Origin of the sequence: Bradyrhizobium sp. WSM1417, from assembly GCF_000515415.1 — a bacterium.
GTDB lineage: Bacteria > Pseudomonadota > Alphaproteobacteria > Rhizobiales > Xanthobacteraceae > Bradyrhizobium.
Window position 1 is genome coordinate 4,953,689 of record NZ_KI911783.1, and the last position, 55,345, is coordinate 5,009,033.

The 55,345-nt window shown below is 63.7% G+C and carries 52 protein-coding genes, 1 tRNA gene and 1 pseudogene (2 of these 54 cut by a window edge); 28 read left to right on the plus strand and 26 right to left on the minus strand.

All coding sequences use genetic code 11. The annotated features are described in order from the left end of the window. The 3 genes in view from pxpB to BRA1417_RS0124090 are tightly spaced (at most 32 nt apart) and all read left to right on the plus strand, a layout consistent with a single transcriptional unit that may run on beyond the window. Positions 1-718 carry the 3' portion of a 5-oxoprolinase subunit PxpB gene (gene pxpB / locus BRA1417_RS0124080; protein WP_027518002.1) on the plus strand. Its footprint begins 14 nt before the window's first position, so 718 of the gene's 732 nt are visible here — the last part of the coding sequence; its start codon lies beyond the left edge, outside the window; its stop codon occupies positions 716-718. Beyond that, entirely contained in the window at positions 715-1,752 is a 1,038-nt protein-coding gene (locus tag BRA1417_RS0124085; RefSeq protein ID WP_027518003.1) for a biotin-dependent carboxyltransferase family protein, read from the plus strand. Before pxpB ends, BRA1417_RS0124085 begins: the two co-directional genes overlap by 4 nt. Before the next feature lie 32 nt (positions 1,753-1,784). After that, positions 1,785-2,555 carry a LamB/YcsF family protein gene (locus BRA1417_RS0124090; RefSeq protein ID WP_027518004.1) on the plus strand — a complete coding sequence of 257 codons (771 nt, stop codon included), beginning with the start codon at positions 1,785-1,787 and terminating at the stop codon, positions 2,553-2,555. Here BRA1417_RS0124090 and BRA1417_RS44235 read toward each other — a convergent pair whose 3' ends face one another. The 5 genes from BRA1417_RS44235 to BRA1417_RS0124115 all read right to left on the minus strand — a co-directional run bounded on the left by BRA1417_RS44235 (position 2,556) and on the right by BRA1417_RS0124115 (position 8,377). Then, positions 2,556-2,708, minus strand: a complete 153-nt coding sequence (locus tag BRA1417_RS44235) for a hypothetical protein (protein ID WP_198034856.1) — start codon at positions 2,706-2,708, stop codon at positions 2,556-2,558. Positions 2,709-2,908: 200 nt separating this feature from the next. Next, the gene (locus tag BRA1417_RS0124100; protein ID WP_027518005.1) at positions 2,909-4,516 is read right to left on the minus strand and encodes a sulfite reductase subunit alpha; all 1,608 of its coding nucleotides are present in this window, start codon (positions 4,514-4,516) and stop codon (positions 2,909-2,911) included. Beyond that, positions 4,513-6,294, minus strand: a complete 1,782-nt coding sequence (locus tag BRA1417_RS0124105; protein ID WP_027518006.1) for a NirA family protein — start codon at positions 6,292-6,294, stop codon at positions 4,513-4,515. The genes BRA1417_RS0124100 and BRA1417_RS0124105 overlap by 4 nt, the downstream gene beginning before the upstream one ends. Before the next feature lie 332 nt (positions 6,295-6,626). Further along, positions 6,627-7,790: a CmpA/NrtA family ABC transporter substrate-binding protein gene (locus BRA1417_RS0124110; protein WP_027518007.1), complete on the minus strand. Its 1,164-nt coding sequence runs from the start codon at positions 7,788-7,790 to the stop codon at positions 6,627-6,629. Then, on the minus strand, positions 7,787-8,377 hold the full coding sequence (locus tag BRA1417_RS0124115) for an ANTAR domain-containing response regulator (RefSeq protein WP_007610503.1): 591 nt from the start codon (positions 8,375-8,377) through the stop codon (positions 7,787-7,789). Before BRA1417_RS0124115 ends, BRA1417_RS0124110 begins: the two co-directional genes overlap by 4 nt. 111 nt (positions 8,378-8,488) lie before the next feature. Between BRA1417_RS0124115 and rimO the strand changes: the two genes are divergently transcribed. Continuing rightward, on the plus strand, positions 8,489-9,814 hold the full coding sequence (gene rimO / locus BRA1417_RS0124120; protein WP_027518008.1) for a 30S ribosomal protein S12 methylthiotransferase RimO: 1,326 nt from the start codon (positions 8,489-8,491) through the stop codon (positions 9,812-9,814). Between the two features lie 77 nt (positions 9,815-9,891). Here rimO and BRA1417_RS0124125 read toward each other — a convergent pair whose 3' ends face one another. From BRA1417_RS0124125 to BRA1417_RS0124140, 4 genes are all read right to left on the minus strand, one after another. Further along, positions 9,892-10,335: a carboxymuconolactone decarboxylase family protein gene (locus BRA1417_RS0124125; protein ID WP_027518009.1), complete on the minus strand. Its 444-nt coding sequence runs from the start codon at positions 10,333-10,335 to the stop codon at positions 9,892-9,894. Beyond that, positions 10,268-10,699 carry a MerR family transcriptional regulator gene (locus tag BRA1417_RS0124130; protein ID WP_027518010.1) on the minus strand — a complete coding sequence of 144 codons (432 nt, stop codon included), beginning with the start codon at positions 10,697-10,699 and terminating at the stop codon, positions 10,268-10,270. The genes BRA1417_RS0124125 and BRA1417_RS0124130 overlap by 68 nt, the downstream gene beginning before the upstream one ends. 125 nt (positions 10,700-10,824) lie before the next feature. Continuing rightward, positions 10,825-11,772: a hypothetical protein gene (locus BRA1417_RS0124135; protein WP_027518011.1), complete on the minus strand. Its 948-nt coding sequence runs from the start codon at positions 11,770-11,772 to the stop codon at positions 10,825-10,827. A 79-nt stretch (positions 11,773-11,851) separates the two neighbouring features. Then, complete coding sequence (locus tag BRA1417_RS0124140) at positions 11,852-12,052, minus strand: hypothetical protein (protein WP_027518012.1); 201 nt, start codon at positions 12,050-12,052, stop codon at positions 11,852-11,854. Between the two features lie 119 nt (positions 12,053-12,171). Between BRA1417_RS0124140 and BRA1417_RS0124145 the strand changes: the two genes are divergently transcribed. Further along, positions 12,172-13,368, plus strand: coding sequence for an acetylornithine transaminase (locus BRA1417_RS0124145; protein ID WP_027518013.1), 1,197 nt, complete (start codon positions 12,172-12,174; stop codon positions 13,366-13,368). A 94-nt stretch (positions 13,369-13,462) separates the two neighbouring features. On the opposite strand, the gene BRA1417_RS0124150 is transcribed toward BRA1417_RS0124145, so the two are convergent. The 3 genes from BRA1417_RS0124150 to pcsA form a co-directional block, all read right to left on the minus strand. Then, positions 13,463-14,437 (minus strand): quinone oxidoreductase, encoded by a 975-nt coding sequence (locus BRA1417_RS0124150; protein WP_027518014.1) that lies wholly within the window; start codon positions 14,435-14,437, stop codon positions 13,463-13,465. 74 nt (positions 14,438-14,511) lie between these two features. Then, positions 14,512-15,249: a TerC family protein gene (locus tag BRA1417_RS0124155; RefSeq protein WP_027518015.1), complete on the minus strand. Its 738-nt coding sequence runs from the start codon at positions 15,247-15,249 to the stop codon at positions 14,512-14,514. Continuing rightward, the gene (gene pcsA, locus BRA1417_RS0124160; protein WP_027518016.1) at positions 15,246-16,013 is read right to left on the minus strand and encodes a phosphatidylcholine synthase; all 768 of its coding nucleotides are present in this window, start codon (positions 16,011-16,013) and stop codon (positions 15,246-15,248) included. The genes BRA1417_RS0124155 and pcsA overlap by 4 nt, the downstream gene beginning before the upstream one ends. Before the next feature lie 87 nt (positions 16,014-16,100). Between pcsA and BRA1417_RS0124165 the strand changes: the two genes are divergently transcribed. Continuing rightward, on the plus strand, positions 16,101-17,285 hold the full coding sequence (locus BRA1417_RS0124165; RefSeq protein ID WP_027518017.1) for a UbiH/UbiF family hydroxylase: 1,185 nt from the start codon (positions 16,101-16,103) through the stop codon (positions 17,283-17,285). A 7-nt stretch (positions 17,286-17,292) separates the two neighbouring features. On the opposite strand, the gene BRA1417_RS0124170 is transcribed toward BRA1417_RS0124165, so the two are convergent. Beyond that, positions 17,293-18,246, minus strand: coding sequence for an AEC family transporter (locus BRA1417_RS0124170; protein ID WP_027518018.1), 954 nt, complete (start codon positions 18,244-18,246; stop codon positions 17,293-17,295). Positions 18,247-18,352: 106 nt separating this feature from the next. Here BRA1417_RS0124170 and hspQ point away from each other — a divergent pair, with 106 nt between their 5' ends. After that, the gene (hspQ, locus tag BRA1417_RS0124175) at positions 18,353-18,685 is read left to right on the plus strand and encodes a heat shock protein HspQ (protein WP_027518019.1); all 333 of its coding nucleotides are present in this window, start codon (positions 18,353-18,355) and stop codon (positions 18,683-18,685) included. 76 nt (positions 18,686-18,761) lie between these two features. Here hspQ and BRA1417_RS0124180 read toward each other — a convergent pair whose 3' ends face one another. Next, positions 18,762-19,583 (minus strand): invasion associated locus B family protein, encoded by an 822-nt coding sequence (locus tag BRA1417_RS0124180; protein WP_027518020.1) that lies wholly within the window; start codon positions 19,581-19,583, stop codon positions 18,762-18,764. Positions 19,584-19,845: 262 nt separating this feature from the next. Here BRA1417_RS0124180 and BRA1417_RS0124185 point away from each other — a divergent pair, with 262 nt between their 5' ends. The 3 genes from BRA1417_RS0124185 to BRA1417_RS0124195 all read left to right on the plus strand — a co-directional run bounded on the left by BRA1417_RS0124185 (position 19,846) and on the right by BRA1417_RS0124195 (position 24,533). Then, positions 19,846-21,714 (plus strand): extracellular solute-binding protein, encoded by a 1,869-nt coding sequence (locus tag BRA1417_RS0124185; protein ID WP_027518021.1) that lies wholly within the window; start codon positions 19,846-19,848, stop codon positions 21,712-21,714. A 4-nt stretch (positions 21,715-21,718) separates the two neighbouring features. Continuing rightward, a complete protein-coding gene (locus tag BRA1417_RS0124190) occupies positions 21,719-23,221 on the plus strand; it encodes a class I adenylate-forming enzyme family protein (RefSeq protein WP_027518022.1) in 1,503 nt (500 codons plus the stop codon). Positions 23,222-23,306: 85 nt separating this feature from the next. Continuing rightward, positions 23,307-24,533: a hypothetical protein gene (locus BRA1417_RS0124195; protein WP_027518023.1), complete on the plus strand. Its 1,227-nt coding sequence runs from the start codon at positions 23,307-23,309 to the stop codon at positions 24,531-24,533. A gap of 199 nt (positions 24,534-24,732) precedes the next feature. On the opposite strand, the gene BRA1417_RS0124200 is transcribed toward BRA1417_RS0124195, so the two are convergent. From BRA1417_RS0124200 to BRA1417_RS0124210, 3 genes are all read right to left on the minus strand, one after another. Next, positions 24,733-24,942: a cold-shock protein gene (locus BRA1417_RS0124200; RefSeq protein WP_027518024.1), complete on the minus strand. Its 210-nt coding sequence runs from the start codon at positions 24,940-24,942 to the stop codon at positions 24,733-24,735. A gap of 242 nt (positions 24,943-25,184) precedes the next feature. Next, positions 25,185-28,703: a transcription-repair coupling factor gene (mfd, locus tag BRA1417_RS0124205; protein WP_027518025.1), complete on the minus strand. Its 3,519-nt coding sequence runs from the start codon at positions 28,701-28,703 to the stop codon at positions 25,185-25,187. Then, positions 28,700-28,990 carry a succinate dehydrogenase assembly factor 2 gene (locus BRA1417_RS0124210; protein WP_027518026.1) on the minus strand — a complete coding sequence of 97 codons (291 nt, stop codon included), beginning with the start codon at positions 28,988-28,990 and terminating at the stop codon, positions 28,700-28,702. The genes mfd and BRA1417_RS0124210 overlap by 4 nt, the downstream gene beginning before the upstream one ends. 184 nt (positions 28,991-29,174) lie before the next feature. Between BRA1417_RS0124210 and recG the strand changes: the two genes are divergently transcribed. From recG to BRA1417_RS0124225, 3 genes and pseudogenes are all read left to right on the plus strand, one after another. Then, complete coding sequence (gene recG, locus BRA1417_RS0124215) at positions 29,175-31,283, plus strand: ATP-dependent DNA helicase RecG (RefSeq protein WP_027518027.1); 2,109 nt, start codon at positions 29,175-29,177, stop codon at positions 31,281-31,283. A gap of 33 nt (positions 31,284-31,316) precedes the next feature. Then, positions 31,317-32,471, plus strand: coding sequence for a hypothetical protein (locus tag BRA1417_RS0124220; protein WP_027518028.1), 1,155 nt, complete (start codon positions 31,317-31,319; stop codon positions 32,469-32,471). Between the two features lie 99 nt (positions 32,472-32,570). Further along, positions 32,571-32,927, plus strand: a pseudogene (locus BRA1417_RS0124225) (ATP-dependent DNA helicase RecG); the annotation flags it as partial. On the opposite strand, the gene panE reads toward BRA1417_RS0124225, so the two are convergent. Next, entirely contained in the window at positions 32,924-33,853 is a 930-nt protein-coding gene (panE, locus tag BRA1417_RS0124230; RefSeq protein ID WP_027518030.1) for a 2-dehydropantoate 2-reductase, read from the minus strand. The pseudogene BRA1417_RS0124225 and the gene panE overlap by 4 nt on opposite strands. A 103-nt stretch (positions 33,854-33,956) precedes the next feature. Here panE and BRA1417_RS0124235 point away from each other — a divergent pair, with 103 nt between their 5' ends. Further along, positions 33,957-34,472, plus strand: coding sequence for an ATPase AAA (locus BRA1417_RS0124235; RefSeq protein ID WP_027518031.1), 516 nt, complete (start codon positions 33,957-33,959; stop codon positions 34,470-34,472). Between the two features lie 28 nt (positions 34,473-34,500). Here the strand turns inward: BRA1417_RS0124235 and BRA1417_RS0124240 are convergent, their stop codons facing one another. The 3 genes from BRA1417_RS0124240 to glmS form a co-directional block, all read right to left on the minus strand. Further along, a complete protein-coding gene (locus BRA1417_RS0124240; RefSeq protein WP_027518032.1) occupies positions 34,501-35,358 on the minus strand; it encodes an NAD(P)-dependent oxidoreductase in 858 nt (285 codons plus the stop codon). Between the two features lie 104 nt (positions 35,359-35,462). Beyond that, positions 35,463-36,233 (minus strand): DUF502 domain-containing protein, encoded by a 771-nt coding sequence (locus BRA1417_RS0124245; protein ID WP_007590844.1) that lies wholly within the window; start codon positions 36,231-36,233, stop codon positions 35,463-35,465. An 88-nt stretch (positions 36,234-36,321) separates the two neighbouring features. Next, positions 36,322-38,148, minus strand: coding sequence for a glutamine--fructose-6-phosphate transaminase (isomerizing) (gene glmS, locus BRA1417_RS0124250; protein ID WP_027518033.1), 1,827 nt, complete (start codon positions 38,146-38,148; stop codon positions 36,322-36,324). 219 nt (positions 38,149-38,367) lie between these two features. Between glmS and BRA1417_RS0124255 the strand changes: the two genes are divergently transcribed. Next, positions 38,368-38,586: a hypothetical protein gene (locus BRA1417_RS0124255; RefSeq protein ID WP_027518034.1), complete on the plus strand. Its 219-nt coding sequence runs from the start codon at positions 38,368-38,370 to the stop codon at positions 38,584-38,586. A 6-nt stretch (positions 38,587-38,592) separates the two neighbouring features. Here the strand turns inward: BRA1417_RS0124255 and glmU are convergent, their stop codons facing one another. Then, a complete protein-coding gene (gene glmU / locus BRA1417_RS0124260; protein WP_027518035.1) occupies positions 38,593-39,960 on the minus strand; it encodes a bifunctional UDP-N-acetylglucosamine diphosphorylase/glucosamine-1-phosphate N-acetyltransferase GlmU in 1,368 nt (455 codons plus the stop codon). A gap of 173 nt (positions 39,961-40,133) precedes the next feature. Between glmU and BRA1417_RS0124265 the strand changes: the two genes are divergently transcribed. Continuing rightward, positions 40,134-41,483, plus strand: a complete 1,350-nt coding sequence (locus tag BRA1417_RS0124265) for a hypothetical protein (RefSeq protein ID WP_027518036.1) — start codon at positions 40,134-40,136, stop codon at positions 41,481-41,483. A gap of 114 nt (positions 41,484-41,597) precedes the next feature. Then, positions 41,598-41,753 (plus strand): hypothetical protein, encoded by a 156-nt coding sequence (locus BRA1417_RS44950; protein WP_198034857.1) that lies wholly within the window; start codon positions 41,598-41,600, stop codon positions 41,751-41,753. Between the two features lie 24 nt (positions 41,754-41,777). Here the strand turns inward: BRA1417_RS44950 and BRA1417_RS44240 are convergent, their stop codons facing one another. Further along, on the minus strand, positions 41,778-41,924 hold the full coding sequence (locus BRA1417_RS44240) for a hypothetical protein (protein WP_156948894.1): 147 nt from the start codon (positions 41,922-41,924) through the stop codon (positions 41,778-41,780). Positions 41,925-42,102: 178 nt separating this feature from the next. Here BRA1417_RS44240 and BRA1417_RS0124280 point away from each other — a divergent pair, with 178 nt between their 5' ends. After that, on the plus strand, positions 42,103-42,483 hold the full coding sequence (locus BRA1417_RS0124280; RefSeq protein ID WP_027518037.1) for a hypothetical protein: 381 nt from the start codon (positions 42,103-42,105) through the stop codon (positions 42,481-42,483). Here BRA1417_RS0124280 and BRA1417_RS0124285 read toward each other — a convergent pair. Continuing rightward, positions 42,443-44,002, minus strand: coding sequence for a beta-1,6-glucan synthase (locus BRA1417_RS0124285; RefSeq protein ID WP_035969509.1), 1,560 nt, complete (start codon positions 44,000-44,002; stop codon positions 42,443-42,445). The genes BRA1417_RS0124280 and BRA1417_RS0124285 overlap by 41 nt on opposite strands. Before the next feature lie 327 nt (positions 44,003-44,329). On the opposite strand from BRA1417_RS0124285, the gene BRA1417_RS0124290 reads away from it, so the two are divergent. The 5 genes from BRA1417_RS0124290 to BRA1417_RS0124310 all read left to right on the plus strand — a co-directional run bounded on the left by BRA1417_RS0124290 (position 44,330) and on the right by BRA1417_RS0124310 (position 50,371). Further along, complete coding sequence (locus BRA1417_RS0124290; RefSeq protein ID WP_027518039.1) at positions 44,330-44,920, plus strand: hypothetical protein; 591 nt, start codon at positions 44,330-44,332, stop codon at positions 44,918-44,920. A 214-nt stretch (positions 44,921-45,134) separates the two neighbouring features. After that, entirely contained in the window at positions 45,135-47,810 is a 2,676-nt protein-coding gene (locus tag BRA1417_RS0124295; protein ID WP_027518040.1) for a glycosyltransferase, read from the plus strand. 317 nt (positions 47,811-48,127) lie between these two features. Then, a tRNA-Lys gene (locus BRA1417_RS0124300) sits at positions 48,128-48,203 on the plus strand. Between the two features lie 219 nt (positions 48,204-48,422). Continuing rightward, positions 48,423-49,778, plus strand: a complete 1,356-nt coding sequence (locus BRA1417_RS40800) for a tyrosine-type recombinase/integrase (protein WP_051448376.1) — start codon at positions 48,423-48,425, stop codon at positions 49,776-49,778. Beyond that, positions 49,775-50,371, plus strand: coding sequence for a hypothetical protein (locus tag BRA1417_RS0124310; RefSeq protein ID WP_027518041.1), 597 nt, complete (start codon positions 49,775-49,777; stop codon positions 50,369-50,371). Before BRA1417_RS40800 ends, BRA1417_RS0124310 begins: the two co-directional genes overlap by 4 nt. A 205-nt stretch (positions 50,372-50,576) precedes the next feature. Here BRA1417_RS0124310 and BRA1417_RS0124315 read toward each other — a convergent pair whose 3' ends face one another. Next, entirely contained in the window at positions 50,577-51,167 is a 591-nt protein-coding gene (locus tag BRA1417_RS0124315; RefSeq protein WP_027518042.1) for a hypothetical protein, read from the minus strand. Positions 51,168-51,287: 120 nt separating this feature from the next. Here BRA1417_RS0124315 and BRA1417_RS42050 point away from each other — a divergent pair, with 120 nt between their 5' ends. From BRA1417_RS42050 to BRA1417_RS0124335, 3 genes are all read left to right on the plus strand, one after another. Next, positions 51,288-51,524 (plus strand): helix-turn-helix domain-containing protein, encoded by a 237-nt coding sequence (locus BRA1417_RS42050; RefSeq protein ID WP_027518043.1) that lies wholly within the window; start codon positions 51,288-51,290, stop codon positions 51,522-51,524. Between the two features lie 386 nt (positions 51,525-51,910). Next, positions 51,911-53,296 (plus strand): hypothetical protein, encoded by a 1,386-nt coding sequence (locus tag BRA1417_RS0124330; protein WP_156948896.1) that lies wholly within the window; start codon positions 51,911-51,913, stop codon positions 53,294-53,296. A 72-nt stretch (positions 53,297-53,368) separates the two neighbouring features. Next, entirely contained in the window at positions 53,369-54,232 is an 864-nt protein-coding gene (locus BRA1417_RS0124335; protein ID WP_156948897.1) for a hypothetical protein, read from the plus strand. Positions 54,233-54,344: 112 nt separating this feature from the next. On the opposite strand, the gene BRA1417_RS44245 is transcribed toward BRA1417_RS0124335, so the two are convergent. Beyond that, positions 54,345-54,524, minus strand: coding sequence for a hypothetical protein (locus BRA1417_RS44245; protein ID WP_156948898.1), 180 nt, complete (start codon positions 54,522-54,524; stop codon positions 54,345-54,347). Between the two features lie 161 nt (positions 54,525-54,685). Here BRA1417_RS44245 and BRA1417_RS0124340 point away from each other — a divergent pair, with 161 nt between their 5' ends. After that, a complete protein-coding gene (locus BRA1417_RS0124340; RefSeq protein WP_156948899.1) occupies positions 54,686-55,111 on the plus strand; it encodes a hypothetical protein in 426 nt (141 codons plus the stop codon). A gap of 2 nt (positions 55,112-55,113) precedes the next feature. Further along, positions 55,114-55,345, plus strand: partial view of a Rap1a/Tai family immunity protein gene (locus tag BRA1417_RS0124345; protein ID WP_027518047.1) — the 5' portion only. 125 nt of this gene lie beyond the right edge of the window; only the first 232 of its 357 coding nucleotides appear in the window; it begins with the start codon at positions 55,114-55,116; the stop codon falls past the right edge of the window.

The window sequence follows — 55,345 nt, forward strand, 5'->3', positions numbered from 1 at the left end:
TCCCCCGCCCCGCCTTCTGCCCAGTGGCGACAGCGCCGTCACGGTCGAGTTCAGCCGTACCATCGACGACGACGCCAACCAGCGCGTGCTGGCGCTCGACAAGGCGCTCGCAGCAAGCCCGATCGATGCCATCACCGAGTCCGTGCCGACTTATCGCTCGCTGCTGGTGCATTACGATCCCGGCAAGATCGGCTTCGACGCCCTTGGCGAAAAGCTGCTCGCGCTCGCCAGCCAGCCGCTGCCGCCAGCCACTAAGGCGCGCCGCTGGCGCATTCCCGTCGCCTATGGCGGCGAGCACGGCATCGACCTCGAGGACGTCGCGAAGGCGCTGAACACCACGCCCGACGACATCGTCGCGCGCCACGTCGCCGGCGACTACAAGGTCGCCATGATCGGCTTCACGCCGGGCTGGTCCTATCTCAGCGGGCTCGACAAATCCCTGCAGATGTCGCGGCGGCAGAATCCGAGGCTGCTGACGCCTGCCGGCACGATCTCGATCGGCGGCATCCAGGCCGGAATCCAGTGCCTGGCAGCACCGAGCGGCTGGCACCTGCTCGGCCGCACGCCAGTGCGGACCTATCAACTCCACCGCAATCCGACCTTCCTCACCGAACCCGGCGATCGCGTGACGTTTTTCGCCATCGACCATAAGACGTTCGAGGAACAGGACCGCGCCGCCGAAGCCGGCGAGATCATTGCCGAGCAGGTGGTCGCATGAGCCGGCTCGTGATCGCCAGCATCGGGCCTGCAAGCTCGGTCCAGGACGGCGGACGCCATGGAGCGCAGCGCTATGGCCTGACGGTCAGCGGCGCGATGGACCGCCTGTCGCTTGCCGCAGCGAACACGCTTGTCGGCAACGAGCCGTTCGCAGCCGCTGCCGAGGTCGGCCCGTTCGGCGCCGCGTTCACCGCGCGCGACGGTGCCGTGCGCGTCGCGGTTTCAGGCGCGCCACGCAATGCGGACGTCGCGGGAAGTCCGGTCGCCATGGACACATCGGTGACGCTGAAGGACGGCGAGACGCTGACGCTGGGCTTTGCTCGCAGCGGCGCGTTCACTTATCTGGCGATCGAAGGCGGGATCAAGGGCGAGCCGGTATTCGGCAGTCTCGCGGTCAACGCCCGTGCCGGTCTCGGCAGTCCCTACCCGCGCCCGCTGCAGGCCGGCGACGAATTCACCGTCGATGCCGCAAGCGGTGCACCAGAACTGCGCATCGAATTGCCGAAGCCGTCGAGCGGCCCGATCCGCGTCCTGCTCGGACCGCAGGACGACGAGTTCGACGACGCCAACAAGGCCCTGTTCCTCGACAGCGAGTGGAAGATCTCGGCGACCTCCGACCGCATGGGCTACCGGCTCGAGGGCCCTGCGATCAAGCATCTGCACGGCCACAACATCGTCTCCGACGGCACGGTCAACGGCAGCATCCAGGTGCCCGGCAACGGCGCGCCGATCGCGCTGATGATGGACCGCGGCACCTCCGGCGGCTATCCGAAGATCGCGACCGTGATCACGGCCGATGTCGGCCGTCTCGCGCAGACCTCGGCAGGAACGGCGTTCCGCTTCAAGGCGGTCAGCATGGCCGAGGCGCAGGATGAGGCAAGGAAATTTGCGCAGCTGATCCGTAACCTGCCCGATCGCCTGCGCTCCGCCGACACCGTCGCGCTCAACATCGAAGCGCTCAGCGATGCCAATGTCGCGGGCTATGCTGTCAGTGCCGTCGATGCCGGGACCTGGCAGGTTGCAGCCGAGCCGTAAACGACAAGACGACCAGAGACGGAGAGCACCCCATGAAGACGATCGATCTCAATTGCGATCTCGGCGAAGGTTTTGGCGCGTGGGAGATGGGCAACGACGCCGCCATGATCGAGCTGGCGAGCTCGGTCAACGTCGCCTGCGGCTTCCATGCCGGCGACCCGGATATCATGCGCCGGACGGTCGAGCTGGCGAAAGCGCGCGGCGTCTCGGTCGGCGCGCATCCTGGCTATCGCGACCTGCACGGCTTCGGTCGCCATCCGATCGCAGGCCTGAAAGCCTCCGAGATCGAGAACCTCGTCGCCTACCAGATCGGTGCCCTGCAGGCGATCGCGACCGCGGCGGGCCACAAGGTCACGCATGTGAAGGCGCATGGCGCCCTCTCCAACGTCGCCTGCGAGGACGACATGACGGCGAAGGCGATCGCCGCCGGCATCAAGGCGGTCGACCCCAGCCTGATCTTCGTCGTGCTCGCCAATTCGAAGCTGGTGAAGGCCGGCGAAGCCGCCAATCTGCCGATGGTGCATGAGGTGTTCGCCGACCGCGCCTATGAGGATGACGGCAATCTCGTCTCGCGCAAGAAGCCGGGTGCGGTGCTGCATGACGCCAAGGCCATCGCCGACCGCGTGGTGCGCATGGTGCAGGACGGCGCGGTGGTCTCGGTCATGGGCAAGGTCATCAAGATGCGCACCGACACGGTCTGCATCCATGGCGATACGCCGGGCGCCGTCGACATCGCGCGCGGCCTGCGGCAGGCTTTGAAGGACGCAGGGATCGAGGTCGCGCCGTTCAAGCGCGGGGCGTGATCAGAACGGGTGCACCGACAACGTGCCGAACACAATGGCGGCGATGACCGCGAAGGCGCTGTACATCGCGGCATGATGCACGCTCGCAGCGGTCCGCCGCGAGAGCGAGCGCGCGTAGAAGTGCAGCCTGGCTTCCGCCGATAGTTCGCGCATGGTCGATCTCCAACGCCCCATTTGCGGATTATGAGGGATCAACCGGGGTGGCGGGCAAGAGTCCCGCCAAAATAGCGATGCGGGTTCTCTCAAAACCCCGCGCCGCAGGAGCAAATTCTCTCCGCCCGCGGGTTCCGAGAATCTTATTCGTTCAAATCCGAGCCAGTTGGAACCGGCTCGGATGACCCCTAGGACGACAGCTAGTAGACGTCAGCCTGGAAGCGGCCGGTCTTCTTGAGCTCGGCGACAAAACTGACGGCTTCGTCGGTCGAGCGCGCCCCGAACTGGGCGACGATATCGACCAATGCGCGCTCGACGTCCTTGGCCATGCGCTTGGCATCGCCGCAGATGTAGAGATGCGCCCCCTCGGCGAGCCACGTCCACAGCTCGCGGCCGACCTCGCGCATGCGGTCCTGCACATAGAACTTCTTCTCGCCGTCGCGCGACCAGGCCAGCGACATGCGCGTGAGCAGGCCCGAGGTCTTCATCGCGTTGAGCTCCTCTTGGTAGAAGAAGTCGCAATCGCTGCGCTGATGGCCGAAGAACAGCCAGTTCTTGCCGGGCGCACCCGTCGCCTTGCGGTCGAACAGAAAGGCGCGGAACGGCGCAATGCCGGTGCCGGGGCCGATCATGATGATCGGCGTCTTCGGATCCTGCGGCAGGCCGAAATTGTGCGCCTTCTGCACATAGACCTTGAGCTTCTCGCCCTCCGCGATGCGCTCGCCAAGGAAGGTCGAGGCGACGCCGATGCGCTTACGCTTGCCGATCACGTAGCGCACGGAATCCACTGTCAGCGACAACTTTCCAGGCGTCGCATTGTGCGAGGACGAGATCGAATAGAGCCGCGGCTGCAGCGGCTCGAGCGCCTCCACGAAGGCTTCGGGATGCGGCCGCGTGCCTGAAAACTTCTGCAGCGCCGCCATGACGTCGAGCGTGGCGGCATCGCCATCGGGATCTTCGCCCTGCGCCAGTGCCCGCGCCCTCTCGCGCTGCGCGCCGCCGGTGATGAACGAGAGCAGCTCGAACAACGTGTCGGGCGCCGGCGACAGCGAGACGTCGTCGATCAGCACCTCGCGCAGCGTCTTGCCGTTGACCTTGGTGGTGTGGGACGCGCCAAGCAAGGCGATGACCTGGTCGACGAGACCGAGCTCGTTGCGCGCGAACACGCCAAAACTGTCACCGACGACATAGTCGAGCTTACTCTCGGACAGATCGAACTCGACGTGATAGGTTTCCTTCTCCGACTTTCCCTTGTTGAGAAGACGGCGCGACAGGAAGGTCGCCGCAACAGGGTTGTCGCGCGAGCGGCCGGGCTCGGCGATAGTCACGGTCACGGCGGGGGCCGCGACCGTGTCTTGCTTGTCAGCCGGCTTTGCCGCCGGCGCCTTGTCCAGCTCTTCGTGCAGCGACTTCAGCATCCGCGCGGTTTCCTTGCCGCCGGGGACACAAAGGTTGAGCCGCGCTTCACTGCGGCTCGCGATCGCCTCCGAATAGTCGTGGCAATTGTAGCCGCACTGCCCGCAATCCTGCTGCGCCATCGCCGCCATCATCTTGCGCCGCACGGGGCGCCCTTCGGCGAGCTTCATCCGATCGGCGATCGGCATGGTCTGGTCGTGCCATGGCGCTTCACCGTCGTCGCCGTCACCGGCTTGCATGACAGCGGCGCCCTGCTCGGCCGACAGCGGCGCGGCTGCCTCAGGCGACAGCAGCCCGGCAAAAAAGCCGTTCAGCCAGGAGCGTTGCGCGTCGGAGAACGGGGCGCTGGTGGGAATGATGTCGAGTTTGGGTGGAGGGCTGATCTGGTTCATGCGGACACCTGTGCATCGGCAAGCTTGCGCAGCGTTTCGCCGTCATGGCGGCGCGCAAAGGACAGGAAGGTTTCGTCGGGAGACGAGCGATGTGCGATATAGGCCTTGAGCAGCCCTTCGACCGTCTTCGGTGCGTCTTCGGCCTTGAGGTCGTGGTAGACCTCCTGCCCGACGTCGGCGTCAGGACCGAAGCCGCCGCCGGTGAAGAGATGATAGCCCTCCACCGTGTCCTCCTCGTTGACGGGCACGCGCGCCCCGATCAGGCCGATGTCGCTGATGTAGTGCTGGGCGCAGGAATGGTGGCAGCCGGTGACGTGGATGTTGACCGGTTTGTCCATCTCGACGCGCGGCTCGCACCAGTCGCCGATATCGGCGGCGTGGCGCTTGGTGTTGGAGGCGGCAAAGCGGCAACCGGCATTGCCGGTGCAGGCGATCAGGCCGGCGCGAATGTGGGACGCCTCGACCGCGAGCCCGATCTGCTTGATCGCCGCGACGGCGAGCTCAACATTCTCGTCGCGCACCCCTGATATCAGCAGGTTCTGCCAGACGGTCAGACGGATTTCGCCGTCGCCGAGGTCCCGCGCCACCTTGGCGAGGCCCCGCATCTGATCGCAGCTGATCTTCCCGAGTGTCAGCGACACGCCGATCCAGTTGAGGCCGTCCTGCTTCTGCTTGTGCACGCCGACATGCGCCATGCGGTCCGCGGCCGGCCGTGGCGCAAACGCCTCTTCCGGCACGCGCGTGAATGGGGTGTTCAGCCGCTCTTCGACCAGCTTGAGGAAATCCTCATGGCCCATCGCGTCGAGCACGTATTTCAACCGCGCCTTGTTGCGGTTGGTGCGATCGCCGTGCTCGATGAAGACGCGCACGATGGCGTCGGCAACGGCAGTAGCGTCTTCAGGCTTGACGACGATGCCGGAATATTTCGCAAAATCCTTGTGGCCGGTGATGCCGCCGAGACCGAGCCGGAACCAGATTGCGGGCTCGACGCCGAAACCGTCCTTCACCTCGACCGCCGTGAAAGCGATGTCGTTGGTCTCTTCGAGCACGGCGATCTTGCCGGCGCCGTCGAAGGCGACGTTGAACTTGCGCGGCAAGCCATACAACGAGCGATCGTTCAGGATGTGGTAGTGCCACTCGCGCGCATAAGGCCGCGTGTCGATCAGCTCCTGCGGATCGATGCCGGCCGTCGGCGTTCCCGTCACGTTGCGGATGTTGTCGGCGCCGGAGCCGCGCGAGCACAGGCCGAGGTCCTGAATGCCCTCGATCAGCTTGACGGCGTTCTTCGGCGGGATCTCGCGAAGCTGCAGGTTGGCGCGCGTCGTGACGTGGCTGTAGGGCCCGCACGTTTCATCGGCGAGGTCGGCAAGGCTGGCCAGCTGCCAGTGCTTCATGATGCCGTTCGGAATGCGCAGACGGCACATGTAGGAGTCCTGCGTCGGCGCGACGTAGAAGATGCCGTAATAGCGCCAGCGGAAATTGTCCGCCGGGCTCGGCGGCGTATTCTCGAGCGCCTGCTGGCGGAGACGCGGATAGGCATCGAAGGGATGCTCGTCGCGCTTGACCTTCTCCTGGTCGGCGAGCTTCTTGCCCACGGCGATGACCTTGTCCTGCGCCTTGATGTGCACGGCATCGGGACCGGTGGGCTCCGCGTTCGCCTTGCCGGCGCCGCCGCCGAGACCGCGACCGACGCGACTGATCTGCAGACCGGTCGTGAAGCCTTCGAGGTAGCGTTTCTGGTCGTCGGTAAAGTCGACTGAGACGGTGTCGATTTTCATGGTCAGTAACGAAGCTCCTGCGGCCACCGGGGTGGTATCGACGGAAAGTGCACGACCCGCGAGGAACTCGGCTGGCTCGATAGCCGGCTGTGCACCCAACGGTCCGATCAGCTTCGTTGCTGGGGACTTGGCGCAGCGGGCATCTGTGACAGGCTGGCCGCACTGCAACATTCAAGTTGCGTGCCAGCTTCGACGAAATGAAAATGTGGGGAGTATCAGGTAGTTAAGAGCGTATCGGGGAACTCAGGCCTCTGGAACTCTTATGAAATTCGAGCAGTCGGCCTAAAATTTAGACTCGGATCGCGAGCGCTCAAAAACGATGCAGACCCGAATCACGTCTTCCAGCGGCCCACCTCGAAGGCTTCAAGATGCCCCCGAATATTGGCGGGATCGAAAGCGGGGCCGGCGAATGCGCCGAATGCCGCGGGGGCCTGGGCGGGCGGCCGGCGGCCGAGGGCGCCGTCGTAGAGATCGGGCCTGAACACGGCCATCGCCGTCTTGACCCCGTCGGGCGTTAGCGTCGTCTGCCCCCAGCGTACCATCTGCGCGTAGAGCCAGGCGGCCTGGACCGGATCTGGGCGCCCCGCTTCCTCGCGTCCCACCAGAAGGTAGCTGCCGCTCTCGCGAAAGGTGCCGTCCGGCGAAATCTTGAGGCGTCCTGTGAGGGTGCGCTGGATGACTTCGGCATCGACGCCGATCCGCTCGGGCTGCGCCAGGATCTGCGCCGCTTCGGTCCGGTTTTCCGGATGCTCGATGAAGTCGGCGGCTTTTACCGCCGCGCGCACCAGGCTGGCGACCACGTCCGGATTCTTGTCGGCCCAGACCTGGCGGAGCGCCAGCACCTTCTCCGCCGCATGGGCCAGGATGTCGGAGACGAAATGCAGGATGTGGCCGATCCCGAGATCGACCGCGATCGAATTCCAGGGCGCGCCGACGCAGAACGCATCGACATGACCATTGGCGAGACTGTCGACCATATAGGGCGGCGGCAGCACCACCAGCCGCACGTCCTCGTCGGGATCGACGCCGGCTGCCGCCATCCAGAACCGCAATTGATAATTGTGGGTCGAGAACGGGAAGGTCATGCCGAAGGTCAACGGATCGGCCCCCGCCTTGCGCCGCTTGGCAACCACACGCGCCAACGCTTTTGCCGTGGCGAGCGGATCGAAGCGGTCGCCGTCGATCTCCTCCATCAGCGCGGCATGAAGCGCCGGCGACACCGTGATCGCATTGCCGTTGATGCCGAGATTGAAGGGCGCCGCGATCGGCACCTTGACGTGGCCGAGACCGAGTGAGGACGCAATCGCGACGGGCGCGAGCAGATGCGCGGCGTCAAACAAGCCGATATTGAGCTTGTCGCGGACGTTGGACCAGGAGACCTCGCGGACCAGCTCGACCTCGAGCCCTTCGGCCGCGGCAAATCCCTTGTCGACCGCAACGATCAGCGCTGCGGCATCGACCAGCGGAATGAACCCGATGCGGAGGGGAGCGGTCATTTCAGCATCTCCGACGCGGTGATGATTGACTGGGCGATCTCGCCGATTTTCTTCTTCTCGCGCATCGCGGTGGAGCGCAGCAGCACATAGGCCTCGTCCTCGGTCAGGCCCTTCACCTTCATCAGGATGCCCTTGGCCTTCTCGATGACCTTGCGATCCTCGAGCTGCGACTTGGTACGCTCCAGTTCCTCCTGGAGTTTTGCGAAGGCATTGAAGCGCGACACGCAGAGGTCGAGGATCGGCTTGATGCGCTCCTTCCTCAGGCCGTCGACGATATAGGCGGAGACCCCCGCCTCGACCGAGGCCTGGATCGAGGATGAATCGCTCTGGTCGACGAACATCGCGATCGGCCGCTTCACGGCGCGGCTGACCTGGAACATCGCTTCCAGCACGTCGCGGCTGGGGTTTTCCAGATCGATTAGAATGATGTCGGGATCGACCGCATAAATACGGGCGAGCAGGCTCTGCATCTCGCTGATATGGACGATCTGCGTGAATCCGGCCTCACGCAACCCTTCCTCGAGGATCGCAGCCCGGATCGGGCTTTCGTCGACGATCACGATTTTGGGCGACTGTTCGGCGCTCATTGCTCACTCACCACCAGTGATTCATCCATAGCATGCCCGCAGGCCATGCAAAGGGTTGTAATTATGGGCAATTGGGACTAGCTCAACCCTGTCAATCAGGCAGATTTGGATATGGATCAGACGGCTGCGCCCAAGGTCAGCTTCGTGTCGCTCGGGTGCCCCAAGGCTTTGGTGGATTCCGAGCGCATCATTACGCGCCTGCGCGCCGAGGGCTACGAGCTCGCCCGCAAGCATGACGGGGCCGACATCGTCATCGTCAACACCTGCGGCTTCCTCGACAGCGCCAAGCAGGAATCACTCTCGGCGATCGGCGAGGCCATGGCCGAGAACGGCAAGGTGATCGTGACCGGCTGCATGGGCGCGGAACCCGAGCAGATCGAGCAGGCCTATCCCGGCGTGCTCTCCATCACCGGCCCGCAGCAATATGAGAGCGTGCTGGACGCCGTGCATCGCGCGCTGCCGCCCGCCCACAATCCGCATCTCGATCTGGTGCCGCCGCAAGGCATCAAGCTGACGCCGCGGCACTATGCCTATTTGAAGATTTCCGAGGGCTGCAACAACCGCTGCACCTTCTGCATCATTCCAAAACTGCGTGGCGACCTCGTCTCACGTCCGGCCAACGACGTGCTGCGCGAGGCCGAGCGCCTGGTCGGCGCCGGCGTCAAGGAGCTGCTGGTGATCTCGCAGGACACCTCGGCCTACGGCGTCGATCTCAAATACGCCGAGAGCCCGTGGAAGGATCGCCAGGTCCGCGCCAAGTTCATCGACCTCGCGCGCGAGCTCGGCGAGCTCGGCGCCTGGGTGCGGCTGCAATATGTCTACCCCTACCCGCACGTCGACGAGGTCATCGCGCTGATGAACGAGGGCAAGGTGCTGCCCTATCTCGACATCCCGTTCCAGCACGCGAGCCCCGAGGTGCTGAAGGCGATGAAGCGCCCGGCGGCGCAGGACAAGACGCTGGCGCGCATCAAGCGCTGGCGCGAGCAATGTCCTGACCTCGCTTTGCGCTCGACCTTCATCGTCGGCTTTCCCGGCGAAACTGATGCGGACTTTGCCTATCTGCTCGACTGGCTGGACGAGGCCGAGATCGATCGGCTCGGCTGCTTCAAATACGAGCCCGTCGCTGGCGCCACGGCGAATGCGATCGAGAATCCCGTGCCGGAAGAGATCAAGCAGGAGCGCTACAACGCGCTGATGGCTCGTCAGCAGAGGATTTCCGCACGCAGGCTGAAGCGCAAGGTCGGCACCCGCCAGCAGATCATCATCGACGAGGTCGGCCCGACCGTCTCAAAAGGCCGCTCCAAGGCCGATGCGCCGGAGATCGACGGCGCCGTCTACCTGTCGAGCCGCCGCCCCTTGCGCGTTGGCGAGATCGTCACCGCCAAGATCGAGCGCGCCGACCAATACGACCTGCACGGCAGCGTCGCGGGATTCTGATCTTCCGCTGTCGCGGTCGGTCCAGCGACGAACTCTCCGCTCCCTCTCCCGCAAGCGGGAGAGGTTGCGAGCTGTCGCTAAGCCACAGCAACATCACTCCCGCCGTTCGCTTCTCCCGACGCCTGCTGTTCGTCACGTGCGGTGAACACTTCCTTGGCTGCGAACAGCCCGTTCAGCGCCGCCGGGAAACCCGCATAGACGGCCATCTGCATGATGATCTCCACGATCTCGTCGCGGGACAGCCCGACGTTCAGACCCGCCTCGAGATGGACTTTGAGCTGAGGCGCGGCATTTCCGAGCGCCGTCAGCGCGGCGATCGTGGCGATCTCTCGATCGCGCAGGCCGAGGTCCGGGCGGCAGTAAATGTCGCCGAACGGAAACTCGATCACGTATCGTGCGAAATCCGGAGCTATGTCGGCGAGTGAAGCGACGACCTTTTCGCCGGCACTGCCGTCAATGCGTGACAGGGCCCGCTGGCCGCGATCGAACCGGCTTTCGTCTTGTGTTGAGGCGTGCGTCATTTTCCTTCGTCCTCTGTTCATCGCTGGCATAGCCGGCGATCTTGGTATCAAGGACGAGCAGGCATTCCTGAAGTTCGGCAATCTGCGTGCGCACCTGTTCCCGGTGGACTTCCAGGATCTGCCGCCGGCTTGTGCCAGTAGCGTCGCCTTCATCCCGAAGCGCCGCGTAACGCAACATGTCCCGGATCGGCATTCCCGTGGTCTTGAGCCGCTCAAGGAATGCGATCCATGTGAGGATCGATGCGTCAAAGTCGCGCTGGCCGGAGCGATCCCGATCGGCGTATGGAAGCAGCCCGATGCGCTCATAGTAACGCAGCGTGTGCGTCGACAGGCCGGTTCGTTTTGCGAGGTCGCCGATCTTCATGTGTGCCCGTTCTCGTACTGACGCACGTACAGATACCCCTTCGAGCGCGCTCTAAGTCAAGGGGGATCGAAGGTGCAAAGATTTCGGCGCGCCGGCTGGGCGGCAGCGTCGCGGCACTCCGAGCTTCAAGATCCCGCCAGCCATTTCGGCACCCAGCGCTCCGGCCGCGGCGCGCGGGCGAGATCGGCCTGCGCCTCGGACAGCTTCGCCGGCTCGCCGTCGATGGTCGGGCGCACATCGTATTCGAAGTTCGGCATGACGCGGCCGTCGGCATAGAGCCCGAATTTCATCGCGTACCACAGCCCGAGCTCGGGCTGCGCCTTTCGCATCTCCTCGCGCAGATCGCGCAGCAGAGATTCGATCGCGGCGGCCTCCTCGAACGGCTGCGGTCCGCGCGACAGGACGCGCGCTTCGTATTGCCTGCCGACGATCGCGATCTCGAAGCTCGTCTTGTCCCAGGGCTTCTTGCCCTTCGGCAGATGCGCGGCGAGGCGCCAGCCGAGTTCGGCCATCAAGCGATGATTGGCCCAATAGTCTTCGCGATCCCGGCTCCATTTTTCCATGAAGCCGCGAAAGTCGGGCAGCTCCGAGGGATCGTCGTCGGGCGCGGCCATCTCCCCATTCAGCCGTCCGGTGAGCCATTGCGCGAGCTCGACCGTCTGACATTCGACTTCATCGTGCGGCAGCAGATCGTGCCACGCCTTGTCGAATTGTTGCGACGTCAGTCTTGCGAGCAGGCCATCGAGGCTCGGCGCAAGCAGCTCGTAATGGCCCTCGGACCCAAGCCCCACGATCGGCGGATTGTCGCGGTCGAGACCCGCGCCATACCAGCCGCCAACAGCCGAGCCATCCGGCAGCCGCATGAACAGCGAAAACCTGTCGCGCAACGGACTGCCGTCGACAATCGGAGCGTGATCGGAGAATTGGCCCTGCAGCGAGAAACAGCCGACGCTACCCCAGGGGCGCCCCTCCAACCAGCCGGCGAAGTCCAGCAACAGCGACGGCGCCTCGATCCCCGGCGGAAACGCGCCGCGAACGCTGTCGAGGTCGATCGAATAAGGCGTGTCGGACAAGGCTTAACTATCTGGTTGGTCCCGCCCCTCTTGGTCCGAACCGCCATGCGTTCGGTTCGAACCAATTCGCGTCCTGTGATCACAAACGCGCCAGAGACGTAATGGTTTCCAGGCGCGCATCTTTCACCTGCCCATGCACGCTCGGCGAGTGGTCTGCAAAGCGCCGCTTGACAAGCCCCGCCATTCGCATGTATTGCCGCGCCCCATGATCAACGCTCGGACCCATCAGCGCACCGAAATGCTCCGCCGTCGCTTCCGCGACGATGAGAGGGTGCGCCATGTCCGACGACGCCGCTGAAGCACTGAATTCAGCGTAAGTTTTCGAGAAGGCCGCACCCGCAAGGTGCGGCCTTTTTGCTTTTCGCGCACCCTTTCAACCCGCCCCCAGAGGAGTTCGACATGACCAACGCCACCCATCCGTATGACGCGTTGATGGACATTACCGCTCGGCCCAAGGCCGTGTTCGTCCGCGGCGCCGGTTCCTACCTCTGGGACGACAGCCGCAATCGCTATCTCGATTTCGTGCAGGGCTGGGCCGTCAACTGCCTCGGCCACTCCCCGCCCGCGATCGCCGACGCGCTTGCCGCGCAGGCCAAGCGGCTGCTGACGCCGAGCCCGGCCTTCTACAACGAGCCCAGCCTGAAGCTCGCGCAGGCCCTGGTCGCAAACAGCGCGTTCGATCAGGTGTTCTTCGCCAACTCGGGTGCGGAAGCCAATGAGGGCGCGATCAAGCTCGCGCGCAAATATGGCAGCATCCATAGAGGCGGCGCGTTCGAGATCATCACCTTCGAGGGCGGCTTTCACGGCCGCACGCTGGCGACCATGTCGGCCTCGGGCAAGAAGGCGTTTGAGCCGCTGTTCGAGCCGAAGGTCGCCGGTTTCAAGAAGGCGAAGCTCAACGACATCGCGTCGGTCGAAAAGCTGATCAACGACAACACCGTCGCCGTGATGCTCGAGCCGATCCAGGGTGAATCAGGCGTGTGGCCGGCGTCCGATCAGTTCTTGCAGGAGTTGCGCGCCCTCACCAATGCGCATGGCCTCCTCCTGATCTTCGATGAGATCCAGACCGGGATGGGCCGAACCGGCAAGCTCTTCCACTACGAGCACACGGGAATCGCGCCCGACATCATGACGCTCGGCAAGGGCATCGGCGGCGGCGTGCCGCTCGCGGCGCTGCTCGCGACCGAACGCGCCGCCTGCTTCGAGCAGGGCGACCAGGGCGGCACGTTCAACGGCAACCCGATCATGTGCGCGGTGGGGCTCGCGGTGCTCGACGAAGTCAGCAAGCCGGACTTCCTGAAGGCGGCGACCGAAACCGGCCTGCTGCTCGAAAGCGAGCTGCAGAAGGTCTCGGCGCGGCATGGGCTGGGCGAAGTGCGTGGCCGCGGCCTCCTGCTCGCGCTCGACCTCAAGCTGCCGATCGCACCCGGCATCGTCGCGCAGGCGTTCGAGGCCGGCGTGCTCCTCAACGCGCCGCAGGTCGACACGCTGCGCTTCATGCCGGCGCTGAACGTCACGCGGGCCGAGATCGCCGAGATGATCGATTGTCTCGACGGGATCTTGACCAGGGCCGGCGCGGCACGGCGCGTGGCGTAAGCTCGTCATTGCGAGAAGCGCAGCGACGAAGCAATCCAGACTGCCTCAACGGGAAGATTCTGGATTGCTTCGCTTCGCTCGCAATGACCGTGAGTTACGGCTTCAGGATCGACGCGCCCGTGGTCTTGCGGCTTTCGAGATCGATATGCGCCTTGGCGGCGTCCTTGAGCGCGTAGGCATGATTGATCGGCACGTGCAGCTTGCCGTTGATGACGGCGGCGAACAGCGTGTCGGCGCCTTCCAGCAACTCCTTGCGGGTACCGATATAGTCGTTGAGCTTGGGCCGGGTCGCAAACAGCGAGCCGTGGGTGTTGAGCTCGGCGATCGAGAACGGCGGCACCGGGCCCGAGGCATTGCCGAAGGAGACGAACATCCCGCGCGGCTTCAGGCAGGACAGCGAGCCCGGGAACGTCGCCTTGCCGACGCCGTCATAGACGACGTCGCAACCCTCGTTGCGGCTGATCTGTTTGACGCGCGCGACGAAGTCTTCCTCGTTGTAGAGGATCACATGGTCGCAGCCATTGGCCTCGGCAAGCGCAGCCTTTTCGCGCGAGCCGACGGTGCCGATGACGTGGGCGCCCATGGCTCTTGCCCATTGGCAGGCGAGCAGGCCGATGCCGCCGGCCGCGGCATGGATCAGCACGCGATGATGCGGCTCGACCTTGAAGGTCTTGTGCAGGAGATACCAGACCGTCAGCCCCTTCAACATCAGCACGGCGCCCTGCTCGTGGGTGATGTGGTCCGGCAGCTTGACCAGCCGCTCCCAGGGAATGTTGCGCTCCGCGGTATAGGCGCCGAGATTGTGGTAGTAGGCGACGCGGTCGCCCGGATGGAAATTCGTCACGCCTGGCCCAACCGCGACGACCTCGCCCGAGGCCTCGTTGCCGGCGATGAAGGGCAGCCCCGGCGCCTTGTAGAGGCCGGTGCGGTAATAGACGTCGATGAAGTTCAGGCCGACGGCATGCTGGACGATGCGCACCTCGCCGGGCCCGGGCGCCGGAACATCGACGCTCTCATAGACCAGGGCTTCGGGGCCTCCGACCTTGTGCACACGGACGGCTTTGGTCATCACCTGACCTCCTCTTCTCGCGGGCCAGCGAAAGACATCGCGCCCGCCTTGTCAACTCGACCCGGCTGGACCGCCTAGACCGACGGTTCTTTGCGAGTGTTCCTGCGGTTGCGCTTCGCTAGCACGTTGAAGAACTCGACCGCCGCCGAGAACGCAATCGCGAAATAGATGTAGCCGCGCGGGATGTGGAATTGGAATCCGTCCGCAACCAGCGCGACCCCGATCAGCACCAGGAAGGCCAGCGCCAGCATTTTCGTGGTCGGGTGCTCCGCGACGAATCGCGACACCGGCCCGGCCGAAATGTACATGATCAGGCAGGCGATCACGACGGCCGCGATCATGATCTCGAGGTCCTGCGCCATGCCAATCGCCGTGATGATCGAGTCCAGCGAGAACACGATGTCGATGATCACGATCTGGACGATGACCCAGAAGAAAGCGTTACGAGGGGACTTCCCGCCGCTCTCGCCGTCATCGGCTTCGACCTCGCCATGGATCTCGTGCGTGGCCTTCGCGATCAGGAACAGGCCGCCGCCGATCAGGATGAGGTCGCGCCAGGAGAAGCCGTAACCCGAAAACGAAAACACCGGCGCGGTCAGGCCGATCAGCCAGACCAGCAGGCTGAGCAGGATGATGCGGAAGATCAGCGCCAGTGCGAGCCCGATCTGGCGGGCGCGGTGCGCCTGCTTCTCGGGAATGCGCGAGACGATCACCGACAGAAAGATGACGTTGTCGATGCCGAGCACGATTTCGAGCGCGGTCAAAGTGAGGAGCGCGGCCCAGGCTTCGGGGCTGGTCAACAGGTGCATCATGCGAAGGATCTTGTCAGCCGTATCAATGCGTCGCTGAAGCTGATCCAGAGCGCGATCGCGCAGAGCACGACAGTTACGCCAGTGCCGACGCGAAAGTCCATCTGCAGCGTGTAGAAGGAGAGTAGAGCCCAGATCGCGATCAGCGTCATTGTCAGCCAGCGCAGCCGCACGACGCGCACCGGATGCAGCACATGGAACGGCACGAAGGTCAGCACCACCAGGCTTGCCACCAGCAGCGTCGACAGCAGCGGCGGCCAGTGCAGCAGGAACAGATAGAACGCCGCCGCATTCCACAGCGCCGGAAAGCCGCGGAAATGATTGTCGTCCGCCTTCATGCGCAGATCGGCGAAATATAATGCGCTGGTGACGATGATGGCGATTCCGAGCAAGGGTGCTGCGACCGGCAGCAGCAAGCCGCTGGCCACGATCGCATAGGCCGGCACGAAGACGTAGGTGACGAAATCGACCACGAGATCGAGCACGTCGCCCGACCAGTTCGGCTGCACGTCCTTGACGTTGAGCCGGCGCGCGATCGGTCCGTCGATCGCGTCGATGATGAGGGCGACGCCCAGCCATTGAAACATCGCCGCCCAGTGCTCGCGCACGGCCTCGAGCATCGCCAGCAGCGCGATCGCCGCACCGAACGCGGTGAAAATGTGCACCGAGAAGGCAGCGGCGCGGATCGCGGGCTTGGGCTTCAGGGAATCCTCTTGGCTGTCCATGGCTTCTGCTATCAGAATGACACCGATTTGCACATAAGCCATTGCGGCGCCCGGTCGCACAATTCGTCATAAAATCAGGGAAATATCAGTGGGCTTGAATTTGCCGCGGGGCGTGTCCAATGTCGTTCCATGACAGATGCATCGACACTCTTTGACGCAGCCGTGATCGGCGGCGGACCGGCGGGACTTAGCGCGGCCATCGCACTGGCGCAGGCGGGCGCACGGACCGCACTGGTGGCGCGTCGCGTGCCCTATGCCGACAATCGCACCACGGCGCTGCTCGGTGCCTCCGTCGATCTGCTGGAGAGCCTCGACGTCTGGCCGCGCTGCAAGGACAAGGCGGCCGCGCTCGAAATCATGCGGCTCGTCGACGACACCGGCCGGCTCTTCCGCGCGCCTGAGGTCCGGTTCTCCTGCCATGAAATCGGCCGCGATGCCTTCGGCTACAACATCGACAACCGCTCGCTGATGCTGGCGCTGGAAGCGCGCGCGGCCGAGCTGCCCGGTCTCGTCCGTTTCGATGACGAGGCCGAAACTGTCGTCATCGAAGCCGATGACGTCGCGATCCGCACCGCCGCGGCGCAATTTCTCTCCGCCCGCCTCGTGGTCGGCGCCGACGGCCGGCATTCGCTTTGCCGCGAAGCCTCCGGCATCGCGGTGACGCGGCGCGAGCTGACCCAGACGGCGCTGACTTTCAACGTCGGCCACGCGCGGCCCCATCGCAACGTCTCGACCGAGTTCCACACGCCGCATGGTCCTTGCGTGTTCGTGCCCCTGCCCGGCGATCGCTCCAGCGTCGTCTGGGTCTCGGCGCCCGCGGACGCCGAACGGCTTCGAGGCCTCAGCGACGAGGAATTGTCCGCCGCGATCGAGAAGCAGTCGCACTCGATCCTCGGACGCATGACGGTCGAGCCGGGCCGCCACCTGTTCCCGCTCGCGATCGAACGTCCCAAATCCTTTGGCCGCGACCGCATCGCGCTGGTCGGCGAAGCCGCCCATGTGGTTCCGCCGATCGGCGCCCAGGGTCTCAATCTCGGCCTGCGCGATGCCGCCGACATTGCGAGGCTCGCGGGCGAGGCCATCGCATCAGGCCAGGATCCCGGCGCACCCGACGTGCTCGCGCGTTACGACCGAGCCCGGCGTCCGGACATCCTGAGCCGGACCTTTGCGATCGACATCGCCAACCGCTCGCTGCTCAACGATTTCCTGCCGCTGCAGCCCGTCCGCGCGGTCGGCATGCACCTGCTCGGCGCGATCGGCCCGCTCCGGCGTTTTGCAATGCGCGAAGGCCTGACGCCGACCTGGCGGAAGTAACCGCCGCTCAAGGAAACGCCAACCGGCCGGTCTGGATCGCCCACATCACGCTGGTCAGGGTGACCACGGACGCAAACGTCCCGAGCAGCACCGCGACGGAGGCGGACTCGATCCAGGCGTCGTTCTGCCGGGCGATGACGAACACGTTGAGCGCCGGCGGCAGCGAGGCCATCAGCACGGCGGTCGCGGCCCAGGGCTGCGCGAACGGTCCGAACGCCAGCATCAGGCCGAACGCTGCCAGCGGATGGACCAGGAGCTTGATCGCGATCACGCCCGGCACCTCCCACGGGACCCGATCGAACGGGCGGAGCGCCACGGTCACGCCGAGCACGAACAATGCGGTCGGGGCGGCTGCGTTCTGGAGGAAGGTGATGGTGCGATCGAGCGCGACCGGCATCTCGATATGGAGCGATGCGAAGGCCGCGCCGAAACAGGCCGACATGATCAACGGGTTGAGCACGATCTGCTTCAGCACGACGCCGAAGGCATGCACGATCGAGGGATGATCGCGATCGGAGAGCTCGATCAGCAGCGGCACGATGGTGAACAGAAAGATGCTGTCGCAGCAGAAGATCAGCGCGGTCGGCGCCGAGGCCTTGGACCCGAGCACGGCGAGCGCCAGGCCTGGTCCCATGTAGCCGATATTTCCGTAGCCGCCGGAGAGCCCGGCGAGCGTCGCCTCGCGCAGCGTCAGCCCGCCGAGAACTTTGCCGACGACCAGCGCGAGTGTGAACGCCGCAACCGTCGACAGCGTGGTCGCGACCAGGAATGGCGGGTTGTTCAATTCGGAGAACGGCGTCTTCGACATGATCGCAAACAGCAGCGCCGGCAGCGACACATAGAGCAGGAAGAAGTTCATCCAAGCGAGGCCCGATTCCGGCAGGGATTTGACCTTGCCACAGGCGAATCCAACGAAGATCAAGCCGAAATAAGGTAGAGCCAGATTGAGGATATCGACCATTGATGAAGTGTTTTCTGAAGATTTGGGGGCTATCTGCCCCGCACCCGCGGGTTAATTCCAGATCAGGGCACTAGCATCGGCCACAATCCTGGTCTATCGACGGAGAATGATTAAAGCGCGGACCGCCAAATTCCAGATCGGACAGGTCGTGCGCCACCGGATCTTCTCGTTCCGGGGCGTGATCTTCGACATCGATCCGGAATTCAACAACACCGAGGAGTGGTGGCTATCGATCCCCGAGGAGGTGCGGCCCCACAAGGACCAGCCGTTCTATCACCTGCTCGCGGAGAACGCGGAGTCGGAATACGTCGCCTACGTCTCCGAACAGAACCTGGTGCCGGACGATTCCGGCGAACCGGTCCGGCATTCCCAGGTCGCCGAGATCTTCGTCAAGGACAAGACCGGCGGTTACCGCCCGCGCAATCCGTCGTTGAACTGAGTTTCGCAGCCATCGACCGGCCAGCAAAAAAGGCGCTCGAACCGAGCGCCTTTTTCATGTCCGGGATTGGCCCCGATTATTTCTGACCGGCCGGCGGCGTGCCCTGCTGCTCGAGCTTCTTGCGCTGCTCGTCAGCCTTCTTCTGAAGCTCTTCCTGGAGCTTCTTCTGGGTTTCCTCGAACACCTTCGGGTCGGTCGGCGGACCGTCATAGGCCTTCTGGAATTCGCCCGCGAGCGGCAGCGGCAGGGTCAGCGGCGCGCCGTTGGCATTGATCGCCTGAACAACGAGGTTCTGGCCCTTCTTCATGCTGTTGATGAACTCGGGCGTGGCCTCGTAGTCGGACATGCAGCCGTTCTGGAAGCAGATCACATACGGGCTCTGCAACGGCGCATTGTTGTCCACGATGATGCGGGTTCCGTGCACCAGCTGCATGCCGAGCGGCAGCGTCACGCGCAGGATCTTCTTCGGCTCGCCTTCCGGCTCGATGATGACGGCCGCGATGACCGGCTGGCCCGACTCGATACGGCCGTCCTTGCCAGTGAAGCAGACCTGCTTGGCATTGGCGTCCTGGCCCTTGAGGCAGAACTTGGTCCAGGGGGCGTAGATCAGCTGGATCTGCTGATCCGCGGGCTGGGCCGCGCCCTGCTGCGCTGGAGCGCCCTGCGCCGGAGCGCCCTGGGCGGGTGCCTGCTGGGCGGGTGCCTGAGCGGCCGGCGCCGGCGCCTTTGGGGCAGCCTTCGGAGCGGCCTTCGGGGCAGCCTTCGGCGCGGGGGCGCCCGGAGCTGGCGCGGGAGCCTGAGCCTCGGCGGCAAACGGGACGGCCAACGCCGTCGCCGTCAACAAGGCGAGAAGTCGCCCGCGCGGCCGGACGGACGCGGCCAAGTAACGGAAATTCATTGCGGAAAACCCTTTCTGAACGGGAAGTGCCCGAACCGCTTCGACGCACCGAGCCTGGCCGCGTTGGGCGCGGCTCTCTTCCCGTCAAATGAGGCAGATAAGTGACGGGCTCGGCGCTCTTGCGCGATTGCGTGCCTTCTTAACGTGGCCGACGAAAAGATCAATGCCGACAAGCGTGTTTGGCGGCCTGCCGGCGTGCGCCCCGGGGAAACTCCCTGTGATAGGATTCAGGCCCCGCCGGTCCTCGAATCAACGTGTGCAGATGTTCATGTTCCAGCGCCTTCTCGAGGGCCGCCCTGAGGGTCTTTGCGTCCGCCTCCTCATCCTGGCTTTCGCCTTGGCCTTCCCGTTCGCCTTGGGGCTCCCCGCAAGCGGCGCAAGGGCCGCGGAAGCCCACGCCATCGCCATGCACGGCAAGCCGGTGATGCCTGGCGATTTCACCCACATGCCTTACGTCAACCCTGAAGCACCGAAAGGCGGCCGGCTGACCTGGGGCGTTCTCGGCACCTTCGACAGCCTCAATCCCTTCATCGTCAAGGGACTGGCCGTGCAGCCGGTCAGGAACTACGTGGTCGAAAGCCTGCTCGCGCGCGGCAATGACGAGCCGTTCACGCTCTACGGCCTGCTCGCCAGATCGGTCGAGACCGATGACGAGCGGAGCTTTGTCGCGTTCCACATCGATCCCCGTGCCCGCTTCTCCGACGGCAAGCCGGTCCGCGCCGAGGACGTGCTGTTCTCCTGGCAGTTGCTGCGCGACCACGGCCGCCCCAACCACCGGCAATATTACGGCAAGGTCGCAAGCGCCGAGGCGCCGGATCCCCTCACCGTCCGCTTCGACCTTGCGGGGGCCAATGACCGCGAACTGCCGCTGATCCTCGGCCTGATGCCGATCCTGCCGAAACACGCGGTCGACGTCGCGGCTTTCGAGGAGACGACGCTGACGGGCCCGGTCGGCTCGGGCCCCTATCGCGTCACCGCGGTGAGGCCCGGTGCCAGCGTGACGCTGACCCGCAATCCCGACTATTGGGGCCGTGACCTCCCCATCAATCGCGGGCTCTACAATTTCGACGAGATCAGGCTCGACTATTTTCGCGAGGCCAACGGCCAGTTCGAAGCTTTCAAGCGCGGCCTCTATGATTTCCGCATCGAGCACGAGCCGCTGCGCTGGCATGACGGCTACGACTTTCCCGCGGCGAAGAATGGCGATGTGATCCGCGACACATTCAAGCCGGGCGTGCCGCAACCTTCCGAATTTCTGGTGTTCAACACGCGGCGTTCCGTCTTCGCCGACATCCGTGTGCGCCAAGCCTTGACGCTGCTGTTCGATTTCGAGCTGGTCAACCGCAACTACTTCTTCAACCTCTACTCGCGCGTCGCCGGCTATTTTGCCGGCTCGGACCTGTCAGCGTATGGCAAGCCTGCGGATGCGCGCGAGCGCGAACTGCTCAAGCCGTTCGCCGCGCAGATCCCGCCTGACATCATGGACGGCCGCTACCGCCTGCCGGTAACCGACGGTTCGGGGCGCGACCGGACCACGTTGCGCGCGGCCCTGAAGCTGTTGTCGGAGGCCGGCTACGATCTCGACGGCACCGTGCTGCGCAACCGCGCGACCAAGGCGCTCTTCACCTTCGAGATCTTGGTCACGACCCGCGACCAGGAACGCGTCGCGCTTGCGTTCCAGCGCGACCTCAGGCGCGCCGGCATCGAGCCGAGCGTGCGATCGGTCGATCCCGTGCAGTTCGACCAGCGCCGGCTAGCCTACGAATTCGACATGATCCAGAACCGCTGGGACCAGTCGCTGTCGCCCGGCAACGAGCAATATTTCTACTGGGGGAGTGCTGCCGCCGACAGTCCGGGCACCCGCAACTACATGGGGGTCCGGGATCCCGCGGTCGATGCGATGATCGCCGCACTGCTGGAAGCCCGTGAACATACGGATTTCGTATCCGCGGTGCGGGCGCTCGATCGCGCTTTGATCTCCGGTTTCTATACAATCCCCCTGTTTAACGTATCCGAGCAATGGATCGCGCGCTGGAATCGGATAGAACGGCCAGAGGCCACCTCGCTGTCCGGCTATTTGCCGGAGACCTGGTGGTCGAAGGGGCAGCCGGAAGCTCATCAAGCAAAGTGACGCCGTGAACCAGCCAGCCGTATCGCCGACGCTCGACACGCTGTTTCAGCGCACGCTGATGCGGCAGCCGCACGCGACCGCCCTGCTCGACCCCCTGAACAAGTTCCGCGTGACCGGGCACCAGCCGCGGCGGATGAGCTATGCCGAGGCTGACACCGCCATCGAGGCGCTGTCCGCCTTTTTCGTCGAATCAGGCCTGCCGGCCAATTCCGTCATCGCGATCCAGCTGCCGAACACGGTCGAGTTCGTGCTCACCGTGCTCGCCGCCCATCGCGCCGGCCTCGTCGTCGCCGTACTGCCGCTGCTCTGGCGCCATGCCGAACTGACCGCAGCTCTCAATCGTACCGCGGCGCGCGCCATCGTCACCATGAGCACGGTCGACGGCGTCAGCTATGCCGATCTCGCGATGCACGCGGCCGCGGAAGCCTTCTCGATTCGCCATGTCTGCGGCTTCGGCACCAACCTGCCCGAAGGCATGGCCTCGCTCGACGACGTGCTGGCCCGCCCGCCCGGCACCGCGCGCGCCGTGATTCAGGATGGCCGCAAGGCGGCGATGATCTCCTTCGACGTCACCGCGGAAGGCTTTCGTCCGGTGCCGCGGCCGCATTTCAGCCTGATCGCCGGTGGGCTCGCGATGTCGCTGGAAGCCGACATCAGGCAAGGCGCGACCGTGATGGCGGCGTTCACGCCGATGTCGTTCGCAGGGCTCGCCTCCTCGCTCGCGGTGTGGCTGCTGTGCGGCGGCACGCTGGCGCTGCATCATCCGTTCGAGAACGACGTGCTGGAGCAGCAGATCAACGCGCACGAATGCGACGTGCTGATCGCACCGGCACAGTTCGCCCAGCGGCTCGGCGATTCCGATCTGGCGGCGCGGATGCCGACCTTGCGCAACGTCATCGGCCTGTGGCGCGCCCCGGAGCAGGTTGCGGCGAGCGAGGCCTGGATCGCGCCGCATGCGCCGTTCACGGACGTCTATCTGTTCGGCGAGGCCGGATTGTTCGGCGCCCGGCGTGGCGAGGACGGCATGCCGGTGCCGGTGATGCCGGGACCGCACGGCGCGCCGCGCGAGCAGTCGGGTTCGTCGATCGCCGGCGAGATTCTGCTGACGCCGAAGGGCACGCTCGGGCTGCGCGGCCCGATGGTGCCGATCGCGGCCTACGCTCCGCCGCCGCCGGCCGGCGACACCCTGATCGCGCAGCCGCCACGCGACTATGTCGACACCGGCTACGCCGCGCGGCTCGACCGTCCCAGCGGCGCAATCTGCATTACCGCGCCGCCCTCCGGGATCATGGCCGTCGGCGGCTACCGCTTCCTCTCCAACGACCTCCAGGAATGGGCGCGCCGGCTCGGCCAGGGCGCGCTGCTGACCGCGCTGCCCGACCGGCTCTCCGGTCACCGACTCGCGGGCCGCGCCCAGGACAATGCCCGCGCCCGCGAGGCGCTCAGCGAACTCGGGCTTAACCCCCTGATGGTTGAAGCTTTTCGCGACCGTTCCGGGCCGGTCTAAGCGGAGTTTCGACCGTTCCATTGACGCTGCATTAAGGCGGCAGGACTAGATTGCGCGGCACCTGTCGCGTGATCAGAGTCTCTCGATGTCCCAGGCCGGCCCGATCCTGTTTGTGTCCAATGGCGAGCGGCCGGCCTTCATCGCGGCGCTGGACGAGGCGCGATTCTTCCCCGTGATCGACACCAGCTGGGCCGGCGCGACACGCGCGGTCGACGAGGTGCAGCCGGCCGTGGTTCTCGCCGCGATGGACGCCGGGCACGAGCCGCATCTGGCGCTGCTCGCCAGCAAGATCGCGGAGCAATCGCCTTACCTTCCCTTCGTGGCGCTGGATGCGGCAGGCGCACTCCCGCACAACGCCCTGCCTTTCTCCTCCTCGCGCGCCGGCCATTCCGAACGCCTGATCGCGCGGCTTCGCGCCGCACTACGGATTCGCACGCTCCATGCCACGGTGCTGCGCCGGCTGCCCGAGGTGAAAGTCGCGCTGCCGGAGGCTGATCCCGTTCGCGATGCCACGGTGCTTCTGATCGGTCGCGGCGCGGCTTACCCCGCGCTTTCCGTTGCGCTCGGCGAGCGCGTCGGCGTCGTCGGGGCGCTCTCGATCGAGGCCGCGGCCAAGCATCTCAACACCCGCGACCTCGACGGCGTCGTGCTCGCCGAAGGTTTTACCCCCCGCGTGACCGATGCCTTCCTCACGGTGCTCGCCGAGGACACCCGCTTCCGCAGCCTGCCCGTGATCGTCACTGCGCATCAGCTCACGCAGACTTACGACCTGCCCAATCTCGAGCTGATCCCGGGCGATCCGCCCAAGGTCGCCGCCAACGCGCTACCCCTGATCCGCCAGCACGCGATGGAAGCCCAGCTGAGCCGTACGCTGCGCTCGATCGATGCCGGCGGCTGGCTCGACCCCCGCAGCGGCCTGCTCACGGTGGAAGCCTTTGCGCGCGATTTTGCCAAGGCGGTCGAGCAGACGCTGGCCCGCGGCGGCGGCCTCTCGGTCGCGCGCTTCGCTTTCGACCCCGGCAATTCCCGCGCCCAACTCGATGCCGCGCGCATTCTCAGCCGCCTGATGCGACAGATGGATTTTGGCGTGGCGCAAAAGGACGGGTCGGTCATCGTCGTGTTCGCCGAGACCGACTTCCGCACCGCTCACATGATCGCCCGCCGCCTCTCCGCGGTAATGCGGCACACGTCGAACGGCAAGCACGAGATGCGCAGCGATCCCATCGTCTCGGTGGATTCGCTATCCCCGTCGGATACGGCAAGGTCGCTGCTTGGGCGGCTGTCGGCCGATGCGTCGCGGGCGGCGTCATAGTCATCCGCCAGCGCTCGCTGCCGTCGGAGCTCGACTGCTCTTATGTGGAATCTTTACGCGAAACACCGTTCGCGTTCTCATTCGCGACGGCCGGCAGCCGGCGCAAAAAACCCGCGGCCGGTAAACGGTCGCGGGTCTAAGATCCGAAGCTCTGCCAGTACATCCGTGGTCAAAGCAACGTCATTGAGATTGCGGCAGCCTATGCGGCGCGCAGATTTTCAGCAGCAGACTTGCCGGTCCGGCGATCTGCAACGATTTCAAACGAAACCTTCTGCCCTTCGTTGAGGGTATTCATGCCGGCGCGTTCAACGGCGCTGATATGAACGAAGACATCCTGGCTGCCTTCGTCCGGCTGAATGAATCCGAAGCCCTTTTGGCTGTTAAACCACTTCACAGTTCCCGTCGTCATGGGGATCGTCCTTTAAGATAGATAAACGTTTAGCCGCGCTCAGAAGCGCGGTGGGTGTCGTCGAGATCTGGAGGGAGGGTCGTCAGTCAGGCGCGCTTTTCAGCGGCGAGGCCAAGTCGTTCGGCCGAAACTCGATAGATTGAAGGTAGCAACTGTTCGATCATTCCGCAAGTGATGATATGTCGCTGTTCCGGGATCCGGGCGCGGCGCGTCGTTTCGCGCCGCGCCGCCTCCGCAAACTTCTACGCCGCCTTCTTGCTCTGCGCGAGCTGCGCCAGCTGGCGCATGATCTCGGTGGTGCCGGCGAGACGCTCTTCCGGCGTTTCCCAGTCCTGCAGGAACACCACTTTCATGTCGGGCCGCACCTTCGCGGCCTGGCCGTGACTGCGGATGAACGACACCAGGCGGTCGGGATGGGCGAATGAATTATCACGGAAGGCGATCACGGCGCCCTTCGGGCCGGCGTCGATCTTGCCGACATTGGCCTGACGGCAGAATGCCTTGATCGCGGCGACCTTGAACAAATAGCGCACCTCATCCGGCAGCACGCCGAAACGATCGCGCATCTCGGCGCCGAAGTTCTCGATCTCCTCCTCGCTGTCGAGGTCGGCGAGCCGGCGGTAGAGCGACAGCCGCACCGAGAGATCGCCGACATAGTCCTCCGGAATGAGCACGGGCATGCCGATGGTGATGGTCGGCGACCAGCGATCGGCGGCGGGCTCGGACACGCCGGCCTTGAGGTTGACGATCGCCTCCTCCAGCATCGACTGGTAGAGCTCGAAACCGACCTCCTTGATGTGGCCGGACTGCTGCTCGCCCAGAATGTTGCCGGCGCCGCGGATGTCGAGATCGTGCGAGGCGAGCTGGAAGCCCGCGCCCAGCGTCTCCAGCGATTGCAGCACGGTGAGCCGGCGCTCGGCCTGCGCCGTGATCTTCTGCTGCGCCGGCAGCGTGAACAGCGCATAGGCGCGCAGCTTGGAGCGGCCGACGCGGCCCCGGAGCTGGTAGAGCTGGGCGAGGCCGAACATGTCGGCGCGATGCACGATCAGCGTATTGGCGTTGGGAATGTCGAGGCCGGATTCCACGATCGTGGTCGACAGCAGGATGTCGAACTTGCCGTCGTAGAACGCGGTCATGATGTCCTCGATCACGGCGGGCGGCATCTGCCCGTGCGCAACCGCGACCTTCATCTCCGGAACGTTCTTGTCGAGGAAGTCCTTGACCTCGGCGAGGTCGTCGATGCGCGGCACCACGTAGAATGCCTGGCCGCCGCGATAGCGCTCGCGCAGCAGCGCCTCGCGGATCATCAGGGGATCGTGCGGAGCGACGAAGGTGCGGACCGCGAGACGGTCGACCGGCGGCGATGCGATGATCGAGAGCTCGCGCACGCCGGTGAGCGCGAGCTGGAGCGTGCGCGGGATCGGCGTCGCCGAAAGCGTCAGCACGTGCACCTCGGCGCGGAGCTGCTTCAGCCGCTCCTTGTGGGTGACGCCGAAATGCTGCTCCTCGTCGACGATCAGCAGGCCGAGATCCCTGAACGTGATCGACTTGCTGAGCAGCGCATGCGTGCCGACGACGATGTCGACCGAGCCGTCGGCGAGGCCCTTCTTGACCAGATTGAGCTGCTTGGCCGGGACTAGGCGCGAGGCCTGCGCGACCTGCACCGGAAAACCCTTGAAACGGTCGGTGAACGTCTTGTGGTGCTGACGGGCGAGCAGCGTGGTCGGCACCACGACCGCGACCTGCTTGCCTTCCAGCGCCACGGCGAAGGCGGCGCGCAGCGCCACCTCGGTCTTGCCGAAGCCGACGTCGCCGCAGATCAGCCGGTCCATGGGACGGCCGAGCTCGAGGTCCTTCAGCGTGGATTCGATCGCGCCAAGCTGATCCTCGGTCTCGTCATAGGGGAAGCGCGCGCAGAATTCGTCGTAAAGGCCCGGCTGCACCGGCAGCTTCGGCGCCTCGTGGAGGTGGCGCTCGGCGGCGATCTTGATCAGCTCGCCCGCGATCTCACGGATGCGGTTCTTGAGCTTGGCCTTGCGCGTCTGCCAGCCCGAACCGCCGAGACGATCGAGTTCGACCGAGGTCTGGTCGGAGCCATAACGCGACAGCAGCTCGATGTTCTCGACCGGCAGGAACAGTTTGGTCTCGGCAGCATAATGCAGCTCGAGGCAGTCATGCGGCGCGCCGGCGACGTCGAGCGTCTGCAGGCCGATGAAGCGGCCGATGCCGTGATCGACATGGACCACGATGTCGCCGGCGGTGAGGCTCGTCACCTCCGAGATGAAATTGTCGAGCTTGCGGCTCGCCTTGCGCGGCCGCACCAGCCGGTCGCCAAGGATGTCCTGCTCGCTGATGAGCGCGATCTCGTCGGTCTCGAAACCGCTTTCCAGACCGAGCACGGCGAGCATGGTCTCGTTGCGCGGGGTCGCCTGCACCGTGCGCCAGCTATTGACGCTGGTCACGGGAGTGAGCTTGTGGTCGCGCAGCATTGAGGTCATGCGGTCGCGCGAGCCCTCCGTCCAGAGCGCGATGACGACCTTCTTGCGGCTTGTCAGCAGCCCGTGCACATGTGCGACGACGGCTTCGAAGACGTTGACCTTGCTGTCGTTACGCTCCGGCGCGAAGTCTCGTCCCTTGCGCGCGCCGGCATCGACCACGCTGGTACCGTCGGCAGGCACCGAAAATTGCGTCAGCCGCACCAAGGGCATCTCGCTCTCGCGCTTGGCCCACTCCTCCTCGGTCAAATAGAGCCGGTCAGGCGGCAGCGGCTTGTAGATGGCGCCGCCGCCCGGATGCTCCATGGCGTCGCGGCGGGCTTGGTAATAGTCGACGATCTGCTTGAAGCGCTCGCGGACGGCATCCTCGGCCTGCGGCTCGATCGCGATCGCCGCGCCTGGCAGATAGTCGAACAGCGTGTCCATCCGATCCTGGAACAGCGGCAGCCAATGTTCCATGCCGGGATGACGGCGGCCCTCGCTGACGGCCTCGTAGAGCGCATCGTCACGTTCGGGCGCGCCGAACTCGGCGACATAGCCCATGCGAAAGCGACGGATGGTGTCGGTGACGAGCTGGAATTCGGAGATCGGCACGAGATCGAGCGCGCGCATGTCGAGCAGCGTGCGCTGGGTCTCGGCGTCGAAGGTGCGGATCGATTCCAGGCTGTCGCCGAAGAAGTCGAAGCGGACGGGCTGGTCGAGGCCGGCCGGAAACAGGTCCAGAATGCCGCCGCGCACCGCGTATTCGCCGGGCTCGCGCACGGTCGACGAGCGGTTATAGCCATTGTGCTCGAGCCAGGCGACGATGGTGTCCATCGGCACGACGTTGCCCGGCGCGACCGACAGCGCCTGCGCCGCGACGAGGTCGCGCGACGGCACGCGCTGCACGACGGCGTTCACCGTGGTCAGCACGATCAGCGGCTTGTCGCTGCCGGTCAGGGACGCAAGCCGCGCCAGCGTCGTCAGGCGCTGCGCGAGGACACCGCCATGCGGCGAGACGCGGTCATAGGGCTGGCAGTCCCAGGCCGGAAAGGTCAGCACGGGCAAATCGGGCGCGAAGAATTGCAGCGCACGTTCGAGCTGCTGCATCCGCGGCCCGTCGCGGCAGATCACCGCGAGGCTGACAGCCGGCTTCTTCGGGCGTGCCGCGATGGCGCGCGCGAGATCGGAGACGACGAGGCCCTCGGCGCCCTCGGCGACATTGGCAAGCGTCAGCGCGCGGCCGGGCGTGAGCAGCTCGGCCGGCGATTTCATCCCCTGCTTCATACGTCGCGGTCCGCGATCGGAAACGCCTTGATGCGCGCAAACAGCGGGCCGATGACTTCGGCGGCAAGCACCTTGTCGCCGGTGATGGCGGCATAGAGGTCGGGATCGGCCTCTTCAAGCAGGGTCTCGAGTTGCGTCAGCTCGTCTTCGGACAGGTTGCCGATCTCGGCATCCGCGAAGCGGCCGAGGATCAGGTCCATCTCGCGCGTGCCGCGGTGCCAGCAGCGGAAGAGAAGCCGCTTGCGGCGGTCGTCCAGCCCGTTGCTCGATCGTGTCGTTCCCGTCATGTCTCAATTCCAGTCAAACGCCAAAAGCCCGGACGTGCCGGGCCGGGGTGATATAGCCACTCGGGCGGGCCCTGTCAGCCCTCGATTTGTCATGGCTTGTCACCCGGCGTTACCTCCGAAAAAAGACGTGGATGCCCGGCATAAAGCCGGACATGACCAGCGAAAACGATCCTAGGTTCGCCTGATGCGCCCCAGCCTGCTCAATCCGCTGTTTGCCCCCGTGACCAGCCTGCCCGGCGTCGGTCCGAAGCAGGACAAGCTGCTGCAATATCTGCTCAGCCGCAGCGAGACGCCGCGGCTGGTCGATCTGTTGCTGCATTTGCCGAGCCAGGTCATCGACCGCCGCGCGCGGCCAAAGATCGTCGACGCCGTGCAGGGAACCATGGTGACGCTGGAGGTCACCGTGGACCGCCACCGCCCGCCCCCGCCGCGCAATGCGCGCGCGCCCTACCTCGTCTACGCCAGCGACGATACCGGCGACGTCGTGCTGACGTTCTTCCGCGCCAAGCCCGGCTATGTCGAGAAGCTGCTGCCGATCGGCGAGAAGCGCTTCGTCTCCGGCACGCTGCAGATGTACGACGGCATCCCGCAGATCGTGCATCCCGACCGGGTGCTGGACGAGGAGGCGATTTCCAAACTCTCCGGCATCGATCCCGTCTATCCCTTGACCGAAGGCCTTGCGCTCGGCTCGCTGCGCCGCGCGGTCGCGCAGGCGCTGCAGAAGCTACCGGCGCTGCCGGAATGGATCAGCCCGGAGGTGCTGCGCCGCTGCGGCTTCCCGGCGATCACTGAGGCGCTCAACCGCGTGCATCAGCCGGTCGAGCTCACCGACATTCTGCCCGACCAGCCGTTCTGGTCGCGCCTCGCCTTCGACGAACTCCTGGCCGGGCAACTCGCCCTTGCGCTCATTCGCGCGCAATTACGCCGCCCGGCCGGTGTGCGCAACGCCGGCGACGGGCACCTCCGCAACAAGATCATCGATGCCCTGCCCTATGCGCTGACAATCTCCCAACGCGATGCCGCCGCGGCCATCGCGAGCGATCTACAACAGCCGGTGCGCATGCTGCGTCTGCTCCAGGGTGACGTCGGCTCCGGAAAGACCGTGGTCGCGCTGCTCGCCGCCGCCGCCGTCACCGAGGTCGGTAAGCAGGCGGCGCTGATGGCGCCGACCGAAATTCTGGCCCGTCAGCACATCAAGACCATCGCGCCGCTTGCCGAGCGCGCGGGCATGCGGGTCGCGATCCTCACCGGCCGCGAAAAGGGTAAGGAACGGCGGGACCTGCTGGCACAGCTCGAAGCCGGCGAGATCGACCTGCTCGTCGGCACCCATGCGCTGATCCAGGACGACGTGATCTTCAGCGATCTCGCCCTCGCCGTCGTCGACGAGCAGCATCGATTTGGCGTGCGCGAGCGGCTGGCGCTGACGTCGAAGGGCGAGGCCGTCGACGTGCTGGTGCTGAGCGCCACGCCGATTCCGCGCACGCTGGTGCTGACCTATTTCGGCGACATGGACATCAGCGAACTCAGGGAGAAGCCCGCCGGCCGCCAGCCGATCGAAACCCGCACCATCTCGATGAGCCGCCTCGGCGAGGTCACCGACAGCATCGGCCGCGCGCTCGAATCCGGCAAGCTGGTCTACTGGATCTGCCCACTGGTCGAGGAATCCGAGGCCGAGGGGACCGAGCACCTGACCAATGCGACCAAGCGCTTCGAAACCTTGCAAAAGCGTTTCGGCGACCGCGTCGGCCTCGTCCACGGCCAGATGAAAGGCACCGAGAAGGACCGCGTCATGGGCCAGTTCGCCGCCCACGAGATCGGCCTGCTGGTCGCGACCACCGTGGTCGAGGTCGGTGTCGATGTGCCGGCGGCGACCATCATGGTGATCGAGAACGCCGAACGCTTTGGCCTCGCCCAGCTTCATCAATTGCGCGGCCGCATCGGGCGCGGCTCGGAGGCCTCGACCTGTCTGCTGCTCTACTCCGAGCCGCTCGGCGAGATGTCGAAGGCACGGCTGAAGGTGATCCGCGAGACCACCGACGGTTTTCGCATCGCCGAGGAAGATCTGAAGCTGCGCGGCGAAGGCGATGTGCTCGGCGTGCGCCAGAGCGGCTTGCCCGGCTACCGCATCGCCCGCTCGGAGGTGCACGGCCAGCTCATCACGCAGGCCCGCGACGAGGCGCTGCGCATCCTGAAGGACGATCCGAAGCTCAAGGGCGAGCGCGGCGAGGCGTTGCGATGCTTGCTGTATCTGTATGAGCGGGATGAAGCGATCCCGCTGATCGGAGCGGGTTGAGCTGATACTGCTGTGGATAGGGAGACGTAAGAGATGCTGAAGGTGCTGGCAGGAAATCTCTCCGCTCCGCTCAACATCGATGGCTTACATTTGGCTAGGTATCTTGAGCGCAGCGACGCGATATTTCAGTCGTTATGTGACCACCTCTTGCTCCATGACAAGATCCTGATCCCGGTACAAGATTATCTCGCGGCCACCGGCTTGCTCATGCTGGTAGGAGAAGCAAATCTCGCGACATTGATCGCCGAAGACAGAATTGGATTCGTCCGCCTGCGGGGCTCTCTTGGCTACGTACAAGGAAACGGCGACGGAACCGTTGTTGCATACATGGATCCGAGTGGGCAACGACCGGACTGTTCTCCTGTGCCGGAGTCCATATCTGCGGCGCTTACTCACGCGCGGCGTCCCCCCAAGAACCGTCAGCGACTCATAAACGTTATCTTCGCTGGCACAAGCGAACTTGAAATGGCCGCCGTATCAGGCGCCACTCAGCTCGACACCATTTCAGATCTGAAGCAAACGTCTCTGTGGAAGGATGAGTTTGCCACCGCCAATCCAGCGCTTTTGAACTTACCCGGAATGCCCCCCATGCAAGTTCGCGTGCTTGGACCGGGGACCAAGGTCGAAACCGACCCAGTCGATGCCTGCCTGGCACTCCATCTTGTAAACATCGAACTCTATCTTGCGCGTCACTTTCAATGCGAGAGCACGCATACCGCATCGCCGATAGCAGACTCGATCGCCCTGAAGTTAGCTCGTTTAACAAATGGCCAAGCATCTGGTGAGTTAGCTTGGGATTTTCTGAGCTATTCGAGCGTACCGTCGATTTCACGAGCGATTATCGATGATGAAGCCGCCTTCGCGAAATTTATCAAACTATCCGGCAGCCAGCACGCACGAGCGTTCCGACAGTGGTTTCATAGCCATCGGAACCTAAGTGAGAAGGAACTGGTTACTGCCTATGTCGATATCCTGCAGGATACGCCTATGGCTCAAACACCTACTGCGAAGACGATCAGAATTGCCGCTTCGCTTGGTTTGGGTGCTATTGGCTTGGGAAGTTTGATGGATGTGGCCAGTAGCATGACGGACAACTTTGTCATCGATAAACTCTTTCGAGAGCCAAGCGTTCGGTTCTTTGTTCAAGACCTCAGGAAATTCTCCAACCGCATTAGCCGGCGACAATGATCAAGTCTCTTCCTATGAGAGTCCCTTGGAAAAGAGGCTGACGTCGCCCAACGGAGAGACCCACGGTTTCTGCTCGAGGGTTAAGCGAGATAGAGCAGCATCGGGCGCGGCTCGGAGGCCTCGACCTGTCTGCTGCTCTACTCCGATCCGCTCGGCGAAATGTCGAAGGCCCGGCTGAAGGTGATCCGCGAGACCACCGACGGTTTTCGCATCGCCGAGGAAGATCTGAAGCTGCGCGGCGAAGGCGATGTGCTCGGCGTGCGTCAGAGCGGCCTGCCCGGCTACCGCATCGCCCGCTCGGAGGTGCACGGCCAGCTCATCACGCAGGCCCGCGACGAGGCGCTGCGCATCCTGAAGGACGATCCGAAACTCAAGGGCGAGCGCGGCGAGGCGTTGCGATGCCTGCTGTATCTGTATGAGCGGGATGAAGCGATCCCGCTGATCGGAGCGGGTTAGCCGGCCGCTCGTTGCCGCCCAATCTCATAAGCCGCCACATGCGCGCGGGCCAAATCCAGCAGCGGCGTGTCGATGCCGAGTGCACGTGCCCGGTTGGCCATATCGCCGAGGATATGCTCCGCCTCGGTGATCGAGCCCCGCTCGATATCACGCAGCATCGAGGCCTTGAGCGGGGAATCCGGGGTCGTGAACAGCTTGCGGTCAAACTCGATAAAAGGCGCTCGCGGCTCAAAACCTGATGCCGTCGCGACGGCGCAGCATTCGGCAAACAGCCGGAAGATGGATTGCTCGCCGTTCGGAACGGCCAGAATGTCTCCGATGCTTGCACGCATCAGGCAGGTGATGCCGGCGAGCGTCGAGAGCTGGACGAATTTCTCCCACATGTCCTGCATGATCGCTTCGCTGGCGCGCACGTCGATGCCGGGCACGTGCAGCAGCGTCTCCAGGGCCAGCACACGCTCGCTCAACGAACCCTCGATCTCGCCGAAGACGATGGTCTGATTGGCCATGAACTGAACGACACGGCCATCCGCATCGAGCCCGGCACTGACGTTCGCGAGCCCGCCGAGGACGCAGCTCGCGCCGAACCGCGCCGTCAGGGCGTCGACATGTTTCAAGCCATTGAGGATCGGCAAAATCATCGTGTTGGCGCCAATGGCCGGGGCAAACTGGGCCATCGCATCGTCGAGCGAGTAGGATTTCACCCCGACGAGCACGACGTCGAAGGTTTCCTTGAGATCGTTGGCCAGGATGACGTTCGGCTTCACGGCAAAGTCGCCGTGCGGGCTCACGACCTGCAATCCATTCCGCCGCAATTGCTCCGCACGCCCGACCCGCACCAGAAAAGTCACGTCGGCGTCGGCTCGGACCAGGCGCGCGCCGTAATAGCCTCCAAGCGCTCCCGCGCCGATGACGAGCACTCTCATTCGAACTCCCATGTCAAACGCGGCCATTCAGCCATCCCGCCCCTGGAACGGCAAGTTGAAATCCAATCTTTCGCCTCGACTGTTTTCGTGAAACCTTGCAGCGATGCGCCGGATCATCGTCGTGGGCTGCCAGGGCAGCGGAAAGACGAGCCTCTCCCGAAATCTCGGGCGAAAGCTCGGGCTGCCCGTGGTGCATCTCGACGTGCTCTACTGGCGGCCGGGCTGGAAGCCATCCGACAAACCGAGCTTCCGGGCGCGCGTCATTGATGCGATCGCGGGCGACGCATGGGTTGTCGACGGCAGCTTCTCGGGACTTGCTTTCGATCTCACGCTCGCGCGCGCCGATACGCTGGTCATCATCGACCGCCCGCGCTGGCTCTGCCAGTGGCGCATTCTCCTGCGCTCCGCCTTCGATCGCGACAGGACCCGGCCTGACCTCCCCGAAGGGTGCCCCGAGCAGTTCGACTGGAAACTGATGCGGGAGGCGTGGCGCTACGACACCGAGCGCGCGCCTGTCATCGAGGCCGAGCGCGTGCAGTATGGCCCTGACGTCCCAGTCGTGCGCTTGAGACGCGATCGGGACATCCGGGGTTTTCTGGATTCGGTGCACGGCAGATGATCGATGGCTGTAACGCGAGACCGGACGATCAGGATTTCTTCTGCGCAATACGTGCGGAGAATGCCTTCATCAGGTCGGTATCCGCCGCCTCGCCTTTAGCGTCCTCGGCGAGATGCTCGAACCAGCGCGCAAAGCCTTCGTAAACCTGGCTCGCCGGATGATCGGGGCCGAGAAAGCCGGAAATCTCCCGCATCTCCGCAACCCAGCGATAGGCTTTCGGAATCATGTCCGGCAACGCGACTTCAAGCCGGGCCAGAACCGCGGGCTGGCTGAGTGCGAGTTCGTCGCGTAGCGCATCAGCAGCCCCCGCTTTCGTTGCCGCGACCACCATCGCCGAGCCGATCCCGGCGAGGCCCTTGACGATGCCGGCGTAGGACATTTTGAGCGCAGACGCGGCGCCGACCGGCCCTTCGACGATCCGCACGTTGAGCCCGAAATCCTTCAGCACGGCGACATCCTTGGCGTGCTCGCCGGACATGTAGAAGGCCGGGCTCTTGCCTCCGGGCTGGGGCGGGAAGCCGATGATGCCGGCATCGACAAACGGCGCCTGTGCCGAGCCGATGATCTCCTCGATCCTCATCACGGTATCGACGTTGACGGCATTGCAATCGACCACGACCGGCTTCTTCTCGCGCCGGACGATCAGGCCGGCCAGCCGCTCGGCGAGCGCCACGGCTTCGCCCGGCGGCACGATCGAGAGGATGATGTCGGCGTCCGCGATCGCGTCGTCCTCGGCGCCGATCATGCCGGCATCCGCGGCGCGATTGCACGTCGCCTCGCTCCGCCCTCTCAACGACGTCAGCACGCGCGCACCGTGCTCGCCGAGACGTCGGGCCACGGCACTGCCCATGGCACCAGGCGCGAGGATCGCAATGGTTTTGGACATCGTGCGCTCCAGATCGAATTTCGAGCAACGCGCTCGGTTCAACCGGAGACTAGCAGAGGACGGGACGCCCGCGTGAACGGCGGCCATCCCGCAGAGGAATGGCCCTACTCCACCTTCGCAGGCTGGGGCTGGAGCGCCGAGGCGTTGGCAATACGCGCGGCATTCGCCATGCCCGCCAGCGCCGCTGCCTTCTTCGAATCGGGCGCCGAGCCCGGCTGCACGACGCCGGCCGACATGATCAGCGTCGCGGCGTCCTCGGTGCTCATGTCGACCTCGACGATCTTGCTCTTGGGCACGTAGAAGAAGAAGCCGGTGGTCGGGTTCGGCGAACACGGCAGAAACACCGAGACGTGCTCCTCCTGACCCGGCAGGCTGCGGGAGACATCCTCGTTCGGCGCTTGCGAGATCAGCACGATCGACCACATGCCCGGCGAGGGAAACTCGACCAGGCCGACCTTGCGGAAGCTCGAGCCCTTGCCCGAGAACAGCGTCTCGAACACCTGCTTCAGGCCGCGGTAGATGGCGCGCACCGCCGGGATGCGGCCGAGGAAGGTCTCGCCGACATCGACCAGCGTTCGGCCGATCAGATTGGCCGCGAGGAAGCCGACCAGCGTCAACGTGAAGAATGCGACAATCAGTCCCCAGCCGGGGATGACGTACGGCATGTAGGTTTCAGGCCGATAGGCCAGCGGCACGAAGGGCCGCACCACGCCATCAACCCAGGTGACGAACCACCACACCAGATAAAAGGTGATCGCAACCGGTCCCGTCACGACGAGACCGGTGAGGAAATAATTGCGAAAGCGGCCTATCAGGCCGGTATGCGGCTCCGGCACGGGATCAAGAGGCGCTGGCGCGTCGTCACGGGGGTTCATTCGGGTTCCAGGTCGGTCGCTTCGTTCAAGCTAGGGTCTTCTAGCAGGTTTTGGAAGACCACGAAGCGTTCCGGCCCGACCCTTCCGCCTATTCCACCGTCACGGATTTCGCGAGATTGCGCGGCTGGTCGACGTCGGTCCCCATGATCACCGCCGTATGATAGGCGAGCAGCTGAACCGGGACGGCATAGACCATCGGCGTGAACGCCGCCGCCATGTCAGGCATGACGATGGTGACGAGGGATTCGACGGTCGCCTCCGCCGCGCCTTTTGCGTCGGTCATCAGGATGATCTTGCCGCCGCGAGCAGCGACCTCCTGCATGTTGGAGACGGTCTTTTCGAACACCCGGTCGTAGGGCGCGATGACGACGACGGGCATGGTCTCGTCGATCAGCGCAATCGGGCCATGCTTGAGCTCGCCGGCGGCATAACCCTCGGCGTGGATGTAGGAGATCTCCTTCAGCTTCAAAGCGCCTTCGAGGGCGAGCGGGAAGCTGGTGCCGCGGCCGAGATAGAGCACGTCGCGCGATTTCGCGATCTCGCGCGCGAGCTTCTCGATCTGGAGCTCGGTGGAGAGCGCATCCGACATCAGACGCGGAATCTCGACGAGCCCGTGGACCAGCTTGGTCTCGTCCTCGTCGGACAGTTCGCCGCGGGCCTTGCCGGCCGCGATCGCAAGATTTGCCAATACCATGAGCTGGCAGGTGAAGGCCTTGGTCGAGGCGACGCCGATCTCGGGGCCGGCCAGCGTTGGCAGCACGGTCTCGCTCTCGCGCGCGATCGTCGAGGTCGGCACGTTGACGACGGCCACCGTGTGCACGCCTTCGGCCTTGGCGTAGCGCAGCGCGGCCAGGGTGTCGGCGGTCTCACCCGACTGCGAGATGAAGATGGCGAGATCCCCCTTGCGCAAGGGCGCCTCGCGGTAACGGAATTCGGAGGCGACATCGACCTCGACCGGCACGCGCGCGAAACGTTCGAACCAGTATTTTGCGACGAAGCCGGCGTAGCTCGCAGTGCCGCAGGCCGTGATGTTGATGCGCTGGATATTCTTGAAGTCGAACGGCAGCTTGACCGGCAGCGAGACCCGCTCGGTCGCCATGTCGACATAGCGTGCCAGCGTGTGGCCGACCACTTCCGGCTGCTCGTGGATCTCCTTGGCCATGAAGTGGCGATAGTTGGCCTTGTCGACCAGCGAGGTCGAGGCGGCGTGCTTGGTCTTCTCGCGCTGGACGGCGTGGCCGTCCTTGTCGAAGATCGAAGCGCTCGTATGGGTCAGCACGACCCAGTCGCCGTCCTCGAGATAGCTGATCGTGTCGGTGAACGGCCCAAGCGCGATGGCGTCGGAGCCGAGATACATCTCGCCGTCACCATAGCCGATCGCGAGCGGCGGACCGTTGCGGGCGCCAATCATCAAATCGTCCTCGCCGGCGAAGATGAAGCCGAGCGCGAAGGCGCCGCGCAGCCGCGCCAGCGTCAATTTCACCGCTTCCACGGGCTTGTTGCCGCGAGTGAGCAGATCGTCGACGAGATGCAGCACGATCTCGGTGTCGGTCTGGGTGTGGAACACCGTGCCTTTCTTCTCGAGCTCCTCGCGCAGCTCGCGGAAATTCTCGATGATGCCGTTGTGAACCACGGCGACACGGTCGGTCGCGTGCGGATGCGCATTGTTCACGGTCGGCTTGCCATGGGTGGCCCAGCGGGTGTGACCGATTCCGGTCGTGCCCTTGAGCGGCTCGGCTTCCAGCCGCTTCTCCAGATTCTTCAGCTTGCCCTCGGCGCGGCGGCGCTCGAGATGCTTGCCTTCCAGCGTGGCGACGCCCGCGGAATCATAGCCCCGATATTCAAGACGTTTGAGCGAATCCACCAATTGCTCTGCAACCGGCTCGCGCCCGAGAATGCCGACAATCCCGCACATGCGGATCAATATCCCCCAAATCGTCGAAAAATCGCCTAAACGACGCGCTCGGTTTTTAGCGAAGTTCCTAAGGAACCAGATACTCAATAATTATTGCTGATTGAGACAGCACCGACGGCAACGCGCCTCGCCTGCGTCGAACTGGCTGAGCCTTAAACCGTGCGTGTTAACTTGTTGTCAACAAATTTGGCCAACCTTTGCGTACCAAGGAGAGAGGCCATGAAAGGCTCATCCAACCGCAAAGATCTGTCATCAATGGCGGTGCGCGCCAGCGAGACCACCGGCACGCACCTTGCGCATTGGCCGCCGCCCCAGCGCGGCAAGGAAAGCAAGCCCGTCTTCATCAAGCACGTCGCCGGCGAGCCGGCGAAGCGTGCCAAGGCGCGTGGCTGGCGACTGACTCGCGCGATCTTCTCGGAATTCGCCGACGACGAATAGCGGCGCTCATTTCGCCGGCTTCTTTTCGAGCTTCTTGCCACCCGTCTTCATCTCGCGATAGCGCGCCGCACCACCTTCGCGGACGGTCTGCGGGCTGCGCTCCAGCGCCATGGCGTCGTCCGGCACGTCGCGCGTGATCACCGAGCCCGATCCGATATAGGCGCCGTTGCCGATCGTCACCGGCGCGACCAGCGAGGAGTTGGTGCCGACGAAGGCGCCCTGCCCGATGATCGTCTTGTGCTTCTTGAAGCCGTCGTAGTTGCAGGTGATTGTGCCGGCGCCGATGTTGGAATTGGCGCCGATTGTGGCGTCCCCAATGTAGGAGAGATGGTTGACCTTGACGCCAGCCTCGAGCGTCGCGGCCTTGGTCTCCACGAAATTGCCGATGCGCGCGCCGTCGCCGAGCGAGGTGCCGGGCCGCAGCCGCGCATAGGGGCCGATGGAGACCTTCTTGCCGAGCCTGGTCTCGACGATATGCGAGAAGGAATGGACCACCGTGCCGTCGCCGATCGAAACGCCGGGGCCGATCACCACGAACGGCTCGATCGTCACGTCGTTGCCGAACACGGTGTCCGCGGCGAGATAGACGGTTTCGGGCGCGATCAGCGTCACGCCGGCCTCCATCGCCGCCTTGCGCAGCCGCGCCTGCATCACGCTTTCGGCCTCGGCGAGCTGCGCCTTGGTGTTGATGCCGCGCACTTCGTCCTCGCTGGTTTCGATCACCACGGCATCCCATCCCTGCTCGCTGACAATGCCGACCGCGTCGGTCAGATAATATTCGCCCTTGGAATTCGCATTGCCGATCTTGTCGAGGATCGCGAGCGCGCGGCGCCCGTCGATCGCCATGACCCCGGCATTGCAGAGGTCGATCCTGCGCTCCTCGGCGCTGGCATCGGCCTGCTCGCGGATCGCGACCAGGCGGTCGCCCTCGACGATGAAGCGGCCATAGCCGGTGGGATCGGCGGCACGGAAGCCGAGCGCCGCAATCGCGGCGCCGTTGGCGAGCGGCGCGCGCAGCCGCGCAAAGGTCTCGGCCGAGATCAGCGGCGTGTCGCCGAACGCAATCAGCAAATCATCCACGCCGCGCGCAATGGCATCGCGCGCCGCCAGCACCGCATGCGCGGTGCCGAGCCGGTCCTGTTGCACAAAGGTGAGCGCGTCGGGGCGGATGCGCTTTGCTTCGTCCGCCACCGCCTGATGGTCGGGTCCGATCACGACCGCGAGCGAGGTGCCGGTTCCCTTCGGCGCCGCGGCGAGCACGTGGGCGAGCAGGCTCTGATGCGCGACCGAATGCAGCACTTTCGGCAGGTGTGAGCGCATACGTGTGCCTTCGCCGGCGGCGAGCACGATCGTGAGGCTGGAACGGGCGGTCATCGAAATCCTGTCAATCGGCCGAATCAAGTGGCGCCAGCGGGCGACGGCCGCCCTGATGAGCTATCGCCTTGCTACCCCCGCAAACGCCCGGAGTTCAAGTGCGACACGCTTTTCCTGTTAATGTTCCCTGATTGATTCGGGGAAGCCGGACAGGGGTTGGGCACTTAACATTCATGGCAAAGGATTCCGACCCACTGGCGGATGCCTTCGGCGCCAAGGAGACGGGCGGGCTGTTCTCCGGACTTGTGGCCGAGGAGAGTTCGTTCGATCGCGGCATGATGTGGCGGCTGGGCTCATGGGGCGTGGCGGCCGTCGGCGCCGTCGTGCTTGCCGTGCTCGCCAACCAAGCCCAGCTCGGCTGGCGGCGCGACCAGGTTGCGTCCGCCGATCTCGCGCGCCAGGCCGACCGGCTCCAGATGCTCACCAAGGAGAGCCAGAACGAGGCTCGCCGGCTCGCCTCCGCGATCGAGACGCTGAACACCGATCGCGACCGGCTCTATTCGCGCGTCACCTTGCTGGAGCAAGGGCTCGATTCCGTCACCGGCGCCATCGCCAAGCAGACGACAACGCCGCCGCAGGCGTCCGTTGCGAAGCCGCAGGACGCGCCGGCTTTGATCGGGCCGCCGGCGCCCGGCATCGGACCGGTCGCCTCGACACCAGCTGCGGCCAACGACAAGCCGCGCATCGAGGCCGCAAAGGAGCCGTCGAGCCCGCCGCCGCAGAGCGCGGCCGCGGCCTCGCTGGTCACGCAATCGTCGGCGACGAATTCGGCACTGCCGATGCTTCCGTTGGTCCCGTCCAAATCGATCATGGCGCCGCCCGATCCGGCCGCCTCGAAACTGGTTCAGCCCGAGACCACTGAGAAAGCGACCGAGAGGGCTGCCGAAAAGAAGCCCGATCCGGCGCCCGCCCCGATCGAAGTCGCTGCGGCACCAGCCAAGCCGCCGGAGGCTGCCGAAAGCGAGGCTCCCGCGATCGCGGTCCAGCAGACACGCTTTGCGATTGATCTCGGTGGCGCCAACTCGCTCGAAGGCCTCCGTGCGTTGTGGCGCGGGGTCACCAAATCCAATCCCGAGATCGCGGCGCTGCGGCCGATCATCATGATCAAGGAAGGCAACACCGGCCTCGGCATGCAGCTCCGCCTCGGCGCCGGCCCGCTGATCAATGCAGCGGCTGCAGCAAAACTCTGCGCCGGCCTCGCCGAGAATGACCGCCACTGCGAGACCACCGTGTTCGACGGCCAGCGGCTGTCAATGCGCGGCGGCCAGGAAAAGCAAGAGAAGACTCAGGATCGAGTTCAGGAGAAGAACTCCGACAAGACCCAGGACTCGGTGCCGCAAGCCGAGAGCGCCCCGGCACCCGCGCCCGCCGCCAAGCCCGACAAGCATCGCCGCAGCTATTCCTCAAAACGCTCATCGAAGCGCGAGGAGCCCGCGCCTGCTCCTGCGGCGCAGCCGGCCGCACCGCCGAAGCCGGAGACGGCGTCGGCGGGATCGACGCTGTCGTCCTTCTTCAGGCGATAGACGCTGCATCCGCTCTGCGGCGGTGAGGACCGTCTCGCGGCCGACCTATCAAACGATGCGAAGGCCCCCGACACGAGACGGCAGTATCCGCGACGAACATGATTCGGAGCGGAGATGGCGGACGAGACGTTTTTGCGCGAGCACCTCGCGCTCATCCGCGAGTTGGCCGAACAGGCCGACCCCTATATCAAGAGGCGATTGCTGGCCTTGGCCGAAAAATACGAACGTCGGCTGAGGGACCAGAACCGGACAGTACAAACTCGCCCTTGAGAGCTCATCGGCGCACGCAATCACTTACTCCATGCGCGCTTTTTCCTTCAGGTCGCGAATGCGGTTCTCAGCTTCGTCCCTCGACTGTACCAGTTCCGACAAATCCTCGACCCGGGCTTCCTTGCTCAGCCTCTTGAGTTCGTCCAGTTGCTCCTGAGTTGGCTTTTCCATGCTCGCTCCTTGTATGCAGCATGCGTTGCGCGGTCACACCGTTTCAAAACCTGCGCGACCCCAGCCTGTTCCTGGATAAGTTCGGGCCAGGTGCGGCCGCCTTGCTCCTCCCTCGACGACCCTCGATAAACTCACCTTCCCTGTTGCCCCGTTCCACCTTCCCGACCATATTGCCGCCATGACAAAAAAGCCCTTCCGCCTCACGCCCTACCAGGTGCAGTTCCTGATCGTCGTCGGCTTCGCATCCGTCGGCTATGCGCTCTATCTGCGCTACCTCGGAATCGAAAACTCGCAGGTCGGTCTCGCCTGCGACGCCGGGCTTCAGACCCTGGTCTGCAAGGCGCGCGCGGTCTCGACCGTGCTGTTCAAGAACTCGGTGTTCGGCATCGTCGCGCTGGTGGTGGCGACGCTGAACCTGATGCGCCCGTCGATCGTGCTGCTCACCGTCGGCATCATCGCCGCGGGCCTCGGCATCGTGCTCTACAATGTCGTGCTGTCGGGCCTGGCGATCGGCCTGCTCATTCTTGGATTTGCTCGGCCCGCGCCCGCCACAGCGTGAGCGCGAACAAGAGGTAGATCGCGCAGGTCCACAGCGACTGCCAATTGTCGCGACCCTCGTTGAAGAGCACATAGGCCGCCGACAGCGTCAGCACGCCGGCGAACACCGATTCCGCGATCGGACGCTGGCCAATCTGCGGCCGGTTCAGCATCAACAGCGCAAACGGCACCACCGCCATCGTCAGCGAGGCGTAGGGGAAGTCGTGGTAGCGCGGGTCGAACACGAAGCCGAGCGCGGTCTGCGCCGCGATCACCGCCGTCACCGCCAGCGTCAGGCCGAGCACGGCGGTGAGCTTCGACCATTTCCGGCCCTCGCGCGGACCAAGCAGATCGAGGAAGGTCGGCAGGCTGCGGCCGATCACCATCGCCTGCGCGCAGAAGATCGGCGACAGGATGCCGGCCACGAGCAGCGTACCCCACAGCAGCCAGCCGCCGATGCCGTAGCTCTCGTAGTACATCTTGTCGGCGCCGATCCCGAGCAGGATGCCGGCCGAGGTCGCCGAGATCGCCACGCCGAGCCAGGACGAGAAGCGCGGCGTCCAGGGTCTGCGCCGCAACGTCAGGCCGGCGACCGCGAACACCAGCATGGAGAGGCCCATACCGGCGCCCATGTACCATTTCCAGTACGGGAAATTGCTGATCGGCTGGCCCGGCGGATATTTCAGGCCACGGCGCACCGAGTCATAGAGGCCCCAATAGCCGCCGACGGTGCCTTCCAGCTTGCGCTTCCACGGCTGGTCGTAGGACTCGATCAGATTGACGCGGAATTTCTGCGCTTTCGCGAGACTCAGGATCTCGGAGACAACGCGCGCCTGGTTGGTGCGCGACGGCAGCGCGCCATCACGCATGCGCCCTTCGCTCGGCCAGCCGGTTTCGCCGATCAGGATTTCCTTGCCGGGAAATGCGACCGCCATCCGCTCGCGGATCTGTTCGACATGGGAGGCGGCGAACTTGGCACGCACCGGATTGTCTTCCCAATAAGGCAGGATGTGGATCGTGACGAAGTCGACGGCGTCATAGATCTCGCGATTCCTGAGCCAGAACTCCCAGACATCGGCATAGGTGACGGGCACGCTGACCTGCGCCTTCACGGAGCGAATGATGGAGACGAGGTCCGCGGTCGTCATCTCGCCGCGCAGCAGCACTTCGTTGCCGACGATGATGCTGGTGATGATTCCGGGGAAATCCTTGGAAAGACGAATGGCGAGCGCGGCCTGCTCGAAATTCTTGGTGCGGTTGCTGGAGAGCCAGATGCCCTGGAGCACCTTCAGCCCGCCGATCCGGGCCGCGATCGCCGGCACCTGGTCGAGCCCGTTCTCCATCGAATAGGTGCGGACGCAGTCGGTGATCTCCTTGAGCTGGCGCAGGTCCTGCTCGATCTGGTCGGCCTCGATATGGGTCCATGCGTTCAGCGGCGACTGCTCGCCGCGGAACGGCGCGTAGGAGACGCATTGGACCTTGTCGGCGGGATCGATCGGGGCGCGCGCGAGCGAGATCGGCGTGGCAAGCCACCACCACACGGCAGCGATCGCACCCAATGAAACGAGCAGAAGCGCCAGTGGCGTACGAAGAGAAATCGGTTCCGTCCTCCGCGAAGGGCCGTCGATTACCTGCTAGCACGCCGTCTGCCAAGGGGTGACTCCGTTATGGATCCATCCCTCCCCTGAGGAATTTACCTGCGGCCGTTCGACCGAGGCCTAGGATCGTGACTTTGCTGGACAAAATTCCAGATTCAGGCCATGGACTCGGGAGGACTTTTCCGCCGCATTGGAGACCCATTTGGACGCCATCACGCAGGCGCGTCCGCGAAGGTCCTGACGCGGACGGTCAGTGATATTGGGGAATTCATGCGGCAACGGGTGTTCGAGTTACGAAATGCGGTCCTGCGGCAGTTCGCCGCCACCTTGGCCGTTTCTTCCCTTGTCATCCTGATGGGTATCGGCGCGGCCTCCGCCCAGAGCGGCACGCCCGCCCCGGACCAGAGCAAGGCTGCCGCCCAGCCCGCCGACGCGGCCAAGGATGCCGCCCAGAACCAGCGCCGCACCGACGAGTTCGCCGAAGCAGCCCAGGTCATCAGCGGCCCGGCCGGCAACCCCGAATGCGTCTGGCTCGGCCGCCGCGTGGTGCGGCTGATGTGGCGGGATGACCTCGATACCGCATTCCGCCATCTCGACCTCTACGACCGCTTCGGCTGCCCCGGCGGCCACATCCAGGCCGCCTTCCGCTGCCTGACCCGCTTCGGCGGCCAGATCGATCCCAAGGTCGCCGAAACCCTGGACAGCCGTGTGCACGCTTGCTGGATCAACCCGGCGTCGCAGCCGCAACAGGCGGCGGCCGCAGCCTCGCAGCCCGCTGCGCCGGCCGCCGGCAGTGCGCAGCCGCAGCCGGCCGCGAGCCCCTCGCCGGCGGCAAGCCCGTCACCGGCGCCCCCGAAATAGCCGCGATTGTTTCAGCCTCCGTTCAGGAACGATCGGCGATAGAGGCAATTGGCACTGCTGCGAAATTCGACATGTGCATGCCCTCATACGGTCATGAGGCGATGACAGTTGTGAAACCGCGCGGCAGAGGTATGCTCCATTTGCCGCGGACTTGGTCGGATCTCGGGGTCGGATCCGCTTCCCTGCCCCCTCAGCCCCTTTTGGTTTAGCCGCGATGCGGGTTGTCGCCGCCGTTCTGTTACTTGTGTCCGCGCTCCACGCCGGCCTCTGGGGAGTCTTGCGCGACAAGGAACCTGCGCCAGACTTCAAGGGCTTGCTGCCCAGCGTCTCTTATGCGCCGTTCGAGGGCTCGGCTCACCCCGACATCGACAACATCCCGACGGTGGAGAAAATCCGCGCCGACCTGAAGACGCTGTCGACGATGACGCGCGCGATCCGTCTCTATTCGTCCACGGGCGGTGTGGAACTGGTGCCGCCGATCGCAGCCGAGTTCGGTCTCAAGGTCACCGTCGGCGCCTGGATCGACAAGGACAAGGATCGCAACGAGCGCGAGATCAAGGCCGCCATCGAGCTCGCCCGCAAGAACAGCAACGTCAACGGCGTCGTCGTGGGCAACGAGGTGATCTATCGCGGCGAGCAGAAGGTCGAAGACCTCATCGAGATGATCAAGAAGGTCAAGGGCTCGGTCCGCGTGCCCGTCACGACCGGCGAGATCTGGAACATCTGGCGCGACAATCCCGACCTCGGCTCCAACGTCGACTTCATCGCCGCCCACGTGCTGCCTTACTGGGAAAATTTCCGCTCGGACCAGGCGGTCGACCAGGCCGTCGACCGCTACAATCTGTTGCGCAACCTGTTCCCCGGCAAGCGCATCGTGATCGCCGAGTTCGGCTGGCCGAGCGCGGGTTACAATTTGCGCAACGCCGACCCCGGTCCGTTCCAGCAGGCACTGACCTTGCGCAACTTCGTCAGCCGCGCCGACGCCATCGGCATGGAATACAACATTGTCGAAGCCATCGATCAGCCCTGGAAATACTTCGAAGGCGGCGTCGGTCCGTACTGGGGCATCCTCAACGCCAGCCGCGAGCCGAAATTCGCATGGACCGGCCCGGTGGAGAATCCCGACTATTGGAAGCTGATGGGTGTCGCCCTCCTGGTCGGGATCCTGCTGTCGCTGCCGATCCTGCGGCTGCAGCAGCCGACGGCGAAGCAGGCGTTCCTGCTGTCGGCCACCGCGAATGGCGTCGGCGCCTGGGCCGCCACCGTGTTTGCGTTCTGGAACGGGCACTATTTCATCTTCGGCTCCGCCTTCGCGCTGACGCTCGGCATGATCCTGCTTGTTCCCCTCGTGCTGATCGCGATGGCGCGCGTCGACGAGATCGCGGCCGTCGCGTTCGGCCGGCCGCCGCAGCGGCTGCTCACGAAAGGCAAGCCGGTCGAGAACGTGCCCGAGAATTATTGCCCGAAGGTCTCGATTCACATCCCCGCTTATTTCGAGCCGGTCGAGATGCTCAAGCAGACGCTCGATGCGCTGTCGCGGCTGAACTATCCGAACTACGAATGCGTCGTCATCATCAACAACACGCCCGACCCTGCGTTCTGGCAGCCGATCCAGGATCATTGCCGCGCGCTTGGTGAACGCTTCAAGTTCATCAACGCCGAGAAGGTGCAGGGCTTCAAGGCCGGCGCGCTGCGCATCGCAATGGACCGCACCGCCGTCGACGCCGAGATCATCGGCATCCTCGATGCCGATTACGTCGTCGATCCCGACTGGCTCAAGGACCTCGTCCCGGCGTTCGCTGATCCCAGTGTCGGCCTGGTGCAGGCGCCGCAGGAACATCGCGACGGCGACCTGTCGATCATGCACTACATCATGAACGGCGAATATGCCGGCTTCTTCGACATCGGCATGGTCCAGCGCAACGAGACCAACGCCATCATCGTGCACGGCACGATGTGCCTGATCCGCCGCGCCGCGATGGACATGGCCGGCGGCTGGTCGTCCGACACGATCTGCGAGGATTCGGATCTCGGCCTTTCGATCCAGCAGCTCGGCTGGACCACGCACTACACCAACCATCGCTACGGCCAGGGCCTGCTCCCCGACACCTACGAGGCCTTCAAGAAGCAGCGTCACCGCTGGGCCTATGGCGGCCTCCAGATCGTCAAGAAGCACTGGCGGAACTTCCTGCCGGGACGAAGCCGGCTGACGCCCGACCAGAAGCGCGAATATGGCCTGGGCTGGCTGAACTGGCTGGGTGCTGAAAGCCTCGGCGTGGTCGTGGCGCTGCTCAACCTCGTCTGGGTGCCGATCGTCGCCTTCGCCGACATCGCCATCCCCGATAAGATTCTGACACTGCCGATCATCGGCGCCTTCATCGTCTCGCTCGCGCACTTTTTGTCGATGTACCGCGCGCGCGTCGCCATCAAGCCCGGCCAGATGCTGGGCGCGATGATCGCGGCGATGAGCGTGCAGTGGACGGTATCGCGCGCGGTGGCACAGGGACTGATCACCGAGCACATCGCGTTCGCGCGCACCTCCAAGGGCGGGCTGTCCAGGATGTCGATCGAGTTCCAGGCGTTCTGGGAGGCCGTGATCGGCGCCCTGCTCCTGATCGGCGCCGGCGTGCTGGTGGCCTCCAACAGCTATCGCCAGATCACCGAGATCTACATCTTCGCCGGCGTGCTGGTGCTCCAAAGCCTGCCGTTCCTGGCTGCGGTCGCGATCGCCATCCTCGAGCTCAGCCGCATCAACTCGTTCCAGTTCTGGCGAGACAGCGCGATCCGCACCGCCGAGCTGATCGGCCTGCGCCCGGTCGCGCTGCCGACCCCCGCCGGCACGCCGCAGCAAGTGCCGGTGCCGAGCGAGGTCCGGCGGGAGGCGAACTGACGGGGCTCCGGGCCGGTCTTTGGACCTCGTGATTAAAAGTCACGTGGTCTTCGGCGTGGATGGCGGCCCGTCATTCCGGTTGAAAATCCTGGCTCAAGCACTGGAAACGGCGAGCGAATTCCCGCTGTTGCCTTCAACTTCGGCAACCACCCGAGCTATTGACCTCCGCGCCCCGTCCCCCTACACAGCGCGGGCCGAAAGCATGATCCGGAAACAGCCGGTTTTTCCGCAACGCTTGCGTCGACGTGGCGGCAAGACATGCTTTTCCAAATGACCGAAGACGATGGCGATTTCTTCAAAGCCATCAGCGGCCATGGGAGCGCGTAGCTCAGCCGGTAGAGCACGTGACTTTTAATCACGGGGTCCTGGGTTCGAGCCCCAGCGCGCTCACCACAGTCCGATCTGGGTCGCCGTGGCTCACTGTCCACACAACGTTAGCTAACAGCTTTCCCGTTATAGAACAATCGATTAGCCTGCCTGCGATCCAGCGCAAATCCAACCGCGAGCGAAAAGACGCTTGGCAGCGAGCTGGAACCACCGGTAGGTATGACGGTGGTCGGTGATTTGGCGACGCGAACCACCGCCAGGGGCGCCATGGGGGACCAGCGGTCAATGGGCAAGGCAGCGAAATCGGCCACTGATGCGGAGCTTAAGAAGCTCATGCGCCAATTCCCCGCTGAGCGCGCCTTACAGAAGCGCGGTTGCGGTGACGGGCTCGTTTTCCTGATTGAGCGGACCTCCGACGCGCATGCATCGGCGCGCTGGGTTTTCGAGTATCGCTTTGCCGGCAAAAGGAAGTCGCTGGGGCTGGGCACCTATCCCGATATCAGCCTCTCCCGGGCTCGCGAATTAGCGGGCGGTCAAAAGGCCCTGATCAGGGAGGGCAAAGACCCGGCAGCAGAGAGGAAGGCAGGTAAGCAGGCCGCAGCGGTTGCGCATCTGACCACATTCGACCTGGTCGCCAATGCATGGCTCGACAGTGAGCGCAACCGTCCCCAAGGCACGAAACAGCTATCAGCCGACACCGTGGATAAGCTGACGTGGTTGGCGAACTTGGTGCGGCCCGTGCTTGGTACCCTGCAAATCCGCGACATTGCGACCCCGGATGTCGTGCGGGCGATCGAGCCGATTGCGAAATCCGGCCGCGTCGATACCGCTCACCGGGTTCGCGAGGTCCTGTCCCGGATCTTTGCCTTTGCGGCGGTGCGCGGCATGTGCAACGGCGACCCGGCGGCGCCGCTGAAGAAAGAACGGTCCGTGTTGCCGGCGAAGCACATCGAGAGCCACGCGGCCATCACGGACCCTAAAGCCTTTGGCGAGATGCTACGCGCTATTGAAGGATACGACAGCGGTGCAGGAAACCGGGCACGGCGCACCACTACGCTGGCGCTGAAGCTTATCACTCTGACCGCGCTCCGGCCTTTCGAACTTCGTCAACTGCGCTGGTCGTGGGTCGATATCGATAATAGTCGCATCGAGCTGCCGGCCGAATTCATCAAGATGCGCAAGCCACACACGGTCTACCTTTCCCGGCAGGCGGTCGAAGTGCTGACCGAGCTGCGGGGTATCAACGGCTACGGCGAGCTTGTATTTCCGGCAGTCCATGCCAAGCGCGTGGTTCGCAAGGATGGCGAGCCCGTCAAGCGCCCTGCCGTGCGGCCGATCAGCGAAAACACGCTGAACGCGGCCCTGCGGCGTCTGGGCTTCGGCAACGCGGACCATGTAAGCCACGGCTTCCGCACATCCATGAGCACCGCGACCAATGAAAGCGGTCTCTTCAAAGCCGATATCATCGAGGTCGCGCTTAATCACATGGATGAGGACAAGGTGCGCGCCATCTACAATCGCGCTCGTTACGAACAAGAGCGCAAGCGCCTTTCGGGGTGGTGGGCCGATTACTGCGACGCCTTGCGCGAAGGCCGCCAGCCAGTCAGCGGCGAGAACGTTATTCCGATGGTCCGGGCATGACTGGTCCGAGCCCCTTCAAGCCTTACACTCCGGAGGCGGACAGATGGGCCAGCAGGGACGATTGGAAGGATGACCGTTCGCACGAGCCGGAACATGTGATCGCGCACTTTAAAAAGGTCTACAGCATGCAGGGAGTAGCCGAATACGCGATTGCCTGCGATTTGAAGCGGCGCAGCGAGTTACGGGAGGTTCTGACCGCTGCGGGTTGGAGCACTGTCAACTTCACTGGGAGCAAGTATCTTGGGCGCTTGGCGCTAATCGCACGCGCCGAAGGCTGGCATGCGAAGGACAATGTGAAGCGCAACGCCGTTCGCGGCGCTGCCGGGCACCTCAACAACGTCATAGCTCGCCATCGCAAGGCGTGGTCTCACCAGCTTCCCGATTCCATACTCGACTGGTTAGAGCAGTTCTTTCGCCTTGGCTGGAACGACGGCAAGCCCGACCATCGTGCAGCGGCGTTGGCTGACGTAATGGAGCGAACGCCGCAGGTGGACGAGCGCGGCCGGCGGCTTCGCGGCGACGCAGCTAGCGACTATGGCAGCGACCGCGTGGCGCTGCACCGATTGCGCAAACTGTTCGCGAAGCCGCGCTGAGGACGTTGCTAATTTCCGTTCCCGCTCGACCGGTTTGCCGAGCGCGCCTCAGCTAGCCAGCGGTCCACTTCCACTGCAATTGTCGAGGTCATGCATCGCCTCCTTGCCGAATCCTGTCGCGCTCAAGCAGGAACCACGTCACCGCGTTCAGTCGCAATGCGAAGCTAGCGCACCAACGCATCTCGGCTCATGTCCGATATCGCCCTTATCTGAGCATCTCGCACGCGAAGTCATTGGACGACCGCACGAGGTTGCTGTTTGTAAGGCACTCCCGCTTCGCCTGCTCGGCTTGCTTCGCAAATTTCGGGTCTTTCCTCATCAGATCCGCTGTTAACTCCTGAGAATACTGCTTTTCGGCCACCGCCATCTTGTCCCTCGGGAGGCCCGAGCACATGTGACCGTTGGTGGCTATCCCGTCGACGTCGCGATGGTGCACGCACTCCCACGCTGCGATGGTTTGGTCCTGCTCAAACTTATGACCCGCTAGCTCCACGCGGCGGGCCTCCGCGTCGCGGTTGGCTTTCGCTTCCGCTTCCCTCCTCGCCTGCTCCTCCGCAAGCTCCGCGTCGCGCTCGGCCCGTTCCTGCTCGATCTCGCGCATGGCAACCGCATCGGCCTTGTACAGCTTGCTGAACGCGACGCCATCTAGACCGCGAGTGAGTTCGCCGGTCACGAAGAACAGCCCCAGTAGGACGGGGATGGCCAAAACTATGCCGACGAATACGCGGGCGGTACCAGCACCGAATGCGAACCATACGAAGCCAGCGAGTATTCCCAAGCCAATCAAAAAATGCATCTTCTAATCCACCGAATGGCGGGGGCCCCCCGGCTTGCAGCTGAGGGACCGATCCACCTAATAAGGGTGATTTATACCCTTATGGTGGCAGAATTGCGAGGCATGTCGATGGTGGTCTTTATGATCACCCCTCGACAGATTCGAGCTGCCAGAGCGCTGCTCGGCTGGAGTCAGCAACAGCTTGCCGATAAGGCTATCGTATCCCTCAATGCTCTTGCACGGCTGGAAAAAGGCGCCGTGGATTCGCGAGTGAGCACGGTGCAGGCTATCCAAAAGGCCCTAACTAAGGCCGGTGTTGAATTCCTTGCTGCCGATTCAAAGGGAGAGGGCGTAAGACTCCGACGTCCAAAGGCGTAATCGGCTCGTGAACAACAGATTTCTATTCTGAGGGTTGCAGGTTCGAATCCTGCCGGGATCGCCAAATTTCAATGGTTTCAAATGGTTAAGTTTCTAAAATCAAAATTGTTCGCCTTCCCATGATTGCCGCGCGTTTGAAGTGGACCCGCCAGCCAAGGGTCTCAACCAAGCCCGTTGGTCCCGGCTCGTAGGAATTGAAACTCAATCCTGGAACAACTATGAAAGAAGCTTTAGAAGGATTTCGGTAGATCAAGCCTTGAAGGTTTGCCGGGTCACCGGTGTTACTCTGGACTGGATCTACTGCGGTATTGCGTCAGGCGTACCCGTCGAGCTGGCGACCGCACTCCTTGACCTGGAGCGGCAAAAAAAAAGGAACGCGGGAATTAATGACTGAGGATCCCTCTGGCGGGCCACCCAGCGAGAGCGCATCACTCGCGCAGTTGGGCCGTTCACTAATTGGGCTTCGCATCGTTCTTCAATCGCTTCTGCGCTTCTACTTCTTAATATGGCGGCTGCGCTGGCGATCGCGCTACTTCATGCGGCTCTGTGCAACCTGTCATATGGCCTGCCTTTTCGAGATTTGGCCCAAGGTCTCGGATGGTGGCCCGTTGGATTCGGATTCCCACGTCTATAAGCAGGCCCACGAGGCTGTTGGTTATTACCTGATGCGATCGTCGACCAGCCGCACCAAGTTTGCCGCGTTTGAGCCGAGAATTCTTGGCTGGAATTATCTCGCCTGGCATCTGGCCCAGACTAATCCGCCTGAGGCTCAAAAGCATTTTCGCTTTATGCGAAAGCACCGGCTTGCAAGGATCATCCGATACTACGAGAACATACAGAACTACATAAACTACCTTGCGGCCTCGGAAATAGAGCCGCTTCAACAGCTGGGAAACGAAGCGACAACTCGCGAAGACTGGAAATTGAAGGTCGATTTCGACCAGCTGCCAGCGGAGCTAAAGACTAAGCCGCATAGCGCGCGGCGCCTCTCCTCATTCCTCAGGAAGAAACTTCGATCCGCGCGCGGCGCGATTGCGATCAAGAACTACTTGAAGGTCGATTTTACGTTATCCGACATATCTTCCTTCATTGCGATCTCGGGCGCGCTTCTTCTACTGCTGGGTTTCGGCCGTATCGCCCTACTAGGATGGTCTTTTGGAGTTCCTTTCTCGCGATATTTCAGTACGACCGATTATGTCGCCAGCGGACTTGGCGAAATTTACGGCTATCTCGGAAGCGCTCTTTTGTCGGCAACATTGGCTTTCCTGAGATTAGCTACAGCAACAGCCGTGTCAGTACAGGAACCTGAGATCTACCAACGCACATGGAGTGGTCGAAGCGAGCGATGGATACTCCACTCCTTGGGCATCAGCGGAGTAGTTGCATTAGTGGTAGTCGGGTTGCGAGATCACCGGGTCGATACGCTCTCACTGGCGATTGCAATGTACTATCTGCTCTCGCTGACTGTTTGGAACGTGAGCGTTCGATTTTTCAAAGACCCGCTTAAAGCAGGGATGTTGCTCGTTATCATCGCGGCATCCTCAGCGAGCACGTTGGTCGGGACGGTCCGCGAAATTCAAGCTATGACAGAGGTATCTCTGAAAGAGCCGCCGCGCACGATACGGTTCACCGATGCCACGTATGACGAGCCATCATGGCGAGTTTTTGCGATCACAAACAATTTTGTTCTTCTTCGAAGGCACAGCGACGGAGTTTTGGTGGTAAAGGCAAGGACCGACCTCAAGTCTATTGAAGACCAAACTCCTCGCTGAACACACCGGCGAAATCACCGGGGCACGGGGGCTCTAGCCACCAGCCTGCTGCAGTTAGAGGCAACCACGGCCTTGGCAGACGAACTGAAGACACACGGTTGGGCCTATTTGAACATCGGGAATCCGATGTGTGCTTGGGCGACTTATCGAGGAGCTTTAGTTTCCATTCCAACCAGTCCTGGATTTCTATCCGTTTGGTCTGCGTCAGTTTTACACCATGCGTCGGCAGAGCGAATTGCGCGCGAACATGCCTTGGAGTGGTGTCGTGCGACCTTTTATCCGAATCGAGTCTCGCGCCTGATCGGGATGTTCTGTTTTACTGAGCTGAGGAGTGCGGAGAAGGCCCTTGAATGGGGCAGCCACTTCAAGCTCCAAAATCTTGCAGAACTCAGCTTAGCCGAAGTACGGAGAGGCGATCGACTGGATTCCAACTGGATAACTTACGGGGATTTCGATGATCCAAGCCGGGGCGCGTGCTTCGGTTACTGGAGCGGGATGCCCTATCCCGGTGCAGAACCCGTTTGGGAGACAATCCTGGAGGGTCGGCTTGATGTCCTTGGGACGGACATAAGAGAACGCGCCTATGCGCGTATAGAAAAGCATATGCCCGACAGCACGCCTTTAGCGGAGCTGGGTCGAATTGCTGCATGGGTCGGATCAAATTTAGGAGCGGTCTATGCTTTCCTTCGGGCCGACGGGGACTATGTCGAACTCGAGTATATAATGGACATGCAAGAAGCGAATGATCCGGCGTTTATCAAGAAGATTAGTGACCTACTGAGTAGTGGGCACCCCATGCGGCAAGAGGCGAGCCGCGCGTTTGCGGAAGATCGGGTACGTGCTCCCGATCTACGTCCATTCGGGTTTCGTAAACCCAAGTCCGAGTTGCCCTTCGTGGGTTTGCAGCAAGCCGGGCCTCATCCAGCTAATAGGTGAACACCGGATAAAACACCGGAGCCTGCTCTAACTTCAAGTAAGTGTTTGTGATGTAGATCGAAATCAGGCGGTAGCCCAATTGTTTCTACTTTGAGGGTTGCAGGTTCGAATCCTACCGGGATCGCCAAGCTTTTTCTGCCACTAACGATTTCAACAAGTTCTGGCCATTTTTGTCTAACTCTTCCGGCTGGTTAGGCAACCGGATATCAAATCCGCCTTCATTTGCGCTTAGTGCGACGGCTGTTGTGGCCGGCAGCGCCTTCATTGCCATCGTTTCATGCTGGGATTTCATGGCTAACAGCTGCGCCGAACGAAAGGCGATCGCTGAGCTAGGACCGCTGAGTACCCGTATTTTTCCCTAAGTCCAAAGTCTCGCAGACGCGCTGCATCGTTGCTTGCGCTCTCGCTCCGGTTGAGGTTGGATAGCCCTTATTTTAGCCGGGGGGCTATTTCATGCGTATATTAGCTGTTGTGATGCTTTGCGCCGCATTGGGCGGCTGTGCAGCCGCACCAAAAATGGGATGGGTGCGGGTCGACGGGCAATCCTCTCGGGATAACCCGGTCTTACATACCCAGTTTGAGGTCGATAGGACTGCTTGTATCGGCGAACGCAACAAGGCCGCACTGTCCGGCGTGTCTGTTGCGAGCGGTGGCTTAGCGGCGGCTATGGCGGCCCAAGAGCGATCAAACGCCGCTGATACTGTCGGTCAAGGCTGCATGGCGGAGAAAGGCTACCTCCTCGTAAAGGAGGATGAAGCCGACGCAAAGCGCGCCGAGCTGGCCAGGGTTGCCGATCTGAAAAAGCAACAGGAAGCTGCGGCTACCGCGCCTGCACCTAAGCCAAAAAAGCCGGCCGCGGCGGCAAAACCGTCGAGCTGAACGTGAAGATCGCGCTCCTAACCGCCAGTCTAGCTCTCGCTCTCGCAGCTTCCGCATTCGCAACCGAGCCGGATTTCAGTAGCGGCAACTACATGCTCCAACATTGCGAACATTACGTATTCAAGCACGGACAATTCGACGTTTGGGACGGTGAGTGCGGCGGCACAATCGCAACGCTCACGTTCCTGAGTAATGCGCTGCCTGAAGGCTTTAAAAACTGCCCTCCGAAGGGCC

Excerpts from the sequence above, each read along its gene's own strand:
- BRA1417_RS0124085 (WP_027518003.1), top strand. The coding sequence starts at position 715 with ATGAGCCGGCTCGTGATCGCCAGCATCGGGCCTGCAAGCTCGGTCCAG.
- BRA1417_RS0124090 (WP_027518004.1), top strand. The coding sequence starts at position 1,785 with ATGAAGACGATCGATCTCAATTGCGATCTCGGCGAAGGTTTTGGCGCG.
- BRA1417_RS44235 (WP_198034856.1), bottom strand. The coding sequence starts at position 2,708 with ATGCGCGAACTATCGGCGGAAGCCAGGCTGCACTTCTACGCGCGCTCG.
- BRA1417_RS0124100 (WP_027518005.1), bottom strand. The coding sequence starts at position 4,516 with ATGAACCAGATCAGCCCTCCACCCAAACTCGACATCATTCCCACCAGC.
- BRA1417_RS0124105 (WP_027518006.1), bottom strand. The coding sequence starts at position 6,294 with ATGAAAATCGACACCGTCTCAGTCGACTTTACCGACGACCAGAAACGC.
- BRA1417_RS0124110 (WP_027518007.1), bottom strand. The coding sequence starts at position 7,790 with ATGACCGCTCCCCTCCGCATCGGGTTCATTCCGCTGGTCGATGCCGCA.
- BRA1417_RS0124115 (WP_007610503.1), bottom strand. The coding sequence starts at position 8,377 with ATGAGCGCCGAACAGTCGCCCAAAATCGTGATCGTCGACGAAAGCCCG.
- rimO (WP_027518008.1), top strand. The coding sequence starts at position 8,489 with ATGGATCAGACGGCTGCGCCCAAGGTCAGCTTCGTGTCGCTCGGGTGC.
- BRA1417_RS0124125 (WP_027518009.1), bottom strand. The coding sequence starts at position 10,335 with ATGACGCACGCCTCAACACAAGACGAAAGCCGGTTCGATCGCGGCCAG.
- BRA1417_RS0124130 (WP_027518010.1), bottom strand. The coding sequence starts at position 10,699 with ATGAAGATCGGCGACCTCGCAAAACGAACCGGCCTGTCGACGCACACG.
- BRA1417_RS0124140 (WP_027518012.1), bottom strand. The coding sequence starts at position 12,052 with ATGGCGCACCCTCTCATCGTCGCGGAAGCGACGGCGGAGCATTTCGGT.
- BRA1417_RS0124145 (WP_027518013.1), top strand. The coding sequence starts at position 12,172 with ATGACCAACGCCACCCATCCGTATGACGCGTTGATGGACATTACCGCT.
- BRA1417_RS0124150 (WP_027518014.1), bottom strand. The coding sequence starts at position 14,437 with ATGACCAAAGCCGTCCGTGTGCACAAGGTCGGAGGCCCCGAAGCCCTG.
- BRA1417_RS0124155 (WP_027518015.1), bottom strand. The coding sequence starts at position 15,249 with ATGATGCACCTGTTGACCAGCCCCGAAGCCTGGGCCGCGCTCCTCACT.
- pcsA (WP_027518016.1), bottom strand. The coding sequence starts at position 16,013 with ATGGCTTATGTGCAAATCGGTGTCATTCTGATAGCAGAAGCCATGGAC.
- BRA1417_RS0124165 (WP_027518017.1), top strand. The coding sequence starts at position 16,101 with ATGACAGATGCATCGACACTCTTTGACGCAGCCGTGATCGGCGGCGGA.
- BRA1417_RS0124170 (WP_027518018.1), bottom strand. The coding sequence starts at position 18,246 with ATGGTCGATATCCTCAATCTGGCTCTACCTTATTTCGGCTTGATCTTC.
- hspQ (WP_027518019.1), top strand. The coding sequence starts at position 18,353 with ATGATTAAAGCGCGGACCGCCAAATTCCAGATCGGACAGGTCGTGCGC.
- BRA1417_RS0124180 (WP_027518020.1), bottom strand. The coding sequence starts at position 19,583 with ATGAATTTCCGTTACTTGGCCGCGTCCGTCCGGCCGCGCGGGCGACTT.
- BRA1417_RS0124185 (WP_027518021.1), top strand. The coding sequence starts at position 19,846 with ATGTTCATGTTCCAGCGCCTTCTCGAGGGCCGCCCTGAGGGTCTTTGC.
- BRA1417_RS0124195 (WP_027518023.1), top strand. The coding sequence starts at position 23,307 with ATGTCCCAGGCCGGCCCGATCCTGTTTGTGTCCAATGGCGAGCGGCCG.
- BRA1417_RS0124200 (WP_027518024.1), bottom strand. The coding sequence starts at position 24,942 with ATGACGACGGGAACTGTGAAGTGGTTTAACAGCCAAAAGGGCTTCGGA.
- mfd (WP_027518025.1), bottom strand. The coding sequence starts at position 28,703 with ATGAAGCAGGGGATGAAATCGCCGGCCGAGCTGCTCACGCCCGGCCGC.
- BRA1417_RS0124210 (WP_027518026.1), bottom strand. The coding sequence starts at position 28,990 with ATGACGGGAACGACACGATCGAGCAACGGGCTGGACGACCGCCGCAAG.
- recG (WP_027518027.1), top strand. The coding sequence starts at position 29,175 with ATGCGCCCCAGCCTGCTCAATCCGCTGTTTGCCCCCGTGACCAGCCTG.
- BRA1417_RS0124220 (WP_027518028.1), top strand. The coding sequence starts at position 31,317 with ATGCTGAAGGTGCTGGCAGGAAATCTCTCCGCTCCGCTCAACATCGAT.
- panE (WP_027518030.1), bottom strand. The coding sequence starts at position 33,853 with ATGAGAGTGCTCGTCATCGGCGCGGGAGCGCTTGGAGGCTATTACGGC.
- BRA1417_RS0124235 (WP_027518031.1), top strand. The coding sequence starts at position 33,957 with ATGCGCCGGATCATCGTCGTGGGCTGCCAGGGCAGCGGAAAGACGAGC.
- BRA1417_RS0124240 (WP_027518032.1), bottom strand. The coding sequence starts at position 35,358 with ATGTCCAAAACCATTGCGATCCTCGCGCCTGGTGCCATGGGCAGTGCC.
- BRA1417_RS0124245 (WP_007590844.1), bottom strand. The coding sequence starts at position 36,233 with ATGAACCCCCGTGACGACGCGCCAGCGCCTCTTGATCCCGTGCCGGAG.
- glmS (WP_027518033.1), bottom strand. The coding sequence starts at position 38,148 with ATGTGCGGGATTGTCGGCATTCTCGGGCGCGAGCCGGTTGCAGAGCAA.
- BRA1417_RS0124255 (WP_027518034.1), top strand. The coding sequence starts at position 38,368 with ATGAAAGGCTCATCCAACCGCAAAGATCTGTCATCAATGGCGGTGCGC.
- glmU (WP_027518035.1), bottom strand. The coding sequence starts at position 39,960 with ATGACCGCCCGTTCCAGCCTCACGATCGTGCTCGCCGCCGGCGAAGGC.
- BRA1417_RS0124265 (WP_027518036.1), top strand. The coding sequence starts at position 40,134 with ATGGCAAAGGATTCCGACCCACTGGCGGATGCCTTCGGCGCCAAGGAG.
- BRA1417_RS44950 (WP_198034857.1), top strand. The coding sequence starts at position 41,598 with ATGGCGGACGAGACGTTTTTGCGCGAGCACCTCGCGCTCATCCGCGAG.
- BRA1417_RS44240 (WP_156948894.1), bottom strand. The coding sequence starts at position 41,924 with ATGGAAAAGCCAACTCAGGAGCAACTGGACGAACTCAAGAGGCTGAGC.
- BRA1417_RS0124280 (WP_027518037.1), top strand. The coding sequence starts at position 42,103 with ATGACAAAAAAGCCCTTCCGCCTCACGCCCTACCAGGTGCAGTTCCTG.
- BRA1417_RS0124290 (WP_027518039.1), top strand. The coding sequence starts at position 44,330 with ATGCGGCAACGGGTGTTCGAGTTACGAAATGCGGTCCTGCGGCAGTTC.
- BRA1417_RS0124295 (WP_027518040.1), top strand. The coding sequence starts at position 45,135 with ATGCGGGTTGTCGCCGCCGTTCTGTTACTTGTGTCCGCGCTCCACGCC.
- BRA1417_RS40800 (WP_051448376.1), top strand. The coding sequence starts at position 48,423 with ATGGGCAAGGCAGCGAAATCGGCCACTGATGCGGAGCTTAAGAAGCTC.
- BRA1417_RS0124310 (WP_027518041.1), top strand. The coding sequence starts at position 49,775 with ATGACTGGTCCGAGCCCCTTCAAGCCTTACACTCCGGAGGCGGACAGA.
- BRA1417_RS0124315 (WP_027518042.1), bottom strand. The coding sequence starts at position 51,167 with ATGCATTTTTTGATTGGCTTGGGAATACTCGCTGGCTTCGTATGGTTC.
- BRA1417_RS42050 (WP_027518043.1), top strand. The coding sequence starts at position 51,288 with ATGATCACCCCTCGACAGATTCGAGCTGCCAGAGCGCTGCTCGGCTGG.
- BRA1417_RS0124330 (WP_156948896.1), top strand. The coding sequence starts at position 51,911 with ATGACTGAGGATCCCTCTGGCGGGCCACCCAGCGAGAGCGCATCACTC.
- BRA1417_RS44245 (WP_156948898.1), bottom strand. The coding sequence starts at position 54,524 with ATGAAATCCCAGCATGAAACGATGGCAATGAAGGCGCTGCCGGCCACA.
- BRA1417_RS0124340 (WP_156948899.1), top strand. The coding sequence starts at position 54,686 with ATGCGTATATTAGCTGTTGTGATGCTTTGCGCCGCATTGGGCGGCTGT.